This window comes from Shewanella sp. 5_MG-2023, from assembly GCF_030547465.1.
GTDB lineage: Bacteria > Pseudomonadota > Gammaproteobacteria > Enterobacterales > Shewanellaceae > Shewanella.
On sequence record NZ_JAUORC010000006.1, the window covers coordinates 1 to 57,671 of the forward strand.

The 57,671-nt window shown below is 42.4% G+C and carries 48 protein-coding genes and 1 pseudogene (1 of these 49 running past the window's edge); 22 read left to right on the top strand and 27 right to left on the bottom strand.

Translation table 11 applies throughout. The annotated features are described in order from the left end of the window. Positions 1–242, bottom strand: a pseudogene (locus Q4557_RS04540) (transposase); the annotation flags it as partial. A 566-nt stretch (positions 243–808) separates the two neighbouring features. Between Q4557_RS04540 and Q4557_RS04545 the strand changes: the two are divergent. The 14 genes from Q4557_RS04545 to Q4557_RS04610 all read left to right on the top strand — a co-directional run bounded on the left by Q4557_RS04545 (position 809) and on the right by Q4557_RS04610 (position 19,010). Continuing rightward, positions 809–1,261: a hypothetical protein gene (locus Q4557_RS04545; RefSeq protein WP_303410987.1), complete on the top strand. Its 453-nt coding sequence runs from the start codon at positions 809–811 to the stop codon at positions 1,259–1,261. Between the two features lie 80 nt (positions 1,262–1,341). Beyond that, positions 1,342–1,842, top strand: a complete 501-nt coding sequence (locus Q4557_RS04550; RefSeq protein ID WP_102440571.1) for a Na+/H+ antiporter subunit E — start codon at positions 1,342–1,344, stop codon at positions 1,840–1,842. Further along, positions 1,842–2,138 (top strand): monovalent cation/H+ antiporter complex subunit F, encoded by a 297-nt coding sequence (locus Q4557_RS04555; protein ID WP_102440570.1) that lies wholly within the window; start codon positions 1,842–1,844, stop codon positions 2,136–2,138. The genes Q4557_RS04550 and Q4557_RS04555 overlap by 1 nt, the downstream gene beginning before the upstream one ends. Further along, complete coding sequence (mnhG, locus tag Q4557_RS04560; RefSeq protein WP_303410990.1) at positions 2,135–2,476, top strand: monovalent cation/H(+) antiporter subunit G; 342 nt, start codon at positions 2,135–2,137, stop codon at positions 2,474–2,476. Before Q4557_RS04555 ends, mnhG begins: the two co-directional genes overlap by 4 nt. Before the next feature lie 26 nt (positions 2,477–2,502). After that, positions 2,503–3,516 carry a Na(+)/H(+) antiporter subunit B gene (locus tag Q4557_RS04565; protein WP_277869117.1) on the top strand — a complete coding sequence of 338 codons (1,014 nt, stop codon included), beginning with the start codon at positions 2,503–2,505 and terminating at the stop codon, positions 3,514–3,516. After that, on the top strand, positions 3,497–3,859 hold the full coding sequence (locus tag Q4557_RS04570; RefSeq protein WP_102440567.1) for a cation:proton antiporter subunit C: 363 nt from the start codon (positions 3,497–3,499) through the stop codon (positions 3,857–3,859). Before Q4557_RS04565 ends, Q4557_RS04570 begins: the two co-directional genes overlap by 20 nt. Continuing rightward, on the top strand, positions 3,859–5,337 hold the full coding sequence (locus Q4557_RS04575) for a monovalent cation/H+ antiporter subunit D family protein (protein ID WP_102440566.1): 1,479 nt from the start codon (positions 3,859–3,861) through the stop codon (positions 5,335–5,337). The genes Q4557_RS04570 and Q4557_RS04575 overlap by 1 nt, the downstream gene beginning before the upstream one ends. Then, positions 5,334–6,824, top strand: a complete 1,491-nt coding sequence (locus Q4557_RS04580) for a monovalent cation/H+ antiporter subunit D family protein (RefSeq protein WP_303410995.1) — start codon at positions 5,334–5,336, stop codon at positions 6,822–6,824. Before Q4557_RS04575 ends, Q4557_RS04580 begins: the two co-directional genes overlap by 4 nt. Beyond that, positions 6,814–7,158 carry a hypothetical protein gene (locus Q4557_RS04585; protein ID WP_102440564.1) on the top strand — a complete coding sequence of 115 codons (345 nt, stop codon included), beginning with the start codon at positions 6,814–6,816 and terminating at the stop codon, positions 7,156–7,158. The genes Q4557_RS04580 and Q4557_RS04585 overlap by 11 nt, the downstream gene beginning before the upstream one ends. After that, the gene (locus Q4557_RS04590) at positions 7,145–8,845 is read left to right on the top strand and encodes a Na(+)/H(+) antiporter subunit D (RefSeq protein WP_303410998.1); all 1,701 of its coding nucleotides are present in this window, start codon (positions 7,145–7,147) and stop codon (positions 8,843–8,845) included. The genes Q4557_RS04585 and Q4557_RS04590 overlap by 14 nt, the downstream gene beginning before the upstream one ends. A gap of 286 nt (positions 8,846–9,131) precedes the next feature. Continuing rightward, positions 9,132–12,836, top strand: coding sequence for an exodeoxyribonuclease V subunit gamma (recC, locus tag Q4557_RS04595; protein ID WP_303411000.1), 3,705 nt, complete (start codon positions 9,132–9,134; stop codon positions 12,834–12,836). A 50-nt stretch (positions 12,837–12,886) separates the two neighbouring features. Continuing rightward, positions 12,887–16,690, top strand: coding sequence for a UvrD-helicase domain-containing protein (locus tag Q4557_RS04600; protein WP_303411153.1), 3,804 nt, complete (start codon positions 12,887–12,889; stop codon positions 16,688–16,690). Next, the gene (gene recD, locus Q4557_RS04605; protein ID WP_303411002.1) at positions 16,690–18,687 is read left to right on the top strand and encodes an exodeoxyribonuclease V subunit alpha; all 1,998 of its coding nucleotides are present in this window, start codon (positions 16,690–16,692) and stop codon (positions 18,685–18,687) included. Before Q4557_RS04600 ends, recD begins: the two co-directional genes overlap by 1 nt. Positions 18,688–18,830: 143 nt before the next feature. After that, positions 18,831–19,010 (top strand): hypothetical protein, encoded by a 180-nt coding sequence (locus tag Q4557_RS04610; protein ID WP_303411004.1) that lies wholly within the window; start codon positions 18,831–18,833, stop codon positions 19,008–19,010. Between the two features lie 279 nt (positions 19,011–19,289). Here Q4557_RS04610 and prpF read toward each other — a convergent pair whose 3' ends face one another. From prpF to Q4557_RS04635, 5 genes are all read right to left on the bottom strand, one after another. Beyond that, on the bottom strand, positions 19,290–20,483 hold the full coding sequence (gene prpF, locus Q4557_RS04615; protein WP_303411155.1) for a 2-methylaconitate cis-trans isomerase PrpF: 1,194 nt from the start codon (positions 20,481–20,483) through the stop codon (positions 19,290–19,292). Between the two features lie 104 nt (positions 20,484–20,587). Next, positions 20,588–23,203, bottom strand: coding sequence for a Fe/S-dependent 2-methylisocitrate dehydratase AcnD (gene acnD / locus Q4557_RS04620; protein WP_303411006.1), 2,616 nt, complete (start codon positions 23,201–23,203; stop codon positions 20,588–20,590). Between the two features lie 103 nt (positions 23,204–23,306). Next, positions 23,307–24,431, bottom strand: coding sequence for a 2-methylcitrate synthase (prpC, locus tag Q4557_RS04625; RefSeq protein WP_102440557.1), 1,125 nt, complete (start codon positions 24,429–24,431; stop codon positions 23,307–23,309). A 211-nt stretch (positions 24,432–24,642) separates the two neighbouring features. Continuing rightward, positions 24,643–25,521: a methylisocitrate lyase gene (prpB, locus tag Q4557_RS04630; protein WP_076536891.1), complete on the bottom strand. Its 879-nt coding sequence runs from the start codon at positions 25,519–25,521 to the stop codon at positions 24,643–24,645. Positions 25,522–25,586: 65 nt separating this feature from the next. Beyond that, complete coding sequence (locus Q4557_RS04635) at positions 25,587–26,246, bottom strand: GntR family transcriptional regulator (protein WP_102476335.1); 660 nt, start codon at positions 26,244–26,246, stop codon at positions 25,587–25,589. A gap of 630 nt (positions 26,247–26,876) precedes the next feature. Between Q4557_RS04635 and Q4557_RS04640 the strand changes: the two genes are divergently transcribed. Further along, positions 26,877–27,878: a D-alanine--D-alanine ligase gene (locus Q4557_RS04640; protein WP_303411009.1), complete on the top strand. Its 1,002-nt coding sequence runs from the start codon at positions 26,877–26,879 to the stop codon at positions 27,876–27,878. A 47-nt stretch (positions 27,879–27,925) separates the two neighbouring features. On the opposite strand, the gene Q4557_RS04645 is transcribed toward Q4557_RS04640, so the two are convergent. Beyond that, positions 27,926–28,225, bottom strand: coding sequence for a hypothetical protein (locus tag Q4557_RS04645; protein WP_102440554.1), 300 nt, complete (start codon positions 28,223–28,225; stop codon positions 27,926–27,928). 370 nt (positions 28,226–28,595) lie between these two features. Here Q4557_RS04645 and Q4557_RS04650 point away from each other — a divergent pair, with 370 nt between their 5' ends. After that, positions 28,596–29,021: a hypothetical protein gene (locus tag Q4557_RS04650; protein WP_102476337.1), complete on the top strand. Its 426-nt coding sequence runs from the start codon at positions 28,596–28,598 to the stop codon at positions 29,019–29,021. Between the two features lie 242 nt (positions 29,022–29,263). Here the strand turns inward: Q4557_RS04650 and Q4557_RS04655 are convergent, their stop codons facing one another. The 7 genes from Q4557_RS04655 to Q4557_RS04685 all read right to left on the bottom strand — a co-directional run bounded on the left by Q4557_RS04655 (position 29,264) and on the right by Q4557_RS04685 (position 35,890). After that, on the bottom strand, positions 29,264–29,851 hold the full coding sequence (locus tag Q4557_RS04655) for a cytochrome c3 family protein (protein WP_102440577.1): 588 nt from the start codon (positions 29,849–29,851) through the stop codon (positions 29,264–29,266). A gap of 20 nt (positions 29,852–29,871) precedes the next feature. Continuing rightward, positions 29,872–30,342: a nitrate reductase cytochrome c-type subunit gene (locus tag Q4557_RS04660; RefSeq protein WP_102440552.1), complete on the bottom strand. Its 471-nt coding sequence runs from the start codon at positions 30,340–30,342 to the stop codon at positions 29,872–29,874. An 11-nt stretch (positions 30,343–30,353) separates the two neighbouring features. After that, positions 30,354–32,843, bottom strand: a complete 2,490-nt coding sequence (gene napA, locus Q4557_RS04665) for a nitrate reductase catalytic subunit NapA (protein ID WP_102440576.1) — start codon at positions 32,841–32,843, stop codon at positions 30,354–30,356. A 2-nt stretch (positions 32,844–32,845) separates the two neighbouring features. Beyond that, complete coding sequence (locus tag Q4557_RS04670; RefSeq protein ID WP_102440551.1) at positions 32,846–33,106, bottom strand: chaperone NapD; 261 nt, start codon at positions 33,104–33,106, stop codon at positions 32,846–32,848. A 41-nt stretch (positions 33,107–33,147) separates the two neighbouring features. Further along, positions 33,148–33,306 carry a periplasmic nitrate reductase, NapE protein gene (locus tag Q4557_RS04675; RefSeq protein ID WP_102440550.1) on the bottom strand — a complete coding sequence of 53 codons (159 nt, stop codon included), beginning with the start codon at positions 33,304–33,306 and terminating at the stop codon, positions 33,148–33,150. Positions 33,307–33,813: 507 nt separating this feature from the next. Next, positions 33,814–34,737 (bottom strand): class I SAM-dependent methyltransferase, encoded by a 924-nt coding sequence (locus tag Q4557_RS04680; protein WP_102440549.1) that lies wholly within the window; start codon positions 34,735–34,737, stop codon positions 33,814–33,816. Positions 34,738–34,759: 22 nt separating this feature from the next. After that, entirely contained in the window at positions 34,760–35,890 is a 1,131-nt protein-coding gene (locus Q4557_RS04685) for an AI-2E family transporter (protein WP_102440548.1), read from the bottom strand. Between the two features lie 272 nt (positions 35,891–36,162). On the opposite strand from Q4557_RS04685, the gene Q4557_RS04690 reads away from it, so the two are divergent. After that, positions 36,163–37,059, top strand: a complete 897-nt coding sequence (locus Q4557_RS04690; protein WP_102519821.1) for a TIGR01777 family oxidoreductase — start codon at positions 36,163–36,165, stop codon at positions 37,057–37,059. Positions 37,060–37,104: 45 nt separating this feature from the next. Here the strand turns inward: Q4557_RS04690 and Q4557_RS04695 are convergent, their stop codons facing one another. The 4 genes from Q4557_RS04695 to Q4557_RS04710 all read right to left on the bottom strand — a co-directional run bounded on the left by Q4557_RS04695 (position 37,105) and on the right by Q4557_RS04710 (position 41,795). After that, entirely contained in the window at positions 37,105–37,986 is an 882-nt protein-coding gene (locus Q4557_RS04695) for a LysR family transcriptional regulator (RefSeq protein ID WP_102476339.1), read from the bottom strand. A gap of 170 nt (positions 37,987–38,156) precedes the next feature. Further along, positions 38,157–38,453 (bottom strand): antibiotic biosynthesis monooxygenase, encoded by a 297-nt coding sequence (locus Q4557_RS04700; protein ID WP_102440545.1) that lies wholly within the window; start codon positions 38,451–38,453, stop codon positions 38,157–38,159. 109 nt (positions 38,454–38,562) lie between these two features. After that, complete coding sequence (locus Q4557_RS04705) at positions 38,563–41,046, bottom strand: ABC transporter permease (RefSeq protein WP_303411016.1); 2,484 nt, start codon at positions 41,044–41,046, stop codon at positions 38,563–38,565. Next, the gene (locus Q4557_RS04710) at positions 41,046–41,795 is read right to left on the bottom strand and encodes an ABC transporter ATP-binding protein (protein WP_102440543.1); all 750 of its coding nucleotides are present in this window, start codon (positions 41,793–41,795) and stop codon (positions 41,046–41,048) included. The genes Q4557_RS04705 and Q4557_RS04710 overlap by 1 nt, the downstream gene beginning before the upstream one ends. Positions 41,796–41,880: 85 nt before the next feature. Between Q4557_RS04710 and Q4557_RS04715 the strand changes: the two genes are divergently transcribed. From Q4557_RS04715 to Q4557_RS04730, 4 genes are all read left to right on the top strand, one after another. Continuing rightward, on the top strand, positions 41,881–42,459 hold the full coding sequence (locus Q4557_RS04715; protein WP_303411159.1) for an arylesterase: 579 nt from the start codon (positions 41,881–41,883) through the stop codon (positions 42,457–42,459). A 182-nt stretch (positions 42,460–42,641) separates the two neighbouring features. Further along, the gene (locus Q4557_RS04720; protein ID WP_102440541.1) at positions 42,642–43,709 is read left to right on the top strand and encodes a DUF3083 family protein; all 1,068 of its coding nucleotides are present in this window, start codon (positions 42,642–42,644) and stop codon (positions 43,707–43,709) included. 238 nt (positions 43,710–43,947) lie between these two features. Then, positions 43,948–46,596, top strand: coding sequence for a parallel beta-helix domain-containing protein (locus Q4557_RS04725; RefSeq protein WP_102440540.1), 2,649 nt, complete (start codon positions 43,948–43,950; stop codon positions 46,594–46,596). A gap of 105 nt (positions 46,597–46,701) precedes the next feature. Continuing rightward, positions 46,702–47,910, top strand: coding sequence for an SO2930 family diheme c-type cytochrome (locus Q4557_RS04730; RefSeq protein ID WP_303411018.1), 1,209 nt, complete (start codon positions 46,702–46,704; stop codon positions 47,908–47,910). A gap of 69 nt (positions 47,911–47,979) precedes the next feature. Here Q4557_RS04730 and Q4557_RS04735 read toward each other — a convergent pair whose 3' ends face one another. The 3 genes from Q4557_RS04735 to Q4557_RS04745 form a co-directional block, all read right to left on the bottom strand. Beyond that, entirely contained in the window at positions 47,980–49,002 is a 1,023-nt protein-coding gene (locus Q4557_RS04735; protein WP_303411021.1) for an AraC family transcriptional regulator, read from the bottom strand. Positions 49,003–49,023: 21 nt separating this feature from the next. Further along, complete coding sequence (sohB, locus tag Q4557_RS04740; RefSeq protein ID WP_198590876.1) at positions 49,024–50,037, bottom strand: protease SohB; 1,014 nt, start codon at positions 50,035–50,037, stop codon at positions 49,024–49,026. Between the two features lie 120 nt (positions 50,038–50,157). Continuing rightward, positions 50,158–52,650, bottom strand: a complete 2,493-nt coding sequence (locus Q4557_RS04745) for a VolA/Pla-1 family phospholipase (protein WP_303411024.1) — start codon at positions 52,648–52,650, stop codon at positions 50,158–50,160. Positions 52,651–52,909: 259 nt separating this feature from the next. Between Q4557_RS04745 and Q4557_RS04750 the strand changes: the two genes are divergently transcribed. Further along, positions 52,910–53,647, top strand: coding sequence for a YciK family oxidoreductase (locus Q4557_RS04750; protein WP_303411026.1), 738 nt, complete (start codon positions 52,910–52,912; stop codon positions 53,645–53,647). Positions 53,648–53,721: 74 nt separating this feature from the next. Here Q4557_RS04750 and Q4557_RS04755 read toward each other — a convergent pair whose 3' ends face one another. The 6 genes from Q4557_RS04755 to pspA form a co-directional block, all read right to left on the bottom strand. Next, positions 53,722–54,069, bottom strand: coding sequence for a helix-hairpin-helix domain-containing protein (locus tag Q4557_RS04755; RefSeq protein ID WP_076536941.1), 348 nt, complete (start codon positions 54,067–54,069; stop codon positions 53,722–53,724). Positions 54,070–54,239: 170 nt separating this feature from the next. Next, on the bottom strand, positions 54,240–55,340 hold the full coding sequence (locus Q4557_RS04760; RefSeq protein WP_303411029.1) for a TIGR01620 family protein: 1,101 nt from the start codon (positions 55,338–55,340) through the stop codon (positions 54,240–54,242). A 1-nt stretch (position 55,341) separates the two neighbouring features. Further along, on the bottom strand, positions 55,342–56,796 hold the full coding sequence (locus tag Q4557_RS04765; RefSeq protein ID WP_102440533.1) for a YcjX family protein: 1,455 nt from the start codon (positions 56,794–56,796) through the stop codon (positions 55,342–55,344). A gap of 138 nt (positions 56,797–56,934) precedes the next feature. Then, positions 56,935–57,330 carry an envelope stress response membrane protein PspC gene (gene pspC / locus Q4557_RS04770; RefSeq protein WP_076536947.1) on the bottom strand — a complete coding sequence of 132 codons (396 nt, stop codon included), beginning with the start codon at positions 57,328–57,330 and terminating at the stop codon, positions 56,935–56,937. Next, entirely contained in the window at positions 57,317–57,556 is a 240-nt protein-coding gene (pspB, locus tag Q4557_RS04775) for an envelope stress response membrane protein PspB (RefSeq protein ID WP_102440532.1), read from the bottom strand. The genes pspC and pspB overlap by 14 nt, the downstream gene beginning before the upstream one ends. A gap of 19 nt (positions 57,557–57,575) precedes the next feature. Then, a protein-coding gene (pspA, locus tag Q4557_RS04780) for a phage shock protein PspA (protein ID WP_076536951.1) crosses the window boundary here: on the bottom strand, positions 57,576–57,671 show its 3' portion. The gene runs 600 nt beyond the window's last position; the window shows 96 of its 696 coding nt (coding positions 601–696); the start codon falls outside the window, past its right edge; it ends in the stop codon at positions 57,576–57,578.

Genomic DNA, 57,671 nt, shown 5'->3' on the forward strand with positions numbered 1-57,671 from the left:
TACGCCATACAGGCGAGTACGGCCGCATCATCTAACAAGGCTTGAGATTTAAACCGCCCTTCCCAAAAACGGCCTGTTCACTTATCTTCTTTATTGGCCATTCTAGCAATGGGTTCACTCAAGGAACCCATAAACCAGCTAATGTCAGTCAAACGTTGGCGGTATTGAATGATACATTCATGAGCCGTCTTTAACTCAAATTCATTAAGCACTTCACCTTTAACAAATTTATGGGTCAGCAATGTACCTTTAACGCCTTTTTACCATAGGTATTATCAAGCTAAGTCAGTTAAACACCGAAGCCTATCCTCAAACTCATTGGTGTGGTTAAGCGCTTGAAAAGATTGCTATTTGAAGCGGTTAAAAAACCATTGGCAGTCAGCCAGTACTAGATCTAGAAGTTAGCTTCACCAAGCTAATAACCTCACTCTATTTTCAAACTTACATACTCACTAAAGCCACAAGTCATATAAAACCTTAACTGAGTAAAATTAGCAATAACCAAGTGCGTAGCCCTTGCTAGAGCCTTTCTATAGCTGGTGTAACCTGCTCAAAATCAAAAAAATATACAGTTTACACTTACTAAGCATTTAAATTTGGATAATTCATGTTATAAATAAAGAGTATTGGTTAGCAAAAAGTAATCAGCATGTTTCTAGTAACAGCTTTGCGCAACGTAATAATCTTGAAATATCATTGCAAGCAAGAAATGCATGATACGAAGCTAAACAAAGTCGCCTAAAGAGTACTGCACTGAAATATTTCACTAGGTGATATTAAAATTAATAGAATTATAAAAGGAGGTTATATGTCGCTCATAAAGCTCTTAGTACTATTTACATTCAGTGTTACTTTTTCGCTTTCCGCATCCTCAAATAACGCTAAAAATGAAGAAAAACTTGTTCTATCATCTTGTAAGTCGCTAAATAACGAATCAGCCACCATTTCGGCTATGCCATGTACTTACTATATTCAGGGCTTTCTTGCTGGTGCATTAAATACGAGTCAGCAATACGAACTTAGAAACAATACCGAAGGATTTGCTGACAGAGCTTACCGTACTCGAGTTGGTACACAGACATCCAAAAAGCTACCTACAATCGTATGTATACCCGCAGATGTAACTCGAGAACAACTGGTTCTGCAGATAGTCGATCGAACAATTAACCAACTGTCTCCATCTACAGATTCTTTTAATGACCTTCACAGGCAAGTATATCAAGCATTAGCTGATGAATCGTCATGCGAGCAAAATGATTAACGAGTAAAAAGCTAACCATAATAATTTTAAAACTCGCCAGGTTTTGTACTGGAGTTAACTAACACGAAGCATTAAATAATATGACACAAAAAAATAAAAGCGGCGTTGTTCCAAGCCATAGGCTTAGCCTGTTATTAACCTTAGCCCTATTTTGGTGGATTAACTCAAATTACACTAACCCGCTTTTATTATCACTGGGTGCAGGCTCAATCATGCTGGTGCTTTATATTGCCCAAAAAATGGATGTTATCGACCAAGAAACGCACCCAATCCGTCTAAATGCCAATATGCCAGGCTATACGATATGGTTAGTGAAAGAAGTTATTTTATCTAATATTAGTGTGGTTAAACATATCTGGCTGGGTAACAGCAGTATCTCTTCAACACTCACTACCATAGACACTCGCCAATGCTCAGATATTAATAAAGTCATTTACGCCAACTCCATTACCCTAACCCCTGGCACAGTAGCGATAGACTTAATTGATGACAAGCTTACTGTTCATGCTTTACATAAAGATGGTATCGACGCACTAAAAGCCGGAGAGATGGACCGCCGGGTAAGGGAGCTTGAAGACTAATGTTAGCTACTGCCACCATCGCTATTCTCGTTGTTATGCTACTGGCAATCATTCGCTGTATTGCCGGCCCGACGCTTTATGATCGAATATTAGCTTTCAACTCTTTTGGTACTAAAGCCATACTGCTTATTTCGCTATTGGGCTTTTTAATGGGACGCCCAGAGTTTCTCGATATCGCCCTTGTTTATGCCCTCATTAACTTTATCAGCGTCATCGGCGTTTTACGCTATTCAGACTCAGCCGAGTTCAAAGTGACCCCCTATAAATCTCATTTAACCAAGAAGAGGAAGAAATGAATCACTTACTCGAAATAAGCAGTGGTTTATGCCTGCTAATTGGTAGCTTCCTTTGTTTTTCTGGTGGTATAGGGATTATTCGTTTCCCTGATTTTTACACCCGAATGCACGCTGCAAGCGTAACCGATACCTTAGGTGCAAGCTCAATCCTGATAGGGTTAATGCTGCAAAGCCCAAATGGTTTAGTACTCATTAAGTTGGTATTGATTTTAGTATTCACACTCTTTATCAACCCTTCTGCTAGTCATGCCTTAGCAAAAGCGGCATTACATAATGGCCTATTACCGCAAAAAGATAAGCCTGATCCTCAGGGAGGAAACAAGCCATCGAAGCCTTAGTAGATGTAATACTATTAATCTTTTTAGTGGTCATCGCCATCGCTATCGTTCGCATGAGAGATCTATTAGCGGTCGTCATGTTAACCGGAATTTATGGCTTATTATCAGCCTGTTTCTTTGTGGTACTCGACGCTGTAGATGTTGCCTTTACCGAAGCGTCTGTAGGTGCAGGAATATCAGGCTTACTCATGCTAGCCGCCATTACCATGACTGGCCGAAAAGAGGCGCCAAAGCGGCATAAACCCTTTCTTGCACTGTTTGTTGTACTCGTCACTGGTAGCATGCTGATCTACGGTACCCTAGATATGCCTTATTTTGGCACTGTTGATGCGCCAGTGCATCAACATGTTGCCCCGCGCTATATTCATGACTCGATGGACGAGGTAGGTGTGCCTAATATTGTGACGTCAGTATTAGGAAGCTACCGAGCCTTTGATACTTTAGGTGAAGTAGCCGTTATCTTTACCGCAGGTATTGGCGTGCTTTCGCTGTTATCACTGCCTCGTCGCCGTAAAAAAATTCAATCTGAAGAGCCAACAGAAGAACAAATGCATGAGCGCCACATGGTGGTGCGCATCGTCAGTAAAACACTTATTCCTTTAATCTTGTTATTTGCACTGTATGTACAATTCCATGGTGACTTTGGGCCTGGTGGCGGATTTCAAGCAGGTGTTATCTTCGCTGCTGCGATTATTCTTTATACCATGCTATTTGGTTTAGATACCGCTAAAAAGGTATTTAATCCGGCGCTAATTCAATTGCTTGCTGCTGTTGGGCTTTTGCTCTATGCCAGTGTCGGAGTTGTTTCCATGATCAATGGGGCTAACTTCTTAGATTACAACGTACTGGCTGAAAATCCGATTGATGGCCAGCACTTAGGCATACTGCTGATTGAATTAGGCGTGGGCATCACTGTCGCTTCGGTGATGTTAAGCATCTTTTTCAACTTTGATGGCCGCAGACAAGCTCAGGCTCAAATTCAAGCTGAGAAAAACAGCTCAGATAAAAAAGGGGAGCAGGATGTTTCTCGGACTCTATAACTATTGGATCGTCGTATTGTTGATGATGATTGGCTTTTATATCGTTATCGCCCATGGAAACTTGGTTAAGAAGTTAGTTGGACTCACCATTTTTCAAACCTCAGTGTTTATTTTTTATATCAGTGTCGGCATGGTCGAGCGTGGTAGCGCACCGATATTGGCTGAAGGGATCAGTGATTACTCTAACCCGCTGCCCCATGTGTTAATTCTAACTGCCATTGTGGTGGGTATTGCGACCACAGCGCTTGGTCTAGCACTGGTGATCAGAATCAAAGAAGCCTATGGCTGTATAGAAGAAGATGAGATCCAAAAACAAGATCAGCTCAACGAGGACGAATCATAGTGTTAGCTCACCTGCCTGTTTTACAAGTTGTGGTGCCGCTAATGGCAGCCCCGCTATGCTGGTTCCTAAATCGCTCCAAACTTGTGTGGATATTTGCCTTATTGGTGTGCAGTGCTACCTGTATCAACAGCATAATATTACTAATTGAGGTCATGAAGTCTGGCACCATTACCTATGAACTTGGGGGTTGGGAAGCACCTTGGGGCATTGAATATCGCATCGATAAGCTGAACGCCTTTTTACTGCTAATCATCTCCACCATAGGTACTGTGGTGTTGTTTGCCGCTAACACCAGCATACAAAAAGAGTTAGACGAAGACCGCCACACCTTATTTTACAGCTTATACCTGCTGTCTTTAACCGGCATGTTCGGCATTGTGGCAACCGGTGATGCCTTTAATGTATTTGTATTTTTAGAGATTTCCTCACTGTCCTCCTATGCCTTAATTGCCTTGGGTAAAGATAGACGAGCACTGTGGGCTGCCTACCAATACCTGATAATGGGTACCATTGGTGCCACCTTTATTTTGATTGGTATTGGCATGCTCTATCAAATGACGGGCACGCTAAACATGAGCGATTTAGCTGTTAGGTTAGTTGATGTTGGCCACACCCGTACAGTATTTGCAGCATTCGCCTTTTTAATTGTCGGGATCTGCTTAAAGCTGGCGTTATTTCCACTGCACCTGTGGCTACCTAATGCTTATGCCTATGCACCTTCAATTGTGACAGCATTTTTAGCAGCAACCTCAACTAAGGTTGCTGTGTATCTGCTCATTCGTTTTACTTTTACCGTACTTGGCATCTCTTTCTCATTCACCACCCTGCCCCTGCAAAGTATTTTAATGGTGCTTGGTCTTATAGGTGTTTTTGCCGCATCTATCACGGCTATTTATCAGCAAAATGTGAAACACATCTTAGCTTACTCAAGTATCGCTCAGGTGGGATATATGATCATTGGCTACTCGATTAATACCAGTACCGGCATTATGGCCACCTTACTACATTTGTTTAACCATGCCTTAATGAAAGGCGCGCTGTTTTTAGCATTAGGCGCTGTAATGTACCGCATTGGCAGCGTCCAGCTCAAACAGTTCCAAGGCCTAGGTAAACAAATGCCATTGACCATGTCAGCCATCGTTATTGGTGGGCTCAGTTTGATTGGTGTGCCATTGACCGTCGGTTTTGTCAGTAAATGGTATCTGCTTATCGCCAGTGTTGAGGCTGGTATGTGGCCAGTGGCCGTTCTTATTCTATTGGGATCACTGCTGGCGATTATCTATATCTGGCGTATTGTAGAAATGGCTTACTTCAAGCCGCCACTTAATGGGTGTGAAACTGTCAAAGAGGCGCCTTGGACCTTCCTCGCCCCTATTTGGGCGCTCATTTTCGCTAATATTTATTTCGGTATAGATACTCGCCTAAGCGTGCAAGTTGCACAGGCGGCTTCTCAAAGTTTGTTTGGAATAACCCCATGAATCCATCTTTGCCGCTGATGTTACAGCTAACTATCTTATTGCCTTTACTGGCAACCTTTGCAATTGCAGCAACAGGAAAGAAACCTAACCTGCGTGAGGCTATCACCATCAGTATCAGCCTTATGGTGCTTTACTGCGTAATCAATATCTACCAAGCCCTCATGGCTGGTGCCAGTATTGAGGTCTCATGGTGGGAGCTGATGCCTGATTTAGAGGTGAGTTTTGTCGTAGAACCGCTCGGTATGCTGTTTGCTCTCATTGCCAGTTTTCTTTGGCTAATCACCACCATTTACGCCATCGGCTATATGCGTGACCATAATGAGGATAACCAAACTCGCTTTTATATCTGTTTCGCTTTGGCGATTAGTGCAGTGATGGGGCTCGCCTTTTCAGCCAACCTGTTTACTCTGTTTATCTTTTACGAAGTGCTCACTCTATCAACCTATCCGCTGGTGACTCACGCAGGTACAGACAAGGCCAAACAAGGTGGCCGTGTCTACCTCGGTATCTTGCTCACTACCTCTATCGCCTTTTTCTTACTGGCCATCATCTTAACTTGGTTTGTGACTGGCACCCTTGAATTTACAGCAGGCGGCGTATTTGATGCCGATGTGGATACCACCATTGCAGGCATAATCCTAATGCTATTTATATTTGGCATTGGTAAGGCTGCCATTATGCCATTTCATCGCTGGCTACCCGCAGCGATGGTGGCACCAACACCGGTCAGCGCCCTGCTTCATGCTGTAGCGGTAGTAAAAGCAGGGGTATTTACGGTATTGAAGGTGTGTATTTTCATTTTTGGACTCGACCTACTCCCCCAATTACCAACTACTGAATTTTTACTTTATTTAGCTACCCTTTCAGTGCTCTTAGCTTCAATCGTGGCGATGCGACAAGACAACTTAAAAGCCAGATTGGCCTACTCAACAGTGAGCCAACTCGGCTATATCACTATTGGGGCACTGCTAGCTACTTCATCGGGTGTGATTGGTAGTTCAATGCATATTGCCTCCCATGCCTTTGGCAAAATTACCCTATTCTTTTGTGCTGGCGCCATTTTGGTGGCTAGCCATAAATCTAAGGTAAGCGAAATGCGCGGCTTAGGTTTTGCCATGCCAATCACCATGGGCGCTTTTTTTATTGCCAGCCTTAGCATTATCGGCGTTCCACCAGCCGGAGGGACATGGAGTAAATGGTTCCTATTGATGGGCACTATTGAAACCGGCTATTGGGTTGTCATGGTTGCTTTAATGCTCAGTTCATTACTCAACATCGCCTACCTACTACCTATTCCTTACCATGCGTTTTTCCCCGGTAAAGGGTATAAGTCATCAAGTACAGGTATTAAAGAAGCACCAATGGCTTCATTAATCGCATTAATTATCACATCCCTAGGCTGCTTGATTATGTTCATCCATCCACAGCCCGTTTATGAGTTGGCGAAAGCTATCTTGACTGTATCTGGAGTTAGCCATGGACAATGAGAAGCAATATCTCTTTGATAAACCGAAAAACATTCAGCGGGTTTTATACCTGTTATATACCTGTTGTGCATTGCTTGTGGCACTTGATTTTGTTATTCATCGCCATGTTTATCATAGCTGGGAAAACCTGCCAGCGTTTTATCCTATCTATGGCTTTGTCGGCTGCGTCATCTTGGTCATAGTCGCCAGCTGGATGCGTACCTTTTTGATGCGCCCAGAAGATTATTATGGACCCGTTGAAGAGCTTGATAATAGCAAAATTGAAATAGTCGACGTCAGCGATGGCCACGCCAAAGAAGCTAACAATAAAGGTGATCGCAATGTGGATGCTTGAGTTACCGCCGTTTGTGCTGTTTATCATTGGCGGATTGATTGCTGCTACAACTCGTGGAAAGCTGCGCGGTGCCTTGATGATAGCGATTCCAGTGATCAGCGGATTGCATTTGTGGACTGTGCCAGAAGGCGTCCATTTGCAATTGATGTTTTTAGACTATGAATTAATCCCTTATCGCGCAGATAAATTAAGCCTGATGTTTGGCTATATTTTCCATATTGCCGCATTTATTGGCATCGTCTACTCATTGCACGTTAAAGATACAGTGCAACAAGTTGCCGCTATGCTGTACGCAGGTAGCGCTATTGGTGCGGTGTTTGCGGGTGATTTACTTACCTTGTTTGTGTTCTGGGAGCTGTTGGCATTTACCTCAGTATTTCTAGTTTGGGCTCGTCGTACTCCAGCAGCATATAGCGCGGGGATGCGCTACCTCATCATGCAGGTTCTCTCTGGGGTTATTTTGCTGATAGGTGCGCTGTTTTATATCTCTGAAACCGGTAGCCTAGCCTTTGACTATATCGGCCTAGATAGCATTGCAGGATGGCTTATCTTTATTGCCTTCGGTATTAAGTGTGCTTTTCCTGTTGCTCACACTTGGCTTACCGACGCTTACCCTGAAGCGACGCCGACCGGTACAGTGTTACTCAGCGCATTTACCACTAAAGTGGCGGTTTATGCACTTGCTCGGGCTTACCCTGGCACTGAGTTGCTGATATACATTGGCGCTACAATGACCTGTTTCCCAATCTTCTTTGCGGTGATTGAAAACGATCTTCGCCGAGTGCTTGCCTATAGTTTGATTAACCAAGTAGGCTTTATGGTCGTCGGCATCGGGATCGGGACTTCGCTGGCATTAAATGGTGCAGTGTCTCATGCTTTTAACGATGTCATTTTTAAAGGCTTGTTGTTTATGAGTATGGGCGCCGTACTGCATATGACAGGGCGTATAAATGGCTCCGATCTCGGCGGCCTTTATAAGACCATGCCAAAAACCACGATACTGTGTATTGTTGGTGCGGCCTCCATTTCTGCATTCCCTCTGTTTAGCGGTTTTGTCAGTAAATCCATGGTGATGTCTGCCGCAATGGAAACTGGCCATGACTGGGTCTGGTTAATGCTACTGTTTGCGTCAGCAGGTGTTTTTCATCACGCGGGGATCAAAATCCCTTACTTTGCCTTCTTTGCCCATGACTCGGGTATTCGAGCCAACGATCCACCGCTCAATATGTTAACAGCAATGTTTATCGCTGCCTGTCTATGTATTGGTATTGGTATTTATCCTGCAGCGCTTTATTCTCTGCTGCCATACGATACGGGTTACAACCCATATGATGCGACCCATGTACTCGCTCAGACTCAGTTATTACTGTTTTCAGCATTAGCGTTCGTTTGGCTCAATCTCAAAGGTAAATATCCACCAGAGCTTCGCTCTACTCACCTTGATGTAGATTGGGTATACAGGCGCTTAGTGCCTAATGCACTGCAGCGCATATTTGCAGTCATTTGGAAAGTGGATGGCGAAATTCGTCAATCAATTCGTGGGAAGTTAGACCAATGTCAGCAGTTTTTAGCGCGCCAATACAAAGGGGGGGGGAGCTTTATCTCGAGCGACTATCCATCTGGCAACATGGTGCTTTGGGTAGCAGTGATTCTAGCCAGCTACCTATTCATTGGCTTTATAAACTGACTCAGTCTCATTAATATACTCTCTAGCTTGTTTGCCTATAAACATGAGTAAACAGGCTACTTGTTGTTTTTTTGGGAGTGGATCTCAATTAATAATCAAGTAAATTATTGAATTAAAATTTAGCTTCAATCAATAAATCCTATAGAAAAAAACAGGAGTTTTGCCAACCAAACTCCATGTAATTTGGTTGCTTATTTAGCGCTTAAACCCTAGATGTGATAAAAGCCTTTCAAACCTAATAACAACCTCTTAGAATGGTTTTTATCATCATTTGTAGAGTCGATTAATGCTTAGATTAATTCAATCAAATCAGATGGAAGTTCTGTCAGAACAACTGTCTAAAATGCTCGCTATCCCCCTTGATAACGCTAATTTACTCGCAAATGAACATATCTTGGTGCAAAGTCCGGGGATGTCGACTTGGCTGCGCTTAGAAGTGGCTAAATATAATGGTATTGCTGCCGCCCTGTCCTTTCCGCTGCCGTCGAGTTTTACCTGGCAGTTATGCCATGAACTGCTGCCAGATGTGCCTAAAGATAATGCCTTTACTAAAGCGGCGATGACGTGGAAGTTAATGGATTTACTGCCGCCATTACTTGATGCCTCTGACTTTGCGCCGCTACAAGCCTATTTAGCTCCGGTTGAAAATCAGCACGCCAACCATACAGATGAAGCGCTGCCTTATGTCCAAGCTGGCAGTTTTGATGCCATTAAGCTGTATCAATTATGTGGCCGTATTGCCGATATTTTTGACCAATACTTAGTGTATCGCCCTGAGTGGATTCAAGCTTGGGAGCAAAACGAGCATCCGCTGAAGCTGGAAGAAAACCAGCGTTGGCAACCTAAGCTCTGGCGGGCACTGATTGAATATAACCAGCACCACCTTCATGCCAGCACTTATCATCGCGCCAACTTACATCAACACTTAATTGCTGCACTGCAAAACCCTGACACTGTAATTAAGTCGCTACCTGAGCGATTATTTGTGTTTGGTATTTCTTCTATGCCGCCACAAACCTTGCAAGTGCTGTATCACTTGGCTGAACGCATTGAAGTGATTATGTTTTCCTTAAGCCCTTGTCAGCATTACTGGGGCGATATTGTTGACCCTAAAGCTCGCGCAAGAATGGCGCTGCAATATGTTGATAAAAAGCAGTTAGGCGAGCAATGGGAAGAAAAGCTCGAAGTGGGTAATCCGATCCTGGCTAACAATGGCAAAATGGGCCGTGAATTACTGGATTTAATGCTCGAACTACCGCCAGAACACACTGACTTTAGTTACGACTGCTATATCGAGCCCGAACAATCCCCTGACAGTTTAAATCTACTCCAAGGGGTGCAATACGATATTCTGCAAATGGAAACCCTAGGCCAAGCCCTTGGCCCTGATGCAGCACTTTATCAAAATGTCGCCAATAGACGCTCGTTAAGCCAGCAAGACCAATCAATTACCCTGCGCAGTTGCCATAGCCCGCTACGAGAAGTCGAAACCCTGCACGATCATTTACTCGAGTTACTGTCAAGCAATGCGAATGACAACGGTAAAGCATCACTAAAACCCAAAGATATCGTGGTGATGATGCCCGACGTGGCAGCTTATGCGCCTTATATTGATGCAGTATTTGGCACCAGCAATAGCGGTTTACATCGAAGTAATCAAGACTCAGGCAAAACAGCCAACTACTATATTCCCTATGCCATTGCCGATAGAGGCGCAGCTCAAGAGTCACCGCTAATTAACAGCTTTTTGAATTTACTCAATATTAATCAAAGCCGTTTTGGCCTCACTGACATTATCAGTATTCTCGAAGTCCCAGCAATTTTACGAAAATTTCAGCTCGATGATGATGCTCTGCAGCTTATTAGACGTTGGCTAGATGATGCCAACGTGCGTTGGGGCCGTGATGAAAAAACCCGATTGCAACAAGGAGTACCAGCGTTTAAGCAGAACTCTTGGGCATTTGGTATTAGCCGCTTAATTCAAGGTTATGCTTTTAATGATGAATCAGCGCTTTATAACGATTCACTGCTAGTACAAGGTGTTGAAGGCCAGTCTGCGCAAATTCTTGGCTATTTACTCAATTTCTTAGAGGCCATTGACGAATATCAACTGCAACTGGCTAGCCAATGTCCAACCCTTGAACGTATCGCGCAGCTACAAGCTTTATTAGAGGTTTTCTTTGATGCTGATGATGACGAGCGCGAGCAAGTTCAAACCATTCGCGAAGCCTTAGTCACCTTAAGTACCGAGCTTGAAGACGCCGGTCATCAAGGTGAACTCGATGTTGAAGTGCTCAAGCAATGGTTTAATCAAAACCTTAATGAATCTCGAGTTGGTCAGCGCTACCTTGCAGGGAGTGTGAACTTTTGTACCTTGATGCCGATGCGCTCAATTCCTTTTAAAGTGGTATGTTTACTGGGTATGAATGATGGGGTGTATCCACGAGTACAACACCCTGTTGGATTTGACTTAATGGCCCACAATGGCGCTATTAAAGGTGACCGTTCCCGCCGATTAGACGATCGTTACCTGTTTTTAGAAGCTTTATTGTCTGCCAGAGAGCAATTTTATATCAGCTACATTGGCCACTCTGAGCGTGATAACGCTGAACGAATTCCCTCAATGTTGGTGTCAGAGCTAACCGAGTATTGCCAGCTGTGTTATTTTGCTGACTATTATTTCACTACAAATAATGAGCCTCAACTCGAAACCAGCCAAGGCTTATGTGAAAGCTTTCGTGAAAGCGTTGAAGTTAATAACGCCGATAAAGCAATATTAAGCCATTTAATCCAGCAGCAACCGCTGCAACCCTTTGATGCCAAATTGTTTACTGCAACTCAGCAAACTAAATTGCAGCAAAGTTATAATCATCAGTGGTGCCCGCCAAGTATCGCAGATGCGAACCACTTACTTAATAATGCCCGCTTCTTTAACCGCCTTAAGCCGTTAGATTTAGCCAACGATGACAACCCATTTGATGCTGTTGCCGACGATGGCAGCGCCATTGTGCAACTTGAATTGTCGGCATTATTACGCTTTTTCAGAAGCCCAGCGCAATTCTTTTTCAATCGCAGTTTAAAAATTGATTTTAATTTACGAATTCAAGCTGACGATAACGACGAGCCATTTAACTTAGATGCATTAGAGCGCTATAAATTGCAATCAGCAATGATTGACAGTGCAGTGCATCACCAACTTGAACACGCTGACATTGAGTTTATCAACCAGCTAAAAGCCAGTGGCAGTTTACCCATGGCGCCCTTTGATGATGTGCTGCTTAATCGCTATCAAAACGACATTAAATACGTCATTGGTCGGGTGCTCTATCTCACAGGCGATAAGAGCCACAGTCAGGAAGTGGATATTGATTTACAGTTTGAAGGGCTAACGCCGCTAAACAGCGAGGCTTTAGACAGCACTCAATCAAGCATTAACGTTAACCTTATTGGCCGCATCGATGATATTTACGCTAAAGGGCAAATAAATTATCGCCCTGGCACTGCCCATGGCCGTGATTTTGTCAGGGTGTATTTGCGCCATTTATGCCTTAATGCCGCAGGGGTTGAGAAGAACAGTTACCTGCTGGATATTGGCCATTTTCATGCCTTTAGCGCAATTACGCCAGAGTCCGCTCAGCAATTATTACAGCAATTTATTCAAGCTTATCTCAATGGCCAAGCCCAGCCGTTATGCTTTATGCCGCGCACCGCGTTAGCCTATGTTGAAGCCGATGGTGATCATATGGAAAAACTGCAAGCTGCCGAGCCATTATGGCTTGATGAACAATCAGGCTTTGGTGAAGGGACCGATCCCCATAATCGCCGTTTATTTAGTTTTCCTGAAGACTTTACTGAAGCTGAATTTGGCAAAACAGCCACCATGTTACTGCAACCTATGTTGAGTATTTATCACAAAGGCACCCTCGCCGAGCTTGACGAATATGCTATCCAACCACCTAAGCTCTCTGTAATTAAAGGGGGCAAAGCCTAATGACTCAAATTAATGACAATGCTAGCAAGTTAGAGGCCGCTAACACCGAAATGACTGACTCTGAAATCGCTAATGGCAAAGAAACTCACTCAAAAGTCAGCAAGCTTAATCCGCTAACACTGCCTTTTGCAGGTTCAAGCTTAATTGAAGCCAGTGCTGGCACAGGTAAAACCTACACCATTTCTGGGCTGTATTTACGGCTATTACTGGGCGATAAAGATAAAGCGCCGCTCACCTGTGAACAGATTTTAGTGGTGACCTTTACTAATGCCGCCACCGAAGAGCTGCGGGATCGAATTCGTAAACGTATTCAAGTGGCCTTTAAGTGCTTTATTGGCTTAGACACCAATGATGAATTTGTAGAGGCGCTGTACCAACAAGTACCAGAGTCTGAGCGGGCAATTGCCCTAAGACGGTTAGATTTAGCACTAAAGTCACTAGATGAAGCGGCGATTTTTACCATTCACGGTTTTTGTCAACGCATTTTATCTGACATGGCGTTTGAGTCATCGCTATTATTCGAGTCAGAATTTACTCTCGATGACAGTGAGTTTTTACATCATGCCGTGCGTGATTTTTGGCGTGAGACCTGCTACCCACTGCCACAAGTATTAGCCCAAGTGATTGATAACGAGTTTGGCGACCCTGATAGCTTGGCTTGGCAACTTAAACCGTTACTCGGCGCGAGCCAAGCCAATATCCCGTTTGTGGCGAAAGAGTTTAACCAGTTAGCTGATGAATTAGTTCAAAGCCTTGCTCGCTTTAAAAAGCGCTGGCCAACAGACAGTGAAAAAGAACTGGAACTGCTACACAGCTTACCGCTCAATGGCGCGAGATTCGGCAAAAAAGCCGATGATTATCCAAAGCTTGCGGCCATGTATGATCGCTTAACCAATTGGGTTAGCTTCGGCAATGGCCTGCCGCCAGTTAAAGATTTAGAAATGCTGGCGCTATCTGAGTTAAAACTCAATAAAGGTGGCACTATCCCCAGCGCAAATGATGCGCCGCTGCTCGATCATATCGAGCGATTATTTGCACTTATCCAGCAAATAAAGCCATCATTTTTAATTCGCGCCCGTGACGGTATTCGGCTGCGATTTATGCTGCAAAAAGCCCAGCGCAACTTAATGACCCCAGATGATCTCTTGATCACCTTGGCTGATGCCTTATCAACTGCTACTAAATCAACTGATACTGAATCAACTGATACTGAATCAACTGCTACTGAATCCAGCGCACACCATTTAGCCAAAGCCATTGCAACACGCTTTCCGGTGGCATTAATTGATGAATTCCAAGATACTGATCCGCTGCAATTTACTATTTTCTCAACCATTTATCAGCAGCAAACCCAGCTTGATAGTTTAAGTTTATTAATGATTGGCGATCCCAAACAAGCCATTTATGCCTTTCGCGGCGCCGATATTCATACCTATATCCATGCCCGTAAGCAAACTAAAGCGCACTATAACCTCGAAACCAATTACCGCTCATCCACGGCACTGGTCAATGGGGTTAACCAGCTCTTTAGCCAACATCAGGATCCATTTATCAGTGATGCGATCCCTTATGATGTGGTTGATACCCCAGCCAGCGCTGACAATAAAAAGCTCACTGAAGCCACTGAAGACAAATCAGCGCTGCGAATTAAACTGCTTGGCGAAGGTGAAAGCGGCTTAAATAAAACTACTGCCCGTCATCTACTGGCGAATGATGCTGCCAGTGAAATAAAACGTTTATTAACTGAAGCGCAAACTGAGCAATGCCATATGAATGACACAGCGCTCATCGCCAAAGATATTGCCGTGTTAGTGCGCGATAAAAACGAAGCCTCGGTGATGAAGCAAGCCTTAAGCGAGCGTAATATTGGCGCAGTATTTTTAAGCCGAGATAGCGTATTTAACACCCAAGAGGCCTTTGAACTGGCGATAATTTTACGGGCTATTGCTAACCCGAAAGATGAGCGCTGCCTTCGCGCAGCACTTGCCACCGAGCTTATGGGTTACAGCGCCCAGCAAATTCATCTGTTTAATCAAGATGAAGAGCAGCGACAAAGCTTACTGGATCAATTTGCTGATTGGCATCAAACCTGGCTTAAGCGCGGCATCATGCCTGCGCTGTTAAGTTTGGCTAACCAAACCCAGCTGATTAAGCGCTATTTAAGTAAACAGCTTAGCCCAAGCGTCGACAGCAACTCAGATAGCATGGCTCAAAGTAGTGTTGATAGTTGTGCTAATAGTAATGCTGAAAGTGGCGAGCGCCGACTCACCGATTTCCGTCATTTGTGCGAACTACTGCAGCAAAAAGCCACCGAACTTGATGGTAGCAGCGCGATAATGAATTGGTTTGAGCAACAACTGATTGATGCTCAAGGCAATGATGAGCAGCAATTGCGCCTTGAAAGCGAGCAAAATCTGGTGCAAATCGTTACCATTCATAAAAGTAAGGGGCTTGAATATCCCGTTTGTATGGTGCCATTTATTAGTCTCGCGCGGGATAATCGCAAAAAGCCTGCGCCTATGCTTTACCATAAAAATGACCAATTAGTTTGGGATGTTGAGGGCACGAAAGAAGGCTGGGAGCAATACAAACAAGAAAACCTCGCTGAAGATTTACGTCTGTTATACGTGGCGCTCACCCGTCCGGTTTATGTGTGTTACTTATACATTGCCAACCATAGCCGCATGCTTAAAGCTGGGGTAAGTAGTCACTTATACGAAACCGCCATTGGTTATTTATTGGGGATCACCACTAAAGATTGTGATTTTGAGTTGTTATCACAACATGCACAGGCCATAAAAACCAGCGCGCCAGTGCCCGATGCCATTAGCGTGGTTCAGCTAGAGGCGATTGATGACTCAGCGCTCACTGAACTTAATGGCCAGTCGCAACAGTTAGCGGCAAAAACCTTGCAGCGTGATTACCACACCCCATGGCGAGTTGGCAGTTACTCAGGTTTGGTGAAACACCTTGCCCATGAAAAAGTCTCTCCGGGTGCCGACGATGAAGACTTTAGCCAAGAAACCCTGCCACAATTTGAATCCGCAGCAGACATCAACCCTTTTGACACTGATGTTGAAAACAACGCCATTAATCGTTTTACCTTCGAGCGCGGCGCCAATGCCGGTAGCTTCATGCATTTGGTGTTAGAGCTATTTGATTTCACCAATGCTGAGGCTGAATTGCCACAAGCCTTACCCAAAGCCATGGAGCAATATGGTTTTGACCAAGAGATATGGACAGATACCTTAATCCAGTGGTATCAACAAATCCTTCATAGCCCGCTCATTACCAATAATGCAGCGCAAGATAATCAGCTATTAAATGATCATGGTTTGCCACTGACATTAGCCCAGTTAGCCCCAGAGCAAAAATTAGTTGAGATGGAGTTTTATCTGCCCATTAGCCAATTAAAATCTCAGCAGTTAAATCAGTTGTTACAACAATATGGTTATGATGCAGGCCTTGAATTTGACGAGCTACAAGGCATGTTAAAAGGCTTTATCGATTTAACCTTTGAGTATAAAGGCCAGTATTTTATTGCCGATTATAAATCTAACCATTTGGGTGACGATTTAACATGTTATGACCATAATGCGATGGCGACAGCCATCAGTAGCCACCGTTATAATTTGCAATATATTCTTTATACCTTGGCACTGCATCGTTACTTATCTTTGCGAATGCCAAGTTATGATTACCAGCGTCATATAGGCGGCAGTTTTTACCTTTTCTTACGTGGTATGAGCCCAGAAGCTTCAGGCGCAGGAATATTTTTTGATAAACCGCCATTGGCCTTAATCGCTGATTTAGATGCACTATTTTCAAACAACAATGCATTGGAGCAAAAATAATGATTACCCTTAGCGCCCCAATGACTCAGTTACTTAAAAATTGGCAACAACAAGGGTTAATTACCCCACTTGATCGTCACTTTGCCCTTGAAATGGCCAACTCTCAGCTCGCTCAAGTTGATGCCAAAAATGACACTGCTGATGAGTTTTTATTATTAATCTGTGCGCTATTAAGCCAGCAATTATCAAGTCAGCACAGCTGCTTAGTTATCGATAATATCGATCTTGATAATCCGTTTTGCGAGCAAGAGTCCCATTGCAAGTTAACAATAACCCACCAGCAACTCAGTGACGCTATCGAAGCATTAGCCTGTGTCGGCCAACCTGATGATAACCAGCCATTAATTGTTGAGCATAACCGATTGTACTTAAACAAGTATTATCACTTTGAAACCCAAGTGGCAGCCCGATTCAACCAGTTGGCACAAGTTAACTTAACTGTTGATACCGCAACGCTAGCGCAATATTTGAATGACTTATTCGATGAAAAACCAGATGTAAATAGCAAGAGCATCAACTGGCAAAAAGTGGCCACTGCTACGGCGCTAACTAAAGCCTTAGCGGTGATTACTGGCGGCCCCGGCACAGGTAAAACTACCACTGTCACTAAGTTGCTCTTGTTACTGCTAACTCAAAAAGCCTTAACCATTCGACTGGTGGCGCCAACCGGTAAAGCCGCAGCGCGATTAAGTGAGTCCATTAAAGCCTCTAAAGCGCGGCTAGTAAGTCAAGTTGAGCAAACCGCTAAGCCAGAGCTAATTGATGCCCTAAGCAAAATTCCTGAAGAGGCTGCTACCCTGCACCGTTTGTTAGGAGTGATCCCTAACTCACACTTATTTAGACACCACAAAGATAACCCTCTTAGGTTAGATTTATTGGTGGTCGATGAAGCATCAATGGTGGATTTGCCTATGATGCATAAGCTATTAAGCGCCCTGCCTAAAAATGCCCGCCTAATATTATTGGGCGATCAAGACCAGCTGGCATCCGTTGAAGCAGGCGCTGTATTGGCGGATATTTGTGCAGGGTTAAAAGTGACTGCCGATCTTAGTGCTAATGCATCACCATGGCAAATGCGCTATTCAGAGCAGCAAGCCAACTTATTGCAGCAGTTAACTCAGCAAAATACCAGTCAGTTTATCCATCCTAAACCTATGCTCGGCGACAATTTATGTATGCTGATGCACAGCCACCGCTTTAAAGGTGATGGCGGCATTGGCTTGCTGGCCAATGCGGTAAACTATGTCAACATCAACGGCATTCGCCGTGAGTGGCAGTGCGGCCATCAAGAGTTAACTTGGATAGAGCATCAGCCCGACGCCCAAAGTTTGCCGTTATTGCAATCGGCAGTGGCAGCTTATGCCGAGTACTTACAAAAAGTGCTCGATAATCAGTATGCTTACTCGCAGCAATTAAGCTGTATTTATGGCGCAGAAGAGATTATTGATACCTTCAATAAATTCCGCATTCTATGTGCCATGCGCTCAGGTGAATTTGGCGTTGATGGCATGAACCTCGCCATCACTAATGTGCTCAAACAGAATCATTGGATAAAACCCACTCAAGAATTTTACCTTGGTAGACCGATTATCATTCAAAGTAATGATTACAATTTAGGCTTATTCAACGGCGATATTGGCTTGATATTGCAAGATGAGCAAAAGCCCGAAAAATTAATGGCCTACTTCGTTAAAGCCGATGGCAGCTTGTTGAAAGTACAACCTGCAAGGCTGCCCAATCACGACAGTTGCTTTGCGATGACCGTACATAAAAGCCAAGGCAGCGAGTTTGAAAAAGTCGCCTTTGTGTTACCACAAAAACCCAGTAACGCCCAATGGCAGCTGCTGACTAAAGAGTTGGTTTATACCGCTATCACTCGCGCCAAAGAGCATTTTATTTGTTTAGGCACACCGTATGTATTTGAGCGTGCCAGCAAACAGGTAACCTCACGCGCATCAGGCTTAGCACTAAGGTTATGGGGAGAGGATAACGAGTAGTTGGTATCTCAACTATGGATACTGCCGCCAAGCAATTGATCAAATAGATATAGATAGAGCTAGAAATGTAACTTTTTGATGTTTTTTCCATAAAGCAGCTAAGTTAGTTCCTATGAGTTAATTCATAGAAACATGGAAGTATTATGGATCTAGAAAAGAGTTTAGACCAAGCAGATAAGACAATAAATGACCCTAACCCGCCTAGATGGCAAAAGATAGGTAAAGAAAACTATAACCTAGCTATCAATCGATTCAGCCCGGGGCATGAATTTAAAATTGCGCCGCTACATAAGGAAGACTTTGAAATGTTGCATTTATTGTAACCCATATCACTAATGATAAAATATCCACTGTGATTGATTATAACGGCGAACTTATAAGTGTTTCAGTCGCGTTCAATGATCTAGCTTCTGACTCAAAAACTCCCCCCTCAACGGGCAAAACCTCTAAGCCTGTTTAAACTCTTCAGCTAGAAAGGATTCGTTTGAATGCGTCGCATTTTTAAAGCGAACAGGCTAGTATCATCGAACGGATAATCTTTAAAAAATTAAACTGGCAGTTATCCCGTTAAGATAACTGCCAAATCAAACACTAAAAACAACCTAAAAACTATCACCAGGTATTCTTACCCAACCTTCCATAAGCACTCTTGCACTGCGGCTCATGCTGGCTTTATTCACCTGCCAGCTACCATTGGATAATGTCGCTTCTGCGCCCACTTTTAGAGTGCCCGATGGATGACCAAACACCACTGAAGTACGTGCTTGTCCACCAGCGGCAAGATTGACTAGCGAGCCTTCAACGGCAGCAGCCGTGCCTATTGCTACCGCTGCTGTACCCATCATGGCATGGTGCAGTTTACCCATTGATAATGCCCGCACTTGTAAGTCAATATCAGTGGCTAATACCGCTTTACCACTTGATGAGTTGTATGCACTTGGCGGCGACACAAAGGCAATCTTTGGCGTGTGTTGGCGCGCTGCGGCTTCATCAATGTGTTTAATTAACCCCATTTGCACTGCACCATGGGCACGTAAGCTTTCGAAAAATGCTAATGCGCTATCATCATTGTTTATGTCATCTTGAAGCTCATTACCCACATAACCAATGTCGGCAGCATTAACAAATATCGTTGGAATACCAGCATTGATCATAGTGGCTTTAATGGATGGGATCCCTTTTGCGCTAAGCTCTGGCACAACTAAATCATCCACCACATTGCCAGTTGGTAACATCGCTGCATCAGCGTCTGCTGGCGCTAAAAACTCTACCAGTACTTCGGCTGCAGGAAAGGTCACCCCGTCTAATTCAAAATCACCGGTTTCTTGCACTGCGCCGTTAGCCATTGGCACGTGCGCAATTATGGTTTTGCTGATATTGGCCTGCCATATACGCACTACCGCAATACCATTTTCAGGTACGCGGCTACTGTCAATTAAGCCATTGGATATGGCAAACGAACCCACAGCCGCCGTTAAATTACCGCAATTACCAGTCCAATCAACGAAGGGTTTGTCTATGGCCACTTGGCCAAAAAGGTAATCCACATCATGATCGGCGTGACGGCTTTTAGACAGTATTACCGTTTTGCTGGTACTTGAGGTTGCGCCGCCCATGCCATCAGTTTGTTTGCCATAGGGATCTGGACTGCCAATGACTCTAAGTAGCATGGCATCACGGGCATCGCCCGCAACTTGAGCCGCTTTAGGTAAATCAGTTAGATTGAAAAACACCCCTTTACTGGTGCCACCACGCATATAGGTTGCTGGAATTTTTATTTGTGGAATATGAGACATCATGTTTCCTAAAATCAATCAGCACAATGAGTGAGAGGCATTCATTGTGCTGATGTTTGTTAAATTTAACGCAGCTATAACTACTTATGACTCATCACTAGTCACTAATGGCTGGCCTCTAAAAAGTCTTGGGCAAAGCGTTGTAAAATACCGCCCGCTTCATAGATAGACACCTCTTCAGCGGTGTCTAATCGACATTTAACTGGCACAGTTAAATGCTCACCATTAGTGCGAGTAATGATTACTGATAGCGCCGCACCTGGAGTACGCTCACCGATAACATCGTAGGTTTCAGTACCATCAATTTGATAGGTATGACGGTTCTCGCCATTGGTAAACTCAAGCGGCAGCACGCCCATTCCTACAAGGTTGGTACGATGGATACGCTCAAAGCCTTCAGCAACAATCACTTCAACGCCCGCTAAGCGGACCCCTTTGGCTGCCCAGTCACGGCTTGAACCTTGACCATAATCAGCACCTGCGATGATGATAAGTGGCTGCTTACGCTCCATATAGGTTTCAATGGCTTCCCACATGCGCGACTCTTGCCCTTCTGGCTCGATTCGGGCGTAAGAACCTTGCTTAATCACTTGCTTGCCATCTTTACCTAAGGTGGTCACCATTTCATTAAATAGTTTAGGGTTAGCAAATGTGGCACGTTGTGCGGTTAAGTGATCGCCGCGATGGGTGGCATATGAGTTGAAATCAACTTCAGGCAAGCCCATTTTATCAAGGTAAGCACCTGCTGCACTATCAAGCATAATAGCGTTTGATGGTGATAAATGATCGGTAGTGATGTTGTCACCTAATACCGCTAATGGGCGCATGCCTTTCATGGCGCGCTCACCCGCTAATGCGCCTTCCCAATAAGGAGGACGACGGATATAGGTACTTTGAGGGCGCCAATCATACTGTGGATCAATCTTAGCTGAAGAGTCGCTGCCGTATTCAACTTTGATATCAAACATTGGCTCATACACTTTGCGGAATTGCTCAGGCTTAACGCTAGCAGCGATAACCGCATCAATTTCAGCATCTGATGGCCAGATATCTTTAAGCCTTATATCGTTACCTTGTTGATCTTTACCTAAAACATCTTTTTCAATATCAAAACGAATGGTGCCAGCAATAGCGTAGGCAACCACCAGTGGCGGCGAGGCTAAGAACGCTTGTTTCGCATAAGGATGAATACGACCATCAAAATTTCGGTTACCTGATAACACCGCGGTGGCATATAAATCACGTTCAATCACTTCTTGTTGAATCACAGGATCGAGCGCGCCACTCATGCCATTACAGGTAGTACAGGCAAAACCGACAATACCAAAGCCCAAGGCTTCAAGTTCGGTTAATAAATTGGCATCTTCAAGATACAACTGCACCGCTTTTGAGCCTGGTGCTAATGAGGTTTTAACCCAAGGTTTACGTGTAAGCCCCTTGGCATTGGCGTTACGGGCGATTAAGCCTGCAGCAATCACATTGCGTGGGTTAGAGGTGTTAGTACAACTGGTAATGGCGGCAATAATACAAGCGCCATCAGGCATTAAGCCGGCTTCATTCTCAACAATACCGCTAATGCCTTTAGCGGCTAAATCACTTGTCGATACGCGGCGATGTGGGTTTGAAGGACCTGCAATGTTACGTCCAACACTGGATAAGTCAAAACGCAGCACGCGTTCATATTCTGCATTAACTAGCGTGTCAGCCCATAGGCCATTTTGTTTGGCGTAAGTCTCAACTAACTCAACTTGTTTATCATCACGGCCAGTCAGTTTTAAGTAATCAATGGTTTTATCATCGATATAAAACATCGCTGCTGTGGCGCCAAATTCTGGCGTCATATTTGAAATCGTAGCGCGATCGCCTAATGTCAGATTAGCGGCGCCTTCACCATAAAACTCAAGGTAAGTTGATACTACTTTTTGCTCGCGTAAAAACTCGGTAATCGCTAACACAATATCTGTCGCAGTTATGCCTGATTGACGCTCGCCGACCAGCTCAACACCGACTATATCAGGTAGACGCATATAAGATGGGCGACCTAGCATCACGCTTTCAGCTTCAAGCCCACCAACACCAATAGCGATAACACCTAAAGCATCCACATGGGGCGTATGGCTATCTGTGCCCACTAAGGTATCAGGAAATGCCACGCCTTCACGGGCTTGCACCACTGGCGACATTTTCTCTAAATTAATTTGATGCATGATGCCGTTACCGGGCTGGATCACATCAATATTTTTAAAGGCCGTTTTAGTCCAGTTAATAAAATGAAATCTGTCTTCATTACGTCTGTCTTCAATGGCGCGGTTTTTTTCAAAGGCATCTTTTTCGAAACCTGCATGTTCGACAGCCAGAGAGTGATCGACAATCAACTGCGTTGGCACTACTGGGTTCACTTTTGATGGGTCGCCGCCTTTTTCAGCGATAGCATCACGTAAACCCGCTAAATCAACTAATGCGGTTTGACCAAGAATGTCGTGACAAACAACACGGGCTGGAAACCAAGGGAAATCGAGATCTCGCTTACGTTCAATAATTTGTTTTAAGCAATCTGTTAGCGTCTCAGGTGGGCAGCGACGCACAAGGTTCTCGGCATAAACACGAGAACTGTATGGCAGTTTGTCGAATGCGCCTGCTTGGATATCATCAACAGCAGCTTTGGTATCAAAGTAATCCAGCTCTGTACCTGGTAACGGTTTTCTATAATTTGAATTCATAACCCAATCCATCAAGTTTGGTAATTGTTAGCTAGTTTGCAATTTGCATGTTCAACAAGGTCTGAAAAACAAAAGGCTGACCCATTGGCCAGCCTTTGACTGTTTATCTTTCGCTAATTGGCGTTACAGTGCGTGGCTCAGATCCGATGTAATCAGCACTTGGTCTGATAATACGATTGTTTGAGCGCTGCTCCATGACGTGAGCAGCCCAGCCAGTAAGACGTGAACACACAAAGATAGGCGTAAATAGCTTGGTTGGAATACCCATAAAATGATAAGCCGATGCATGGAAGAAATCAGCATTACAGAATAGTTTTTTTGTATCCCACATAAACTCTTCACAAGCCACTGAGATGTCGTACAAGCTAGTATCGCCATTTTCCTGAGCCAGTTTTTCTGACCAGGCTTTAATGATCACATTACGTGGATCTGAAGTGCGGTAAATCGCATGACCAAAGCCCATGATTTTTTCTTTACGCTCTAGCATGCCTGCCATTTGCGCTTTAGCATCGCTTGGCGAAGTAAACTTTTGGATCATGTCCATTGCTGCTTCATTAGCACCGCCATGAAGTGGGCCACGAAGAGTACCGATAGCACCGGTAATACACGAGAACATGTCAGATAAGGTTGAAGCACATACGCGCGCAGTAAAGGTAGAAGCGTTAAACTCATGCTCTGCATAAAGTATTAACGATACATCCATCACTTTACGATGTTGCTCTGAAGGCGTTTTACCATTCAATAGTTTTAAGAAGTGGCCGCCGATGGTTTCTTCATCTGTAACGCAGTCAATTTCAACACCTTCATGGCTGAAACGATACCAGTAACACATGATGGCAGGAAAAGCGGCGAGTAAGCGGTTTGCTGCTTTATGTTGCTCAGCAAAATCAGCTTCTGGCTCAAGATTACCTAAAAATGAGCAACCAGTGCGCATCACATCCATTGGATGTGCATCGGCAGGAATACGTTGTAATACTTCTTTTAATGCTTGTGGTAAATCACGCTGAGTCGTCAATACTGATTTATAAGTATCTAGCTGATCTTGCGTTGGCAATTCACCATTAAATAATAGATAGGCGACTTCCTCAAAAGTAGCATTTTCAGATAAATCGGCAACATCGTAACCGCAATAGGTTAAACCTGAGCCTGATTTACCTACGGTACATAATGCTGTATCACCTGCGCTTTGACCACGAAGGCCTGCACCACTTAGTTTCTTGTCTACCATAATGATTTCCTATTCTTTTATGTGTTTCGAGTACTATTTGGTTGTCTTTTAAATTATCGGTTTGCTTGTCGACAATCTTTGTTCAAGAACAATATTTGTGCATTAATCATCCAATCGCAATAAATCGCTATTGCTACCACGACAAAGCTTATAAACACTGTTTATCAACACTTTCTATCAACAGAAAACTGCTTTTATGTCTTGCCAGTAATTACTTGTTTTTACCTTCAGCAAATAAGCTATCAAGCTTTTGCTCATAATCGTGGTAACCGAGGTAATCGTATAAATCCATACGGGTTTGCATGGTGTCGACAACCGCTTTTTGGTCACCATCTTTTAAGATTGCGCTGTAGACATTTTCAGCGGCTTTATTCATCGCACGAAATGCACTTAACGGATACAGCACCATGGCTGCGCCCCACTGACCGAGTTGCTCTTTGTTCCATAACTCTGTTTGACCAAACTCGGTGATGTTAGCCAAAATCGGGACATCAAGTGCATCGGCAAAGGCGCGATAATGCTCTTCAGTTTTTACCGCTTCGGCAAAAATACCGTCTGCACCGGCGGCAACATAGGCTTTAGCACGGGCGATCGCCGCCTCTAAACCTTCTTGAGCAAATGAGTCGGTTCTTGCCATGATGAAAAAATCAGGATCAATACGGGCATCGACAGCCGCTTTAATGCGATCAACCATTTCTTCAGTAGACACAATCTCTTTGTTGGGGCGGTGACCACAACGCTTCTGCGCAACTTGATCTTCCATGTGCACAGCTGCAGCGCCGGCTTTTTCCATATCACGAACGGTTTTAGCGATGTTAAATGCACCACCCCAACCGGTATCGATATCCACTAATAGTGGTAAGTCACAGGCTGAAGTAATACGCTGAACGTCAACAATCACATCATTGAGTGACGTCATACCTAAATCAGGTAAACCATAAGATGCGTTCGCCACACCGCCACCCGATAAATATATCGCTTGATGACCAATTTGTTTCGCCATCATTGCTGAATACGCATTAATAGTTCCAACGATTTGTAGTGGCTTGTTGTCGACTAATGCCTGACGGAATTTTTTGCCTGCGCTCATGATATCCCTCTCTCTATTTGTTATTGCTATGCGGCAGTTGTTTACGCTTAACTGCCGAAGCTTAATTAACGGTTTAATTTAGTTTCGATATTATTTTTGGAGTACATGATGTGACGACGCATTAGCATCTCTGCTAACTCTTCATCACGATTTGAAATGGCTTTAACTATATGGGTATGTTCTTCAAAGGCAGTTGTCACCCGAGGTCCTGCCATGCCTAATTGCACTCGGTACATACGAATAAGGTGATACATACCGTCTATCAGCACAGAAATGAGGTGTTTGTTTTTGCTCCCTAGAATAATGCGGTAATGAAAATCCACATCACCTGCTTCTTGATAATAAGACTCGCCAGATTTCACTTCATTAGAGTGTTGGCTCAGAAGCGTTAATAAATCTGCAATCTCTTCATCAGTCATGTTTTTAGCGGCAAGCCTAGCCGCCATGCCTTCAAGGGATTCGCGCACTTGATACAACTCTATGAGCCCTTCAGGCGTTAATGCCACCACTCGGGCACCTATATTGGCTTTACGTTCAACCAAATGGCATGACTCTAAACGGTTTATTGCCTCGCGGATAACTGCGCGGCTAACGGCGTACTTTGTCGACAGTTCTGTTTCACTCAGTTTTGAGCCTGCCGTAATATCGCCTTCAACGATGTCCTTTCTTAACTCAAAAAAGGTTTTATCGGCTGCTGTAATGGGCTGTTCAGTAAAAAATGTCATTTTAAGTAGGCTGTCTGACCAAAGAATAATTGTCGACAATATAAGCCAATAATAACAAGTGGTCAACATAAACAAGCTAGATTGTCGACAAAAGTATAAAACGCCAGTGATAAATCAACGCTGCTAAGTTGTGGCTAAAGCATAAGCAGGGCAAAGTATGTTTACCGATATAAGCTCGCGATATGACTCAGAGAAATAACACAGAGAACTAACACAGAGAACTAACACAGAAAACACCCATGCTCGGTTAACGCCTCCCTTATTTATAAATAGACAGATAGATAGACAGATAAATGGATAAATGGATAAATGGATAAATGGATAAATCGTGACGGAGCGGATGAATAAACTCACCTATAAGCCCCATACATTGGGCAATGAATAAATGTATAACAGCCAAGCAAGCTTAGGGAGTACACCTAAGCCGTTTTAAATATCCCAAGTAAATAATATGGCTATGGCACAACTTTATTGCCCATAAAACGCGCAATTAAGCGGTGTTCATGACTATTTGTTGCTTAGTTCACCATTTACTCAGCCCTGCTCTTGCCTAGTGGCTTGTCAGTTCATTATCATAAGTTAATTTAATGCACATTCAGTGATATCCATCAGCAATTTTGCGGAGCAACAATGACAACTATCAACTTACTTTTAATCTGTGGCGGCGGCAGTGCAGAGCATGATGTGTCTTTGTTATCAGCTGATTTTTTTGAATCATCTCTCGCAAATAGTAACGAGATTAATTTACTGCGAGTTGAACTTGATAAAAATGGCCATTATCACGATCAAGATGGTAATGTTTGTGAGCTAACCAATAAGCGCGAAATTCGTTTTGAAGATCAGCAAAAAGCACCTTGGCCTGTAGACTATGTCATTCCTTGTATTCATGGATTTCCCGGTGAGACCGGTGACATTCAATCTTATTTCAATTTAATCCAATTGCCTTACTTTGGTTGTGAGTCAGAAGCCTCAAGAAACTGTTTTAACAAAATCACCGCCAAAATGTGGTTTAGCGCCTTAGGCATCCCTAATACGCCTTATATTTTTCTTAATGAACTAAATGATGACGCTATACAACAAACGGTAGCAGCCTTATCACAATGGGGCTCAGTATTTGTTAAAGCCGCCTCTCAAGGTTCATCAGTGGGCTGCTATAAAGTTGATGACGCAACGCAAATACAACAAGTATTAACTGATGCCTTTAGTTTTGCGCCTTCTGTGGTGGTTGAAAAGACCATTATCGCCCGAGAGTTAGAAGTCGCAGTTTATCAATATCAAGGTGAAGTAATAGCAACACTGCCAGGTGAGATCATTTGTGCCAGTAACACTTTTTATACTTTTGAAGAAAAATATAATGCTTCAAGTAAGGCGACCACCAATGTAGTCGCAAAGAATTTATCTGAGGATGTGTGTGAAGCGATTCGCAGCTATGCGATAAAAGCATTTAAAGGGATGAAGTTAAGACACTTATCAAGAATTGATTTCTTTCTAACCGAAGAGAATGAAATTTTACTAAACGAGATTAATACCTTCCCTGGCTCTACACCAATTTCAATGTTTCCGAAAATGCTACAAAATCACGGCGAAAACTTTACTGATTACTTGGTTGAAAACATCAAAAGCCAATTATAAATCTAAACACATATACCAACTTGATACGACGATTAACGACAAAATAGCTATCGCGTCATATTGATTGAAACAATATTGGAATATGTTTGCTGATGGCCAGCATCTTCCAATTGTTTGCGCCAAGGGTTATCTTGAACCCTGACCATATAGAAACGCTCACGGTAGGTATCAGTGACGAATGCAATCCCATGTTGCATTAATTCATAATGAATATCATGTACAAATACCAAAGAAAAATTCTGCCTGCCTGTTAACTGATTAATGTCTCCTCGCGTTAAGCTTACTCCATTCTCTAATTGTTCAAATTGAATCATTAGCCAATTCGCAAAATCTTTTGAACTCACCATTTGATTGCCCTCGTATTTAAATCAAAAAAACTACAACTAAATCTAACTAATAGTTTAGTGCACTTTACGATTTTCAGCACAATAGTTTAACAAACTCATCTGGCCAAACATTATTCATCAAATGAAAAAACGGTAGTTTAACACCAAGAAATCACACACTACCCATTGAAATATAAAGAATTAGAATAAAACAAACACAGTCAAATAAAAACATATTAAGATGTCAACTTTTTAACCAGTGTCAACAAAATGACTTACAACTTGATTTCATCCGTTTACTAGAACAGTATTGCAACATTAACCTAACAGCTTAATGTTATATATAGTATTACTTCTATGTTGTTCCTCATAACTTAATCGGAAAGGAATAATGTCAAAAATTGTTTTATGCATAGTCAGTTTTATGCTCATATCTGGCTGTAGTCAAACTCCTCATTTCAATGATTCAAACCTTAATTCAAACTCCCTAGTTGGCATTTATACTAATGATGATGGTTTTGGAAACCGTATTAATATCGTTTTAAATGAAGATGGGGGTTACGAGTCTCAACTAAATGGAACCATTGGAATAGAGGGGTTTTCTTATGGTGAATGGGAGCACACAACGAAGTCAAATAGTATTTTATTTTCCCCAATTAAAGAACATGGTTTTTTAAAAGGAAAACTTAAAACATTACTGATCATTAGTGATAGTAACAATATTTCCTTAATTCCAGCTAAAAAACTTAAAAGTCATTCTAAGTTAATGGCTGATTACGGACAATCAAACTATAGCTATCAGAAAAATAGTATTTAATTTAATCGTGCTCTAACCGCTTATGTACATGGATGTACTGTAAGCTTTGTTTAGTTACTTCAATAAGCCATTTTCGTTACTTCAAATTTAACTTCTCAATGATTATTCCCAGCTATAAACTTCAAATATTTTACAAGCCAGCCACAAAGAATACCTGCTCTGACATAGGCCTCAAATAGTATTAAATGCAACCCCAAAAAAGGCCAGCTTTCGCTGACCTTATTTATTGCTATTGGCTTTTACTAAAAGCCTTCCACACCAGCCATATCAGGTAATTGATGGGCTATCCCTTTATGACAGTCGATACAGGTTTTATCACCGCTCGCTAATGAGGTTGAGTGCATTTGCGAAGCGCGAGTCGATTGACGCGTAAAGTCCATATAATCGAAATTATGGCAGTTACGGCATTCTAATGAGTCATTAGCTTTAAGGCGTGCCCACTCATGCTCTGCCAACTCACGGCGTTTACCTTCAAACTTTTCACGAGTATTGATGGTGCCAAATACCTTGCCCCAAACTTCTTTCGAAGCCTGCATTTTACGAGCAATTTTATTGGTCCATTCATGTGGTACATGGCAATCTGAACACGTTGCGCGCACACCACTTCGGTTAGTAAAGTGAATGGTGCTTTGTAGCTCTTGATAAACATTACTTTCCATTTCATGGCAACTGGTACAGAACTCCTCGGTGCTTGCTAATTCAAGAGCGGTATTAAACCCACCCCAAAAAATCACCCCTGCTACAAAGCCACCTAATGTCAAAAAACCCAGGCTGTAATGAACACTTGGCCTGTTTACTACCTGCCAAACTAACTTCAATTTTTCTAGTATTTTTGCAATCATAAATGCTCCTAATGCTCAGTCGTTGAAGATTTTTTCATGAGTTCTTTAACATCCACAAAATCATTTTCAACCAATAACTTGGCATCTAACTGAGATACATGGCATTGAGTACAGTAATAACGACGTGGCGACAACGATGCCAAGAAATTATTATCTCTGTCCATATAATGCGTCACACTTACCATAGGAGCTTGAGAATGCCCAGTGCTACTACGCGCATGACATTGCATACATTTATTCACTTTCAAATCAATTTGATAACCATCAATTTTATGAGGAATAATTGGCGGCTGCATCGGGTAATTACGCACTTGCTTAACATCTGAATTAATCACTTTCTGCATAACAGGCGGTGTTGGTTCAACGTTTAATGGTGCAAGGCGTAATGTAGCAACTTTCTCATCAGGCACAGTTGCTGCCGTCAAACCAAAAGAGAATCCAACTAACGCAATGATTGACAATATTTTACGTGCTTTCATGGTGTCTCTCCTTAGGCTTTAACGATTTTAACCGCGCACTTTTTAAAGTCTGTTTGTTTTGACAATGGATCTGTCGCATCTAACGTGACTTTGTTAATGAGCTGGCTAGCATCAAACCAAGGAACAAATACCAAGCCAACAGGCGGCTTATTACGACCTCGGGTTTCTATACGGGTTTTAATTTCACCACGACGAGAAATAACCTTCACTTCATCACCACGACGTAAACCACGTTTTTTAGCATCATCTGGATGCATAAAACACACTGCATCAGGGAAGGCTTTATAAAGCTCTGGCACACGCTGGGTCATTGACCCCGAATGCCAATGTTCTAGTACGCGACCGGTTGATAACCAAATATCGTATTCTTCATCTGGCATCTCTGGCGCTGGTTCATAAGGCAGTGCAAAAATAACCGCTTTACCATCTGGCTTACCATAGAACTCAAAACCTTTACCGGCTTTAACATAAGGGTCAGACCCTTCACGGAAACGCCATTTGGTTTCTTTACCGTCAACAACAGGCCAACGTAAACCGTGCTCTTCATGGTAACGGTCAAAGTCAGCTAAATCATGACCATGTCCACGACCAAAGGTTGCATATTCTTCAAATAAGCCTTTTTGAACGTAAAAACCAAAATGTTTAGCTTCATCATTCAAGAACTTAGGATCAGCATCACTTAATGGGAACTTCTCAACATTACCGTTTTGGTAAAGTACTTCGAATAACGTTTTACCTTTAAACTTAGGATTGGCATCTAAAACATCTTGCGGCCAAACTTCATCAGTGGTGAAACGTTTTGAGAATTCCATCAACTGCCATAAGTCAGACATTGACTCGCCTGGCGCTTTAACCATTTGATGCCAGAATTGAGTACGACGCTCTGCATTACCATAAGCCCCCTCTTTCTCAACCCACATTGCGGTAGGTAAAATCAAATCAGCTGCTTGTGTTGTTACCGTTGGATAAGCATCAGAAACAACTATGAAGTTTTCTGGATTACGGTAACCCGGTAATCCTTCTTCGTTCATGTTAGCCGCAGCTTGCATGTTGTTGTTCACTTGAACCCAATAACAATTTAAATCACCATCTTTAAGACGGCGATTTTGTTCAACGGCATGGTAGCCAGGCTTTGGTGGGATTATGCCACTTGGAATATTCCAAATTTCTTCAGCATGTTTACGATGCTCAGGGTTAGTAACCACCATATCAGCAGGTAAACGATGCGAGAATGTACCGACTTCTCGCGCGGTACCACAAGCTGATGGTTGACCCGTTAATGAGAATGGGCTGTTGCCAGGAGTAGAAATTTTACCGACTAGCAAGTGAATGTTATAAATAAGGTTATTACACCACACACCACGAGTATGTTGGTTGAAACCCATAGTCCAGAAAGAGGTGACTTTCTTTTTAGGGTCAGCGTACAACTCTGCAAGTTCAATCAACTTGTGCTCAGGTACACCAGAAAGCTCGCTTACTGATTTAACATCGTAGTCAGCTACAAACGCCTTAAACTGCTCAAAATCGATTGGGGTTGAATCACCCGCAGTCTCAACGTTCTTGGCTTTTTTCTGTAATGGATGAGTGGCTCGTAAACCATAACCAATATCCGTTTCACCTTTACGGAAATTAACATGCTTAGCGACAAAATCTTTGTCTACTTTATCGTTTTGAATAATGTAATTGGCGATAAAGTTAAGCATGGCTAAATCGGTTTGCGGCGTAAATACTATGCCTAAATCCGCCAAATCAAATGAACGATGTTGGAACGTCGATAACACAGCAACTTTCACATGTGGTGCACTTAAACGGCGGTCAGTCACGCGAGTCCAAAGGATCGGGTGCATTTCTGCCATATTAGAGCCCCATAATACGAAAGCATCCGCCGCTTCCATATCATCATAACAACCCATGGGTTCATCAATACCAAAGGTACGCATGAATCCACCAACAGCAGAAGCCATACAATGACGTGCATTGGGATCAATATTGTTAGAACCAAAGCCTGCTTTCATTAATTTAACCGCTGCATAGCCTTCCCACACAGTCCATTGGCCAGAACCAAACATGCCGACTGCAGTAGGCCCTTTAGCTTTAATGGTTTTTTTCCATTTTTCAGCCATGGTATCAAACGCAGTATCCCAACTAATGGGGCTGAACTCGCCATTCTTATCATATTTTCCGTCGGTCATTCTTAACATTGGAGTTTGAAGGCGATCGCGACCGTACATAATTTTTGATAAGAAGTAGCCTTTAATACAGTTAAGGCCTTTGTTGACTTCACTTTTTGCGTCACCATGGGTTGCAACCACTTTACCGTCACGCGTCGCAACGATAACGGAACAACCTGTACCACAAAAACGACATGGTGCTTTGTTCCACTCTAATTTGGTCTGCTCAGAGCTAGTAATTAAGTTACTTGCTGATGCCGGTAAAGCCATGCCTGCCACGCTGGCAGCTGCCATAGCAGCATTAGCCTTCATAAACTCACGTCTGTTCATACTCATTCTTCACCCTCTTCTAGCTCTTCGCTTTGGTGATAAACCATAGTGGCAGTAAGCACACCAGGTATTGCGTTAATAGTTGAAATGTCATCCATTAAGGAACGCTGGCTTGGTCCTTCAATCACTACGACTATCTTCATCTCGTTGTTAACTGATAAATCTGCATTGTCCATGGCCATAATTTGTTGGCGAACTTCAGCCATTTGCTCTGGTTTTACTTGCACTATCAGGCTAGTTACGTGGATTTCTTTTTTGCTCATCAAGATTACTTCTCTATTAATTTTTGTTTTAATTTCTATGATTATCCAGCGCCAGGAGGGCCAGAAAGAATTTGACTAAACCAAATGGTGAACCCTAATGCACTAACGAGTATCGCTGACAAAATGGGTGCTAAGAAAACCGTTAAAAATATAAAAATTTTAAGTTCTAGGCTTTTCTCAGTTTTAGAATCTATATTCATGGAGCCTCCGGCAGAGGTTTCTAAGGAAAGGGATGTAGCATAATTGTTACTGATTGATATTCGTGTGAATTCTATCTTTTATCAATGACTAAACTATATACTCACAAATTGGTAAAACGAATAAATGTTGATCTAGATCATAAAAAAACCAACAATTATTACAACTAGAAATGGCATATGAACAATAAAGCGCTTCAATAGTAAATCCAGCCAAAAATAAAAATCTCATTCATGTTAATTGATTCGATTTAAACCAGAACCACTGCAGAGAAATACTCATGCATAAGTATATATAGTCTCTAACACAAAAGTTATCAACTTGTTAATCGTCAATCAAACACTTACAGAACATTCTAGTGATTTCAAACAGGCTTAGCCGATAACCATGCGAGTTACCTCGATCACTTCTCCACCTTTAAATTATCCTCAAATAAAAAAGCACAACTGAATTGTTATTCAATTGTGCTTTTTAAAGAAATATAGATGTGTCACTACACGGTTAAATACTTATAACTTATAGCGTAAGACCTTCAAGGATTTTTGCTCATCAATATCAGTAAACTCGGGGGGATTATCAATACGCTCAACAAAGGTTAAGCTTTCTGCAGTTTCTTCAACTTGCTTCATTAAAAAATCACAGCCAAGCTCAGGCGCATTTAAACACAACAACACTTCACCGTTATCAGCCAGTAACTCTGGTAAACGTCTCAGCAGCCTTACATAATCTTTGGTGGCAACAAAACTTCCTTTTTGATTACTTGGTGGATCGGCAACAATTAAGTCATAAGGCCCAAGTTTGGTTAGTTTGCCCCATGATCTAAAGATGTCATGACCGAGAAAGCGTGCGCCTGAAGCAAAATCATTGAGCAAATGGTTTTGTTTGCCTATGGCTAATGCGCCCTTGCTCATATCCATATTAACCACTTCAGTCGCTTCGCCCTGTAAAGCGACAACAGAAAAGGCGCAGGTATAAGCAAATAGGTTAAGCACTTTTTTATCCTTTGCGTGTGCTTTAACCCACTTTCGACCATTGGCCATATCAAGGAAAATACCGTGATTTTGCCCGCGTAACAGGTGGACTAAAAAATGGGCGCCATTTTCTGTCACTATGTGTTTTTCAGGTACTTCACCGGCAACAACATCGGTTATAGTTTGCCCTGCATTACGGTACTGAAATACTAAATTAAACGGTTTATCGCCATGACACTGCTGCCAAACTGCTTCTATATCAGCAACCATTGACTGTCTTTCTGATTCTGGCAGCTCTTTAAAGCTGGTAAGCAGTAACACAGGGTTAAACCAGTCTAAGCAAATATGCTCATAACCGCTAAAGAGCCCCCCGCGACCATGAAATAAGCGACAAAGGTCATCACCTAATTGTGCTTGGGCTAATGCGTTAACCGCAGGAAAATTTGAATCATTTGAATTCATTTATAACGCTCATTTATGTAAATTAAACATGACCATTTTCGGACTTTTCAGATGGGGTTTCATCTGTTGTTTGTTCGGCTTCTTCTACTCGGGCAACTAATTCCCCATTTTTGTCATCTTCATCATGGATTTCATCAGATAACAAGATAGCCAACCACTTACCACTGTCACTGGACTCTAATGCAATTTTGACAATCATAGTCAGTGGTACAGATAACAGCATCCCTACTGAGCCAAGTAACCAGCCCCAAAAAATTAATGACAAGAACACCACTAAGGTTGATAAGCCTAAACCGCGGCCCATAAATTTAGGTTCAACCACATTACCCATGACAGTATTTGTGCCTAAAAATAATAAAGCCGTAACACCTGCAGCCCCTGGCCCCATTTGAATGAATGCCAATAGTACCGCTGGAATAGCAGCAATTATAGAACCAATGTTGGGAATATAGTTAAACAGGAAGGCTAACACTGCCCACAATAATGCGTAGTCAACCCCAATAATACTCAAGCCAATACCGACAATAATACCGGTGCCAATACTGACGAGGGTTTTTATCACCATATATTGATTAACTGAATGCAAAAATTTATCAATTTGCTTTAAGCGCATGTCTGGATCGTCTAAGGCAAAATGAAACTTTTTCGGTAATGATTGGGCTTCAAACAACATAAAGATAATGGTCAAGATGATTAGAAACAGATTTGCCATCACATTACCAAGGCCTGACAACATATTAGTGGTCATGCTTAAGGCCATACCGGGGTCAAAGTATTCTAAGGCTTTTTCTTTAGAGATATTAATATTTAACGCGGTTAGCTTTTCTAATATCCATGAAAACTGCTCAATTAATTGTTGGCGGTAAACCGGTATTTGTTTAGAAAACTCATTAATAGAGCTGCCCACTAAACTCGCCAGCCATAAGCCCATTAGCACGATCAATAGCATCAACAGTATAATTGATAGCCATTTAGGTACCCTAAAACGGCTCATAAATACAATGGCGGGATTACAAACAACCGCTAAAAATGCAGATAATACAAACGGGACCACAATTGGACTTGCTGTTTTGATACCGGCAAGGATCACCACTAAGCAAGCCATGATGGCAAAACCACGTAACGCAATCGAGGAAGAGTTACCTCCATTCATAATGAAAACCTTTTTATACTTAAACGTGAATTAAACTAAGATTTGTTAAGTTGAAACTATATGCGTAATTAATTGAAAAAACAAAACAACTAACTGCAAAGTTATTGATTATACCTGTTATATTTTGTGTATAAATGTTTAAAGCGCCCCAAGGGTGAATTAAGCGAGTAAAATTAATTAATTTGAAACTAAAGCAAGTCACTAAACACTGATCGAAACGCTAAGCTAGCACGTATTATTACTTATGTTGGCAAAATGAATGGTGAGACTTTATGAAGATTTTAATAACTGGGGCAACAGGATTTGTTGGCCAACAATTAGTTCATTTACTGCAAGAAGAACATAAGCTTACTATTGTTAGCCGTAATATTGAGCATGCTGAAGCCGTGCTGGGTAATAAACATCATTACTTATCAGGCCTTGATACCTTAGACAATCTCAATGAATTTGATAGCGTGATAAATCTAGCTGGAGAGCCCATTGTCGGCAAACGCTGGAGCCAACAACAAAAGCAACGTATTTGCGACAGTCGCTGGAATATAACCGCCAGACTGGCCCAGCTGATCCAACAAAGCACTACCCCACCAGCAAGTTTTATTAGCGCCTCTGCCATCGGCTTTTATGGTCGCCAAGGCCAAGAGCCTGTTGATGAGCATAGCCAAGCCCATGATGAGTTTAGCCATCAGGTTTGTAGTGAGTGGGAACACTTAGCCTTAAAAGCCCAGTCAGAAAACACCCGAGTCTGTGTGCTCAGAATTGGCATTGTATTAGGTAAAAATGGCGGTGCATTAGCAAAAATGTTGCCACCGTTTAAATTAGGCTTGGGCGGCCCGATTGGTAAAGGCACCCATGGGGTTAGCTGGATCCACATTGATGACCTAACCCATTTGATTGAACACTTAATTAACTCTAACGATGCTAAGGGTATTTTCAATGCTACGGCACCGAATCCTGTTAATCACAAGCAATTTGCTCAATCATTAGGCTTTACCTTAAAGCGCCCAGCTAAAATCCCGACACCTGTATTAGCATTACGGTTAGCCATGGGCGAAATGGCAGACTTAATTGTTGAAGGGCAATTTGTATTGCCCAAACGTACATTGGCGTCAGGCTTTAACTTTAAATATACCCATATTGACCCAGCGTTAGATTCAATTTTTAATGCCTAATCACTTGGATATGTGCAGTTCTGATTATTGTGGTCTTCAAGAACACTATTTACTGTTAACCAGCTCAGTGGTTTTATCCATAAACCACTGGTAACGTTTTGGTAAAGGTCGATGTTTTTTATAAATCATGTACAAGGGCTCTTTTACCTGCTTATCAAGTTTAGCAATCGATATTGCCGCTACATCACTAAAGCTTTTTACTGCAAACTCAGGTAACACAGTAAAACCTAGGCCTTTTGAAACTGGCAACAAAATTTGGTTAAGTTGATTAACATAACTGACAACCCGAACCTCTATTGCTTGTTTATCTTTATAGTTATTAGCCACCACTTGCTGCCAATTATGCATCGCATCTGGGTGAGCAACCATGCCCAACGCCATTAACTCATCATAATTTATTACCGTTTTTGATTCACTTTTCGGCACCACAAGACAAAGGTGCTCATAGCCTATGGCTAACACTTCAAGTTCAGGGTCGGAAACAAGCTGGGTCACAATGCCAATATCAATATCGTTATTGGATAATAACTCTATTATCCTTCTATTGGGTCCAGCTTCGATTGAAACATTCAGCTGCTGATGTTTGATTTGATAATCAATAAAGTGCGGATATAACAATGAGGCTAATGAACCTGAACAAGCAAAGCGGCACTCACCCACATGTTCTGAATCAAGCTGTAAATCGGTTAATAATTGCTGCTGTTCCTTAACTAGAGATTGGCCATATTGCTGTAACTGCATACCGGCCGACGTTAATTCAAAGCGCTTACCAAAGCGTTCGATTAACTTTACGTTCAACTGCTTTTCTAATTTCTGCACATGCTGACTCACACCCGGTTGAGTCATAAACAACTGCTCAGCAGTTTGAGTAAAGTGGCCTACTTCAGCCAATTTTAAGAAGGTCGTTAACCATTTTTGATTAATCATCAAAGTTACCTTTGTTATTCAAGCTGCAAGTGCAGATGGCACGCTCTGCTAATCTTTAGTTTTGATAGCATAGCAAATTTTAAATAACAGCAGGTTATAAAACTTACTCACTTTGATAATTAAATGATTTAACTATTCGCAGTAAGAAGCTGGAGAAAGTAAGTTAACAACTATTGATTATCGAAGGAATATTGCCTTTTAATTTCGACAACTTCAACGCTGTAAGCGCGGTACCACTTATCTTGACCTAACTTTTGCGCCACGGCATGTTTTGAATCTTGATGCCAAGCTTGAATATCAGCCTCTGAATGCCAATATGAAATCGCGATTTCCTTATCCCCTTCTGATACTGCAATAAAATCGATGCAATTATAATGGTTAAACGCTAGGTCCCTCATCACGGCAACAGTATCTGAATAATGCTTATCTTGTTGTCCAACCGTTGCTTTAAATATCACCGCAAACATGCTTCAAACTCCTTTTGATTAGTAATAAGGCATAAAAATAGGGAGTTAAACTCCCTATTTAAACTAATACCTATTTATATAAGTGCTATTAATTGCTCATCAAGCGTTATTAACCTGCTTTAAGTAACTCACCGCAGGAGCGATTAAGTAACTGTCTGCAGCGCCACATGCCTAAGAATGATACCACTGCAGCGCCCGCTATTGGGGCGATAGCCCACCACGGCCAGTGCATGTACACCACAAGTTCAAACACTTGGGTTTTGAGCATGTACAGCGCAAACTCAGCGACAATCACCGCTAAAAGGCCTGCTATAGCCCCCAAGATGGCAAATTCAAGCCCTGTTGCTGAGCGAAGTAACCAGCCTGAAGCGCCAAAGGTGCGCAGCACTGCAAGCTCACGCTGGCGAGTCGCCATTCCTGCTTCCGTTTGGGCTATCAGCACTAAAGCACTTGCCAGTAACACCAGTGCCAACACTAAGGTAAGCGACAATGACACTTGGTCAATAATCTGTCTAAGTTGTTGCACCATAGCGCCAACATCGATAACCGAAATTGTCGGAAACTGCTGAATTAACTGCAATACCACGGCATTTGCAGTTAGCGAACTGCCCGCCTGTTTCAAGTCTTCATCATTTAAATGAAAGCTCGCCATAGAAGTATACGAAAAACCTTCTAAGGCTTTAGGCCTAAATATCATAAAGAAATTAGGTTGCAAGGTTTCCCACTGTACTTGTCTAAAGCTGGTCACTTTAACGGTAACCGCCCGATTATCCATAGTAAAGGTCATGGTATCGTTAAGGGCTAAGCCTAAGCGCTCTGCTACACCTGACTCGACCGACACCTCATCATTTGCTTGATTAAATGTGCCTTCAGTGATGTCGTTGTTAGGCGGCAAGGTGTCACGATAAGTCAGATTTAACTCTCTTGAAATACCGACTCGCCCTTCTATGCCAGACTTTTCTTCATCTCGCGAAATCAACTCTTCATCATTAATATGAGTTAAGCGACCACGGATCACAGGGTAAATATCGGTCGCGATAATTTTGTTAGTATCTAAGAAGTCATCTAATGGCTTAGCATCTTCTGGGGCGATATTGACCAGAAAATAGTTAGGCGCATTTTCAGGTAATTGTTTTTGCCATTCATTGAGTAAGTCTTGTCTTAACGCCAAAATGGTCAGTAAAAGCACTAATGCGCTGCTAAACCCAACCAACTGCACTGCATTTTGTCTAGCTCTGCGGCGCAGACCCGCTAATGCTAACTGAAATGGGTTGGTGGTTTTCATGCCAACGCTGTGACCAAGGCGGATCATCACAAAGCCCAGCACGCTAAGCAGCACTCCCAATAACAATACAGCCAACACCACAGTCATGGTCAGTTCAATACTGCGTGAATATAAGTAGCCCAGTAGCGCCATCGCCCCTAAACTCAGCAACAAATGCAGCCACATGCCTAGCTGTAAGCCTTCTAATTGACGCTGTAATACCCGTAATGGTGGAATAGCTAACAAGCGCATCAATGGATAGGCAGAAAACATAAATGCACTGATGAGCCCGGTACTGACACCCAGAAGAATTGGTCGGCTATAAGGCGGAGAATAAGCCGCTATTTCAGCAGGTAAAAACTGGGTAATACCAATATCCAGTAGCACACCACCGATTAAACCTAAGACAATACCTAATGCCGTTACCAACATGAGGTGCAACCCAAACAAGCTGCGGATTTGCTTAGCTGAAGCGCCAAAGGTTTTAAGCATCGCCACCACATCATAATGACGCTGACAATAGCGCTGAGCGGCAATACCAATGGCTGCACACGCAAGGGCAATACCTAACAAGCTTGCCAGCAATAAAAAGCGTTCGGCACGTTTTACCGCAGAGGCAATCGGTGAATCACCACTTTGAACGTCTACCCAGCGCTGACTATTATTTAATAGCGGTTTAACTTGGTTTTCAAACTTGGTTAATTGCGCTGCATCGCCAGCAAATTGATAAATATAACTGACTCGACTACCTGGTTGGATAATGCCTGTTGAGTCAACATCATCAAGACGCATTAAAAGTACTGGTGATGATGCAAAAGGATTAAAGCCTGCATCGGGTAAACGACTAATCTCAGCGCTTAAATTAAGCTCTATATTACCCAGTTCAAGGGTTTTGGGGTAATTCAGTAACCCCCCTAAGCGATTTTCATACCACGCCTCACCTTTAGCGGGCAGTGCTTGAGTCGCGCCTGATGATAGCTCTATTTCGCCCCGCAGTGGATAACCATCAGCAACAGCTTTTATGGTCACCAGTTGAAATTTGTCACCCGAGTAAACCATGGAGTTAAACTTCATATTGGTGACATAGTTAACCGATAATGACTCTGCTATCGCCAATACCTTGTCATCAATTTTAACAGGTGAATCAATAATGCGATCAGCGGCGATAAAATTAGCCGCCTCACCATTAATGGCAACTTGTAATCGCTCACTCACTCGAGCAAGACCACTGACCGATAACACAGCCAAGGTTATCGCCAATACAATTAGTACTAGCTGGCCTTGCATTAATTCTCTTTTAAACAGACGCCACGCTAATTGTAACTCCATTAGCTGGCCTCCTCGGTGACGTTTTCAAGCGTCGAGTTAGTGTTTGCAGCCGTTATCGCAGGTTCAGACAAATGACCATTTTCCATCACCAGTTGACGTTTGCAGCGTTTAGCCAATTCAAGATCATGGGTCACTAACACCAGCGTGGTATCACTTTCTTGGTTTAAGGCAAACAACATATCAGCAATTTTATCGCCGTTTACACTGTCTAAATTTCCGGTAGGTTCATCAGCAAATAACACTTTAGGCTCGCAAATGAAGGCTCTAGCAATAGCCACACGTTGTTGTTCGCCGCCCGATAATTGCTTAGGAAGATGGGTCAAACGATGGGAAAGCCCCACTCTGCCCAGCATGCTTTGGGCCTTTTCTTTAGCATTGCTGACACCAGCAAGCTCCGCTGGCAGCATGACATTTTCAAGTGCGGTAAGGGTATCGACCAACATAAAAGATTGGAAAATAAAACTGACCTTTTGTTTTCTCAAGGCGGCTTTTTGCTCTTCATTCAGGCCCGATAATGCTTGGCCATCAAGATAGATCTCACCCGATGTTGGCGTATCAAGCGCAGCCAGTAAACCCAGTAAGGTTGACTTGCCAGATCCAGAAGGCCCAAGAATAGCAATACTGTCTCCCTGCTTGACATCCATATTAATGCCGTTGAGGATAGTGAGCTCCCCCTCTTGGGTCACCACTGTTTTATTGAGGTTAGTTACATTAATGGCACTGGAATTATTTGCAAAATTAGTAGACATACGATCCTTCTTATTATTACCGGCGAAACGCCTGCTTAATGCGGCTTTCATCTTAGTTGTGGTATCTGCAGTGTCGTTTTCAACACTGGTCACATCCGCGTTGTTAACATCGACACCTAGCTATGCTGCCACGGTTTTAATCCTTGGCGATAGTCTAAGTGCAGGTTATGGCATGTCGGAAGAGCAAGGTTGGGTACAATTGTTACGTAATGACCTGCCCGAATACCAAATTATTAATGGCTCTGTCAGCGGTGAAACCACAGCTGGCGGATTACGTAGACTACCAGTTCTACTGGCTTCGAGCCCTGTTGACCTTGTTGTTATTGAGCTTGGTGGTAATGATGGTCTACGTGGGTTCCCCCCAAAACAGCTGAAATCAAATCTTACAAAAATGATTGAGTTATCTCAACAAAGTGGCGCCGATGTGTTACTTACTGAAATCATGGTGCCGCCAAATTATGGTCCTCGATATACTAAAATGTTTAATGATGTTTATCATCAATTGGCCAGTGATTATGATATTGAACTGATCCCATTTTTTATGCTGGAAATCGCTCCTAACCCTGACTTAATGCAACGAGATGGCATTCACCCTAATGAGGATGCCCAGCCTAAAATTACGCAATGGATGAGTCCATGGATCATCGATGCAGTAAAAAAGTAACAGAGGTTAAAACATTTAGTCAAAAATGAGAACAAAAGCCTAAAATAGTAATTTTATTTTAAGGTTTAGGATTTAGAATGATACACAAATAACTTTGTTCAAACGTTCTAAAATACTAATCCTTAATGACAGTTTTTGAGCAATAAGGTTTGGTATTTTGTTTATGACTACAAGGAAATCTCATGGCTATCAGTCGGCAAAAGAAAGTTTACCTACCTACTACGACCAGAAAAAATCAATATATTACCGTTGGTTTCCCACTTACCGATGAGTTTATCGCTCATTATGAAACGTTAGAAAACTGCTACCAAGAGTTTTCTAAGCTGGTTTTTCAAACCGCGGATAAATTTGAACTTTATAATGTCCATGTTGTTGCGACAGATAAACTCCCTGTTGTGCGTTTTCATAATGAGGTTTACTGTTTTTCAACCCAAGAGCAGTTACGATTTTTCTATAACCCGGTGCATCATGAAGCAAACCGTTTACACATGATTCCTGATTATCGCGCTAAAAAACTTAAAGTGGTCTTCTTAGCAACGGGTGATGAAATTCGCAGCAAAGCAGCAAACTTTCATGCTCGTATTCGTGAGTTTACTGAGGCATTAATGCCACAGTTACCCACTCAGAAGCTGGCAACCAAAATACGCGATCACCAGCATATTTCTTATGATCTATTTGCCAAAAATAAAGGTCATAAAGAAACCTACGGTTATAAGCTAAGAGCGCTTAATAGCCGCTACCAGCATCGTGACTGCCCATTACCAGAAGATGTCAGTGCACTTTCTTACGTTCAGATCACTATGCCTGTTGGTCGCCGAATTAAAAATCAGCTACTTGCAGAAAACCGCAATGATTTTAGCGATAGTTACCAAAAGGTTTGCCAAAAATTTATTGACGCTGCTCGCTCAAAACAACTGAATAAATTAGCCGTGGTTGCTAATGGTAAAGTACCTTTAGTACGTAATAGTAAGTTTGAAGATTTACAAAGTACCGCTGAATTTCAAATGATCGGTTTTGACCCTAGTGCCACAGATGCTGAGCCTATCTGTCATTGGGATGGAAATGTCATTACTGAAGCAATACGCTTTGTCATTGTTGCGGGTGATAGTGATATTGCTGATGGTGGTTATGGCCGCTTTATGAACCAAGTTGAAGATGCGATGCGTAAATTTATCAGTGACATCGACTTTGATAAAGAGCACATCGATTTAACTGTAGGCTTCCATCAACACCTTAGCTATAAAGCATAATTAACTCTATTCTCCCCATAAACGGCAGCCTAGCTGCCGTTTTTTATTGCTCCTTTTTTATCATCCTTCCTTGTGCAAGATACATCAAAAAAACTTGTTAAATAAATGTGGCCAGATTTCACATTGATTAACAAGTGTCCTCCAAGGCATGTTGAACAACATACGAATAAATCGTATCCACTCCTTTGGGGCGTATAACGCTGGAGTAGGACATAAATAATAAAAAGCAGGAGATGCTATGTTCAACAAGACAAAGCCTTGGCTGGTACCTACACTTGTAGCAACAGCTGTCACAATCAGTTTAGCGGGCTGCGGCTCAGATGATAACGATTCACAGATCACCGAAACCCCACCCGTTGTTCAACCACCAGCAGAAACCGGTCCCACCTTCCCTGAAGGTGCCATCATGGTCGAAGCGGGTGATAACCTCACTATCAGTATTCAAGAAGCATTAATCAACGCCCAAAGTAATGACGTTATCGTATTACCCAAAGGTAACTTCAAAATAGAATCGACCTTACTGTTTGATGGTGATGTAGACGGCGACGGCAGTTTTGCCAAAAATATTACCATTATGGGTTACGGCCAAGATGAAACCGTGTTGGATTTTTCTGAGGCCAATTCGGGTGATGGTATTTTTGTTCAAAATGCCATGAACATTATTATTCAAGACTTATCCGTTAACGAAGCCAAAAATAACGGTATTAAACTCAAAAATACCAATGGCATTATTTTAAGAAGGTTGGCAACCATTTGGGAAGGCGAACTTGATGAAGGCAACGGTGCTTATGGTTTGTATCCTGTAGAGTGTGAAAACATTCTTATTGAAGATACCTATGTTCGCGGTAGTGCTGATGCCGGTATTTACGTTGGCCAATCCCAATATATTGTAGTGCGCCGCAATATCGCTAAAGAAAACGTCGCCGGCATTGAAATTGAAAACTCTAAATATGCCGACGTTTACGATAACGAGGCCATGGGTAATACCGGCGGTATTTTAGTCTTCGATTTACCGATTAATAACCATAGATATGGTTCAAGCGTACGTATTTTTAATAACAAGGTTTACGATAATAATACCTTGAACTTTGCTAACGCATCATCAAACCCAGCAGGGGTACATATTGTGCCACCCGGAACTGGGGTGATTGTGTTATCCACTGACGATGTAGAAATTTTTAATAATGAAATTACAAACCACGACACGGTTGGCTTAACTATTTCGAGCTTCTTTATTGCTGAGCCCGATATCAGTACTTTTGTGGGTAATTATGGTCAACCAGGCCAAGCTATTGATGATGGCTGGCGTCCAACACCGCGTAATATCTCCATTCATGACAACGTGATCAGCGATTATGGCACTAAGCCAAAAGGCTATTTAATTAAAGATATCATCACCGCTTATGTATTAACCCACGGCGCATTACCGGGGATTTTATATGATGGTTTAGGTGAGATGTTCTCTAACAACGGCACCGCGGCCTATTTAGGTTTACAGGAGTTACCTTTTGCCGCCGATGGCAGTGATAACGTGTGTGCGCAAAATAATGGTGAGGTAAGTATTGGCCGTTTATATGCCAATAATAATACCGATGCCAGTATTGCCGATGTGCTTTATGAAAAAACGCAAATGGACTTAATGAACTGCGCCCAAGTGAGCCTACCTGTTCATACCGTTACCTTTGGTGATGAGATATTTGGCTGTGGTGTTGATGATGATACCGCAGGTTGTGATGGCGGCACTTTAATCGGTGGCGGTGGCTCTATTGGTGAAGGTGAAGGCGGCCTTGAAGGCGATGGTGATTTAGCCTTATGTGAAGCCAGTGGTGATAATGTCAGCTGGGATGCACTACTAAAAGCTAACTGCCCTAACCTGTCTGATTATAATCTATTTGCAGATATGGCTAATCCAACCGATGGGCCAAACTCGGGTGGCTTACCTTATGATCTTAATACGCCATTATTTACCGATCATGCCAGTAAATATCGCTTTGTGTATTTACCTGATGGCACTATCGCCGACTACAGCGAAAATGAATCATTCGACTTCCCTGTAGGCACAGTGATCAGTAAAACCTTCTCTTTACCAACAAACACTAATAATCGTGGATTTGCAAACGAGGATTTAATTGAAACACGATTACTGATCCATCGTGACACTGGCTGGACAGCGCTGCCTTATGTTTGGAAAGCCGATAAATCCGATGCTGTTATTGCTAAAGCGGGCGCGATTCAAGGAAAAACCATTACTCACAAAGGCGCTGAATTGGCATTTGATTACGTCGTACCCAGCATGAATCAATGTAAGCAATGTCATCAATTTAAAGCCGATGAAGACAGTAATGCGGTATTTATGCCCATTGGACCTAAAGCTCGTCACCTTAATAAAACTTACCCATATGCTGATGGAGCAATGAATCAACTCGCGAAATGGCAAGCGGCAGGTATTTTACAAGGCGTGCCAGAATTAGACACTGTCCCTATGGTGCCAAAATTCCAAGATGGCGATGAAGCAAATATTGATTCTATGTCGGATACTGAGCTTATGGCCGTTGCTAAAGGCTACTTAGATATTAACTGTGCCCATTGTCATCGACCTGAAGGTAATGCCTCTAACACAGGCTTAAAGCTTGAGTACTGGCGCAGTTATGATGAAGATGCAGGATTTTCTCATGGTACTTGTAAGTCACCTGTTGCTTATGGCGGCGGCAGCTTAGGTTTTGATGTGGTTCCGGGTAATCCTGAAGAGTCAATCTTACATTTCCGTATGGAAACCAATGAACCTGGCGATCGTATGCCTGAAATTGGCCGTAGCTTGTCCCATGATGAAGGTGTTGCACTCATCAACGAGTGGATTAAGCGATTACCTGCAGCATCATGCTCCTAAGTAAGCTTTAACCCATGTAATGTAAACACGGGTTATATCAAACCAAATAAGCCGGGGAAACTCGGCTTTTTCATCGTACATTCTATTCATACAAGGATGTCATCAATGTTTGTTTTTAAAGCCCATCAAATACTTGTTATTAGTTTATGTTTGTCGCTAATAGCCTGCGGCGGCTCTGACTCAAAAGAGAATAATAACGATAACAATATCCTTGATACGCCAACGCCACCTGTAGCAGTGCCAGAGGATCCCGAGACAGCGCCTGATGAGCTATGTTTACAAAACAATAGCGAAGTGAATTGGCCCGCATTAATGAGCGCAGATTGTGACAATCTAGCGGATTACAGCTTGTTTATCGACCCAAGCAAACCAACTGAATCACCACGAAGTCCTGGTATGCTTTACCAACTATCTACTGAGTTATTTTCCAATTACGCCAGTAAATATCGGTTCATTTTTTTACCTGATGATCAAGCAATCAGCTTTCAAGCCCAAAGCCAATTCGAATTACCCGTTGGTAGTGTATTAGTTAAAAGCTTTGCGTTACCTTTTGATACCCAAAATAGTGGCGCAGATAATGAGAAATTAATCGAAACACGGCTATTAATCCATCGAGAAACGGGCTGGACAGCATTAGCCTACCAATGGCTTCAAGGCCAAGCTAAACTTGTTATCGCTGGCGCGAATGTGGCCCACACCATGAATAATCAGGGCGAATCGATTAGTTTTGATTATCACATTCCCAGCAAAGCTGAATGTAAAATTTGCCATCAAGTTAATGAGCAAGGAAGCAGCAACATAAAGCCTATTGGACTTAAAGCCCATTTATTAAACCGCCAAATAACAGACAGTAACAACACCCCCATTAATCAACTGACTCAGTGGGCACAGCAAGGCCAGTTAATAAACTTACCCGCGCTTAACAGCGTTGCACAATCTTTTGCCATTAATGATGAAACAGCAGAATTAACCAGCCGCGCTAAAGGCTACCTCGATGTGAATTGCGCCCATTGTCATAGCGCAGAGGGCTTTGCCAGCATTTCAGGCCTCAGACTTGAGTATCATATTGATCATACTTCATTTGAGTATGGCGTTTGTAAGCAGCCACCAGGTTGGGATGGCGGCCCTAATGGGCTTGCTTATGACATTGTTCCTGGCAATGGCGAGCGCTCTATTGTGCATTATCGACAAACACTGTTAAGCCCTAAAGATAGAATGCCGCCCATTGGCCGAGAAATGACCCACATTGAAGGCGCTGATTTAATTAAACGCTGGATTGATGACATGGCTATCACCATTGCAACGTGCAGTTAAATTAGCTGTAGCAGAGTGCACCGTTAAATAATGAATGATTAAGCAATGAAATAGGAAAACTAAAGACTGTTAACTGACAAGATTAAGCTTTAAGAAGTGACCGGGTGGATAGCCAAGCCAATGCTTAAAGCTTTGTCTGAAATGGCTAACATCGCCATAACCGAGCACTTCAGATATGTCTTCTGCACTCAACTCATTTGCTAAAATTAAATTTATCGCTGCTTGGCAGCGCACTTGATCCACCAGCTTTTGATAACTGGTTCCCGCAGCCGATAGTTTTCGGCGTAAACTTCGGGCGCTCATATGGTGTTTTTCTGCCAATTGTTCAAGCTTGGGTGGCTTAGGCATGCATAGGCGAATATCTGTCAGCAGCGGCTCAATAAATGACACGCCATCTGGCACCGAAGCGGCTAAGGCAAGGTGGTCAAATTGATAACTTAGCGGTGTATTGAGTATAGCAATATCAATACCCCACTCATAGAAATCACAATCAAACACAATTTTAGCGCCGGTTTCTGCACTTAAAAACTCAGTGTTACATTGAGGCTCTGCCATATGAATTTCATCAATAACCACAGGTGAAGCTACTAACTGCCTTGCGGCGCCTAATAACGCGCAAACACTGTGCTGAAATTGAAAAGCAAACTTTTGGGCGTTAGCTTTTCCGGTATTGAGCCACCTTACCCATAATCTAGTCTCATCAAAACGAATAACAGTATCAGCAAAGCTACCCGCTAAATCAGGGTTTTTGATCACAAACAGTAGGCATTGATTTAAGGTGGTAAATTTATCAAAGAAAGGCAGTAACACATCAAGACTGGCAATTTGATAACTGGCGCCCAATCGAGCGCCAATTTCAGGATCTGGCGAGGTCGTTCTTAACACTTCCATGGCATACTCAACCTGCCATACATAAACAAACTGCATGGCGTTGAGTTCTTGCGGCCCTAAGCCAATTTTTAAATAGATATCAGTAGCTACAACGTCGCCAAGATGCAGTTCAATAAAGTTAAGCAAATTCCGTAGTTCAAAGGCAGGGTAACATTGATCCCCTACCATCATATTTGCCTTGTAGCCTAATTCTCTTTGCATCGATACCCTATTCTAAATGGCTTATTTAACAGCGTTATCACGCTCCATCAAACGGTTTAATACACTATCAACCGATAAAGAAGCGCCATGGGCAATTTTATCAGCCAGTTTCTTTTTCATTTGATATTTAATTTTAATGACTTGGTGTTTTTTGGCTAACTCAAGCACCACATCATCACTGGTAGAAATAGCATCAACTAAGCCTAATTCAATCGCTTGTTGACCGTACCAATGCTCGCCGGTTGCGACTTTTGCAATATCCATATCTGGACGGTACTTACTGACAAACTGTTTAAATAACACATGGGTTTCTTCCAACTCTTGTTGGAACTTTTCACGACCTTCATCAGTATTTTCACCAAACACGGTTAAAGTCCGCTTAAAGTCACCAGCGGTATGCTGCTCGTAATCAATATCGTGTTTTTTAAGTAAACGGCTAAAGTTTGGTAATTGGGCAACAACACCAATTGAACCCACAATCGCAAATGGCGCGGCAACAATTTTGTTCGCAACACAGGCCATCATATAACCGCCACTGGCTGCCACTTTATCAATACAGATAGTCAGTGGGATATTGGCTTGCTTCAAGCGGTCTAACTGGCTAGAGGCTAAACCATAGCCGTGCACCATTCCGCCGCCGCTTTCAACATTCACTAACACTTGATCGTTTTCATCAGCAACGGTTAATACCGCAGTAATTTCTTCTCTTAATGAGGCGACTTCACCTGCATCAATACTGCCTTTAAAATCGATAACAAATACTTTTGAAGTGGGAGCATCTTCTTTATCAGCCGCTTTTTCATCAGCTTTTAGTTTTTTCTCATAAGCTTTAAATTGCTTTTTAGACAGCAGCTCTTGCTTTAATTCTTTCTCAAGTTCCTTTAGCTCATCAGTAACATCAGTAAGCTTTAACTCACCCTTTTCAGTTTTATGTTTAATACTGCTTGCTAAAACCACAATAACAACGGCAAGAATTGCAACGACAATAGTGACGGCTTTCGCTAGAAACATGCCGTACTCGGATAAAAACTCCAAAATACACTCCAAATGGGAAAAGTTAATTGCCGTTATCTTAGCAGGAAGTTAAACCCGGTAGACAATAAAAACCCAGCAAATGCTGGGTTTTTAATCAAAAGATTAAATTATTAATCTCTATTACTCACATGCTTGAAGCACTTCGTCGTTATCAACCAAAATCGTTGCTGCACCTAAGCCTGCTGACTTAGCAAATGCCGCTACTTGAGATTGCATTTCAACTGTCGCTGCAGCGGCCATACCATCAGTTACGCTATCAATTTCAGCAGGGCTAACAATAGAGCTGTGATGACCTTTACTAAAGCGAACCGCACCAGAACCTGCATTGGTTGAACTTACACAATCTAAGCCCATCGCTGCAATTAACGGCTCTGTTCCTGATAATGGGAAGCCTTCAACCTGATTAGGTAATACTCGGTCAGATAAGTTACCCGCACCATCACCTACAACTTCAATTAAATGAACCGGTAGTTGTGTATCAGCTAACATTGAAGCATGGTTAATTGGATCTGCTGAATCAACCGCCGTTTGCACTGCAAAGGCAAAGGTGGGAATAAACTCAGCATATACCGCTTGAACAAGCGCTGCGTACTCAGGCGTTCCAGGCTCATAGCCACCCACATTAGCTTCATCAACTAATGCCATGAAATCGGCACTTGCTGTAACAGTATCAAATAATACAGGACCAAAAGTCGCAGAACCGGCAAATGAACCAGCTAAACCACCAGAAGGAGCAACTAAAGATGCGGCATTAATAGCATAAGCATTTGGTAATGCGCTACCGTCAGCAGGATTAACTAAACCTGTTGATGCGTAAGTTGAAACAGTAGTACCAACAATGCCACCTAAGCTTAAGCCTTGAGCACTGATTTTGCTGATATCAAATACTTGAGTAGCACCTGGTGTCTGCGCTATTTGCGAATACATACCCGTTAATAACAAACGTAGACCTAAATGATCCATGGTTGCTTGGCGGAAATTATCACGCACCGTTAATGTACTGGCTACGTTAACAAACACGAGCGGATTACCATTAGCATATTGTGGGCCAAATAAATCACTAGTGGCTGAAATATCGTAGATGCCATCGCCATCAGCATCATACGAGCGATCGCCATGCAGTGGCATATCAATGGCAATCGTCGCAATACCAGCTGCTGCGTATGTGCCCGCATAAGCTAAGGCCATTTGCTTAGTGCCACCTAAACCATGCAATGCCATTGTTGTTGGCCAGCCGTTAGTTGGTGCTACAAATGGTAACCCTGCTTGTGCGCTAAATGCAGCTAACTTAGCGGCATTTGGCAGAGTAATTTGAACCGTGACATCTTCATAACCCATGATTTTTGGAATTGGATTAAACTTGGTTAAATGCTTTGTGGTATCGGCATCAGTGCCATCATCCAATTTCCACGTTTTACCAGCCATTAATGCTGGATTTTGCAATGCAGCCGCTGGGTCAACACCTTGTGCAACAGCTTGTTGGCCAAAGTTAGCTTGGCTCATGGTTCCAGCCTGAAGCGCTAATAAAACCGATACAGGGCTATCGCCTTGTGCGAACCAGCGACCATTTGGCGCCGTAGGCGCACCATCTACAATTGGAATAACACAACTTGCAGATGAACAATCACCATAAAATGGTAAACGTACTACAGCGGTATAGATTTCAGCGATGTCAGAAACCACATAGGCAAGTCCATCTGCCGGAGTTAAACCCGCAGCTTGGGCAACGGTCACCGTGCCACCAAACCCATTATCCATAGGCATTGGCGGTTGAACAAAAGAAGGTTTATACGGATCGCTTGATGCCATCAATAATTTACTGGTTTCATATACATCTGCAACCGATTGGGTGGTAAACAAACCAGAATATGAAATAGTTTCAGCATCAACACCATGCTCTGCTGCTAAGCCCTTTTCATAACTATTAACTAAACCTTGAAGGAATAATTGATCAGGTGTTTCAAGAGGCTTAGTGTCGATATCTAGTTTTAATAAATTATATGTGCTCGATGGTTCAACGGCGCGGCCTGCAGAGTCTTGAACTAATGTGGTGGTAGCGTAAATATAAGATTGATTAGCTTTAAGCGGTTTTAAAGGCACGATTGCAATTTTATTACCTGAAGCTAATGCCACAAAATCAACACCAAATTGCAGTTCATCACCCACTTTACATGCTGATACAGAGGGCGCATCGCTACATTCAGGATCAGATGATAAAGCGCCGCCAACAGTGGCTTCAAATAATCTTACTGCACCAGGTTGAGAAACAGAGGCTTCATCAAGGGTGAGCATTGCACCATCAGAGTCTGTTGCTAAATCAACACTAAGCGAAATTGGTGATGAAGTTGACCAGCCATCTAATGCCCCCAAAGCAAGCGATGGATCAACATAATCAATACCGTCTTCACCTGGTATAGCTAGCGTTCCATCAAGTGTTCCGTTAAATAAAAGGTCATTTGGTAATGGCACATCACCTGCAGCAGGGTCAAATACCACTTGAGAGAATGGAATTAGCGTTTCTACATTATCTTTTGCTTCGTTAGAACTATCTTCACTACAGCCGCTAAGCCCAAGAGCAGATGCAATAGCAACACCCAATATGAGTCTTTTCATCTTTTTTCCCCAAATCTTGTTGTAATAATTTTAATTTCCCCAAAAATTGGTCACAATAGCGTAAACGCATGACCATAAGGACATATTTTTGCCCTTAACTCATCTCAAGTTAACGTAAAATTATAGAGTTAGCCACAAATTTGTTACAAAGAAGCATACTATTCACTAACAAATATAAGTCAATTGTTTAAAACGTTCGTTTACCTTTTGTTCGAAACGAGATTTGACATGCTTTTACAGTCCAAGGAAAAATTGAATCATGTTGGAATACCAAGCTAAAAAAGATTTACTAAAAAATAAAACAATCCTGGTTACCGGCGCTGGCGCAGGTATTGGTCGCACTGCGGCGATAAACTACGCAAAACACGGCGCGACCGTTATTTTGCTAGGTAAAACAGTTAAAAAACTTGAAACGGTTTATGATGAAATAGTACAAGCTGGTTATCCCAAACCTGCTATTGTGCCATTAGATTTAAAAGGTGCCACAGAGCAAAACTATCAAGATATGGCCGAAACTATCGCTGAGCAATTCGGTCATTTAGATGGATTACTGCATAATGCCAGTTTACTTGGCGCATTAGGGCCGTTTGAACATATCGACCTTGAATCACTTGAAGATGTAATGAAAGTGAACGTCACCGCCCAAGTAATCTTAACTAAAGCCTTATTACCGATAATGCGCAGCGCACCATCAGCATCTATTATCTTCACTTCTAGCGGTGTTGGTCGTCAAGGACGAGCTTATTGGGGACCTTATGCGTTCTCTAAATTTGCGACTGAGGGCATGATGCAAGTACTTGCCCATGAATGTGAAGGCACTAGCCTGCGTGTAAATAGTATTAACCCTGGTGCAACCCGCACTGAAATGCGCGCAAAAGCTTACCCAGGTGAAGATCCACAAACATTAAAAACCGCACAAGATATCATGCCAACCTACTTATATTTAATGGGTGAAGATTCTTTTGAAGTCAACGGTCAGCAACTTACCGCTCAGTAACCATCCATTGAATCTGTAAACTGAAAAAGGGAGCGAAAGCTCCCTTTTTTAATACCAAGTCATCAATTGATAAATTACAAACTTATCGCTTTAGCATTTTTCTCAACCAGCTTTTCACCTATACCGGCAACTTGGGTTAATTGCTGGACATTTTTGAACTTACCATATTTATTTCGATATTCCACAATGGCTTTTGCCTTGGCTTCACCAACACCATTGAGGGCTTGTAACTGCTCTGCTGTCGCTTTATTAATATTCACCTTAGCCATCTTTGTATTGCTACTTTTCACGGCTGTGGTTTTAGACATTTCAGCTGAAGTGAGTGCTGCTGGTTTAGTGGTGTCTTTGGCGACAGCCAAACTGATACTTGCTGCTGATAACGCGCAGGTGAGCATGACGCCCATGAGTAATGGATGTTTCATTGTTAACTCCTTAAAGTCCTATTTAATAACCCGACCAACTTCCCTATCCATGGTCGGTATTTGTCAGCGTTACACCCTATTCAACAAGAAAATGATCTATTAAAAACAGGGCATTTATCGCTAACATAAAACTGTAGTAAACAATTTATTTTTTGCAAAAATAAGTAAGATTATTTTTCTACTGTTTGTTTTTGCTTATTTTTATTTGTTTTCATTACACTCGCAGAAAAGCTTTTTAGTTCGCCTAACAACTGCTGATGCACTTGGCTCAATTTAGGGCGATTTTGCGATTTAAAACTTAGCGGCCGACATAAGCTCATGGCTTGATAACCAAGTCGCGCAGTTAATAAACCTCCGCCTAAACCTTGGGCTAAACGTGCTGATAACTTTCCGGTCATTTCAACCGATAATAACTGGGTGCCTAAATCTGTTACCACTTCAGTGGTGCCAGCATAAACAATATTTAGTACGATACTTTTTATCAGTTTAATCCGGCTCCAATAGCCTAATTCAATGCCATATACATCTGCAATAACATTAACCATGCGCTGATTACGCCATAAAATAATCGCCATATCTAATACTGCTAAAGGACTCGCCGCTAACAGTAGTGCCGACTCCGCCGCAAAGCGACTTACAATTTTTTTGGCTTTTTCATCGCGTTCAGACAAAACTAATTCATCAAATAGCATCACCATTTCAGCGTCATTATGTTCAACGCTATTAATGGCTAAGTATTGCTTTTTACCTTCGGTATCTGGGTATTTTTGCAATAAGGGGCTGATGAACTTACTGGCTTCACCGCGCTGCATACTTAACGCTAAACGCTCGCCTGTGGCTTGGGTATCGGCCACATGTTTAAGCTTTATCAGTTTTTTCCACTCTGACAGGGTTATTGCCCCAGCCCACGCCATGATGATCCCCGCCACTGTCACGTAAAAACCAAATAGCCACGGGCTTTGCAGGTAGGCAGTTTGCAGCCCTTGTATGGTTTGAACGATAACCACCAGTATCAAAGCTAACAATGATAACTTGGCAAGCATTGAGATTTTTTTAGGCTTAGCGCCGAGCTTATCGATGGACTCGAGTTCATCGATGGTTTCAGGGAGTTTTGCTAAATTAGTTTCACAAATAAACTCGACATCGGTAAATGATTGTGACCCTTTAACGTCTTGATCCTTACCCGAATCAAGCGTTTCAGTATCAAACACTTGCTGCTGCTTAAGTTGAGCGTCTTCAAACTCTGTTCTCTTGCTATTATTTTTACTCATATTATTGCAACTTATCCCCCAGCAAAAACTGTAAAAGATGATCTAAGCGAATATGCTCAAAACGAGGGTCGGACATCGATGATTGTGGTAATCGAGGCGGGTTAAAAGACACGAAATTAAAGCCTTGCTTGTCCCAAAAGCTATCTTGGGGTAACCGCTGAGGCACTTCGCCTGGAAATATGGTGAGCATTTGCTGATTTTTATCTATGCCTCTGACCACTTCTTGCTCGCCACTGGTTGTTGATACCATGCCATGCTGTGTGGCTTTGATGGCGCTAATGGCCATCGTTTCGACTTCGCAGCCTTCATAGTTAGCAAAGTGCTGACTGTGTTTTAGCATATCGGTCAATAAACTTAATACATGGCTCTGCTGATCACGAGTAACCCTGTCAACCTTACTGGCGGCAAACAGTAACTTATCAATTTTAGGTGAGAACAAACGCCTTAATAAACTCGATTGTCCAAAATGAAAGCTTTCGACAATACTATTGAGTGCATTACCCATATCCTCAAATTGTGCTTTACCGCTGTTTAGGCCATTAAAGCAATCCACCAGCACCAATTGACGATCAAAACTAGCAAAATAATCCCGATAAAACGGCTTAACCACCACTGAAACATACTCTTCATAGCGACGCTTTAGCACTTGGTAATAGCTAGAGTCAGCAGCGTTTTCTAAATTGGCTAATTCATCATTGCTGAGATTTATGAGTGGAAAAAAGGCCAATAAAGGGGTATCGGCAAACTCTCCAGGTAATAGCATTCGACCAGGCTGTGCAAGATAAAAGCCTTGGTTGTTAACCAAGTCGACCAGTAATGTTTGGTACAAGTCTGCAATCTGCTTTAACTTATGCTCATCAGCAGTTTCTGATAAATTGATGTTAGCTAATACACTAACAAACTGCGGATAATAGCTTGAGGCAGCTAATCGGTGCTTAACGTCAATTTGTGACTCACACCACTGGATGAAGTTTTGCTTCATCATTGGTAAATCCAATAACCACTCACCTGGGTAATCAACAATATCCACATACAAGGTGGCAGTATCAGCAAGTTTTGCCAATATGCCCTTTTGAGGACGATATTTAATCGCTAGCCTTAACTCAGAGATATTACGGGTTGATGCAGGCCAAGTTGCAGGCGACTGGGTTAATGATGTCATCGCTCCTTTATAGTCAAAACTGGCAATGGCTAAATCAGGTTGCATGGCGCGTTTAATGCCTATCAAACGATTTTCACGGCACACTTGCCACAAAGGCAATGGGTTTTGAGTTTGGCTTTTTTCTGATTGCAGCCCCGCATGGAGCATTTGATTAACCAGCCCTGTTATAAAGGCGGTTTTACCCGCCCCTGATAAACCGGTCACGGCTAAACGAACATGCCGATCGGTTGAGCGATGAACTAATTGATGAGTTTTTTGGGAAATTTTATTAATTGAACGATCAATAAAGCTCATAGTTAATCTCAAATTAAGGAATAAGCAAAATAGGGATGAAAAATATTTTCAAGTACTGATAATCAAGTCTTTGCTAAAAAAACACAAGGGCGGTAAACCGCCCATTGGAATTATATGAAGATAGTCGTCTGAATCGAGTTAAAGATTATTAATTTCTCTTTTCAAATCAAAATTATCGGAAGTGACATGGCGCTCAAGTCGTTGCAGTCTAATTTCAAGTGCATAAAACTGACTATTTACATCATGTAAGGCACGTTTTGCCGGCTCTCCTGCCTGCCAAACCTTTTTCTTCACTTCAATATCTTTGTGGCCTTTGGCATGTGTTGTATCTTCAGGCTTAATATCTAATATCATCCATAAGGCGACATAGATAATAAACACAGGCCCAGAACCACCCAATAAAAATATTGAGACTACGACCACTCTGACTAACCAGGTTTCAAGATTAAAAAAGTCTGCAATCCCTGCACATACCCCAGAAATTTTGCCTGATGATGGGATGCGGTATAATGTGCGACCGTTAGCTGTGCTCATCTTTCCCCCTCCACTCTGGCGCTTCCGTATCTAAAATAGCTTCCAATGTTTCAATACGTCGGCCCATTTTTTCAGCTTGGGCAATTAATTCATTCAATTGTGTAAACTCTTCTTCAGTGAGCCCCTGACTCACTTGTCGCTTACTGCGATAATGAAGAATCAACCAAATAGGTGCCACAATAACTAAAAATATAATGATTGGGGCAATAAGAAGATCCATATCCATAACTCACCTCTGAAAAAGTTTACTTGTCTGATTTAGTTTTTGATTTAGGTTGCGATTTAGCTTTCACTTTCGCTTTTAATGCTTCAAGTTCGTCATTGACTGAATCTTCAGCTTC

What these genes read in the sequence shown, in the direction of transcription:
- Q4557_RS04650 (WP_102476337.1), top strand. Translation starts at nt 28,596, where the DNA reads ATGTCAAAAATTGTTTTATGCATAGTCAGTTTTATGCTCATATCTGGC.
- Q4557_RS04545 (WP_303410987.1), top strand. Translation starts at nt 809, where the DNA reads ATGTCGCTCATAAAGCTCTTAGTACTATTTACATTCAGTGTTACTTTT.
- Q4557_RS04730 (WP_303411018.1), top strand. Translation starts at nt 46,702, where the DNA reads ATGTTTGTTTTTAAAGCCCATCAAATACTTGTTATTAGTTTATGTTTG.
- Q4557_RS04550 (WP_102440571.1), top strand. Translation starts at nt 1,342, where the DNA reads ATGACACAAAAAAATAAAAGCGGCGTTGTTCCAAGCCATAGGCTTAGC.
- Q4557_RS04750 (WP_303411026.1), top strand. Translation starts at nt 52,910, where the DNA reads ATGTTGGAATACCAAGCTAAAAAAGATTTACTAAAAAATAAAACAATC.
- Q4557_RS04690 (WP_102519821.1), top strand. Translation starts at nt 36,163, where the DNA reads ATGAAGATTTTAATAACTGGGGCAACAGGATTTGTTGGCCAACAATTA.
- Q4557_RS04585 (WP_102440564.1), top strand. Translation starts at nt 6,814, where the DNA reads ATGGACAATGAGAAGCAATATCTCTTTGATAAACCGAAAAACATTCAG.
- recD (WP_303411002.1), top strand. Translation starts at nt 16,690, where the DNA reads ATGATTACCCTTAGCGCCCCAATGACTCAGTTACTTAAAAATTGGCAA.
- Q4557_RS04570 (WP_102440567.1), top strand. Translation starts at nt 3,497, where the DNA reads ATGTTTCTCGGACTCTATAACTATTGGATCGTCGTATTGTTGATGATG.
- Q4557_RS04610 (WP_303411004.1), top strand. Translation starts at nt 18,831, where the DNA reads ATGGATCTAGAAAAGAGTTTAGACCAAGCAGATAAGACAATAAATGAC.
- Q4557_RS04700 (WP_102440545.1), bottom strand. Translation starts at nt 38,453, where the DNA reads ATGTTTGCGGTGATATTTAAAGCAACGGTTGGACAACAAGATAAGCAT.
- Q4557_RS04660 (WP_102440552.1), bottom strand. Translation starts at nt 30,342, where the DNA reads ATGAAAGCACGTAAAATATTGTCAATCATTGCGTTAGTTGGATTCTCT.
- Q4557_RS04705 (WP_303411016.1), bottom strand. Translation starts at nt 41,046, where the DNA reads ATGGAGTTACAATTAGCGTGGCGTCTGTTTAAAAGAGAATTAATGCAA.
- Q4557_RS04580 (WP_303410995.1), top strand. Translation starts at nt 5,334, where the DNA reads ATGAATCCATCTTTGCCGCTGATGTTACAGCTAACTATCTTATTGCCT.
- Q4557_RS04675 (WP_102440550.1), bottom strand. Translation starts at nt 33,306, where the DNA reads ATGAATATAGATTCTAAAACTGAGAAAAGCCTAGAACTTAAAATTTTT.
- Q4557_RS04635 (WP_102476335.1), bottom strand. Translation starts at nt 26,246, where the DNA reads ATGACATTTTTTACTGAACAGCCCATTACAGCAGCCGATAAAACCTTT.
- Q4557_RS04695 (WP_102476339.1), bottom strand. Translation starts at nt 37,986, where the DNA reads ATGATTAATCAAAAATGGTTAACGACCTTCTTAAAATTGGCTGAAGTA.
- Q4557_RS04760 (WP_303411029.1), bottom strand. Translation starts at nt 55,340, where the DNA reads ATGAGTAAAAATAATAGCAAGAGAACAGAGTTTGAAGACGCTCAACTT.
- Q4557_RS04735 (WP_303411021.1), bottom strand. Translation starts at nt 49,002, where the DNA reads ATGCAAAGAGAATTAGGCTACAAGGCAAATATGATGGTAGGGGATCAA.
- Q4557_RS04720 (WP_102440541.1), top strand. Translation starts at nt 42,642, where the DNA reads ATGGCTATCAGTCGGCAAAAGAAAGTTTACCTACCTACTACGACCAGA.
- Q4557_RS04765 (WP_102440533.1), bottom strand. Translation starts at nt 56,796, where the DNA reads ATGAGCTTTATTGATCGTTCAATTAATAAAATTTCCCAAAAAACTCAT.
- Q4557_RS04645 (WP_102440554.1), bottom strand. Translation starts at nt 28,225, where the DNA reads ATGGTGAGTTCAAAAGATTTTGCGAATTGGCTAATGATTCAATTTGAA.
- Q4557_RS04555 (WP_102440570.1), top strand. Translation starts at nt 1,842, where the DNA reads ATGTTAGCTACTGCCACCATCGCTATTCTCGTTGTTATGCTACTGGCA.
- prpB (WP_076536891.1), bottom strand. Translation starts at nt 25,521, where the DNA reads ATGAGCGCAGGCAAAAAATTCCGTCAGGCATTAGTCGACAACAAGCCA.
- Q4557_RS04680 (WP_102440549.1), bottom strand. Translation starts at nt 34,737, where the DNA reads ATGAATTCAAATGATTCAAATTTTCCTGCGGTTAACGCATTAGCCCAA.
- Q4557_RS04685 (WP_102440548.1), bottom strand. Translation starts at nt 35,890, where the DNA reads ATGAATGGAGGTAACTCTTCCTCGATTGCGTTACGTGGTTTTGCCATC.
- pspB (WP_102440532.1), bottom strand. Translation starts at nt 57,556, where the DNA reads ATGGATATGGATCTTCTTATTGCCCCAATCATTATATTTTTAGTTATT.
- Q4557_RS04640 (WP_303411009.1), top strand. Translation starts at nt 26,877, where the DNA reads ATGACAACTATCAACTTACTTTTAATCTGTGGCGGCGGCAGTGCAGAG.
- pspC (WP_076536947.1), bottom strand. Translation starts at nt 57,330, where the DNA reads ATGAGCACAGCTAACGGTCGCACATTATACCGCATCCCATCATCAGGC.
- napA (WP_102440576.1), bottom strand. Translation starts at nt 32,843, where the DNA reads ATGAACAGACGTGAGTTTATGAAGGCTAATGCTGCTATGGCAGCTGCC.
- recC (WP_303411000.1), top strand. Translation starts at nt 9,132, where the DNA reads ATGCTTAGATTAATTCAATCAAATCAGATGGAAGTTCTGTCAGAACAA.
- Q4557_RS04725 (WP_102440540.1), top strand. Translation starts at nt 43,948, where the DNA reads ATGTTCAACAAGACAAAGCCTTGGCTGGTACCTACACTTGTAGCAACA.
- acnD (WP_303411006.1), bottom strand. Translation starts at nt 23,203, where the DNA reads ATGAATTCAAATTATAGAAAACCGTTACCAGGTACAGAGCTGGATTAC.
- Q4557_RS04745 (WP_303411024.1), bottom strand. Translation starts at nt 52,650, where the DNA reads ATGAAAAGACTCATATTGGGTGTTGCTATTGCATCTGCTCTTGGGCTT.
- Q4557_RS04755 (WP_076536941.1), bottom strand. Translation starts at nt 54,069, where the DNA reads ATGAAACATCCATTACTCATGGGCGTCATGCTCACCTGCGCGTTATCA.
- prpF (WP_303411155.1), bottom strand. Translation starts at nt 20,483, where the DNA reads ATGTCTCATATTCCACAAATAAAAATTCCAGCAACCTATATGCGTGGT.
- Q4557_RS04600 (WP_303411153.1), top strand. Translation starts at nt 12,887, where the DNA reads ATGACTGACTCTGAAATCGCTAATGGCAAAGAAACTCACTCAAAAGTC.
- Q4557_RS04710 (WP_102440543.1), bottom strand. Translation starts at nt 41,795, where the DNA reads ATGTCTACTAATTTTGCAAATAATTCCAGTGCCATTAATGTAACTAAC.
- prpC (WP_102440557.1), bottom strand. Translation starts at nt 24,431, where the DNA reads ATGGTAGACAAGAAACTAAGTGGTGCAGGCCTTCGTGGTCAAAGCGCA.
- Q4557_RS04590 (WP_303410998.1), top strand. Translation starts at nt 7,145, where the DNA reads ATGTGGATGCTTGAGTTACCGCCGTTTGTGCTGTTTATCATTGGCGGA.
- Q4557_RS04670 (WP_102440551.1), bottom strand. Translation starts at nt 33,106, where the DNA reads ATGAGCAAAAAAGAAATCCACGTAACTAGCCTGATAGTGCAAGTAAAA.
- mnhG (WP_303410990.1), top strand. Translation starts at nt 2,135, where the DNA reads ATGAATCACTTACTCGAAATAAGCAGTGGTTTATGCCTGCTAATTGGT.